Consider the following 54681-nt stretch of genomic DNA (forward strand, 5'->3'; position numbering starts at 1 on the left):
GTGCGCCACCCCGACATGCCGCGCGGCGTCTATCGATTGATGTGGGAGACGCTGAAGGACGAGCGCGAGTTCTTCGGCGTGGTCAAGAACATGACGGCCGATGGTGATTTCTACTGGGTGCTCGCCAACGTCACGCTCGACCGTCTGCCGGATGGCGAGGTCGTGGGCTACTACTCGGTGCGGCGCAGTGTTTCGGCAGAGGCGATCGGCATCGCATCCGAGCTTTACGCCCAGATGATGCGGATCGAGCGCGATGCGGGCGCGGCGAGCGCCCCCGAGGCCTCGCTCGCCTGGCTGCGCAGGACGCTGGCAGAGAAGACCACCGATTATGACCAGTTCGTGCTTGCGAACTGCCTCGGGTAAGGACGGAGTCCACCATGCCCCCCAGCTACAAAGTGTCCCGCAGCAAGGCGACGCCGTTTCTCGACCGCCAGTTCCTGATCCTCTGCGTCGTGTTTGTTCTTCTGAATATCGGCCTGTCGATCTGGGCCGTGTGGACACACGGCATGTCCGTGCCTGTCGTGATAGTGCCTCTCCTGGCGCTGGCCTTCGGCGTCTATGCCTGGCACCGCTTCCAGCGTCCGCTGAAGACGCTCAACCGTATGGAAGAGGTGATCCTGGCCGGCAGAGGCGGAAACCTGCATTATCGTGTCACCAACACCAAGGGGCTTGGGGAGATCGGCAAGGTTGCGTGGGAGCTCAATGAGTTCCTTGACATCGTCGAGTCGTATTTCAAGGAGATCAGCACCTGCTTCGAGATGGTGTCGCAGGGCAAGTACTACCGCCATGCGCTGGTGAAGGGCTTGCCCGGCCAGTTCGCGAAGTCGCTGACTGACGTGAACCGGGCGATCGTCGCCATGGAGGAGAACACCCGCTACGTCATCCGTAACCGCCTGAGCTCGCAGATGCATGCGCTGAACACCGGGAACCTGATGGGCAACCTGAAGGGCAACCAGAGCGACCTGATCAAGATCGCCAGCGAGATGGATTCGGTGCTGAAGATCGCAGAGGACAACCGCGAAGGTGCGGGCCGGTCGAGCCAGGATGTGGTACGGATCGGCGATTCGCTAGAACGCATCAACCATCGCATGCAGGACATGACCGGTGCAGCGAACGAGCTGGGTGAGGCCAGCCGTTCGATCGACCGTGCGGTGCACATCATTGCCGAGATCACCGACCAGACCAACCTGCTTGCCCTGAATGCGGCCATCGAGGCGGCGCGCGCTGGCGAGGTTGGCCGGGGCTTTGCCGTCGTGGCCGACGAGGTGCGCAAGCTGGCGGAGCGCACCAAGGGCGCGACCGCCGAGATCAGCCAGTTGATCGGCGGCTTCCGCGACCGGGTGGGGGCGATGGTGGAGCAGACCGCTGCCGTGGGTGAGCAGAGTGCGGCGGTAAGCGGTGAGGTTGCGGCCTTCCGCGAGCAGTTCGCCAGCGTGGCGCGCTCGTCGGAGGAGACCATCGTGCAGCTGAACCGCGCGAAGGACCTGTCCTTCGCCTCACTGGTCAAGATGGATCACATCCTCTACATGCAGAACGCCTACGTGGCGGTCGAGACCAGGGGTGAGGGCGCGGAAGCCAGGATGGTCGAGGTGCAGCATCGCGACTGCCGTCTCGGCAAGTGGTACTACAGCGGCGAGGGCAAGGTGCAGTTCGGCGGCACGCGGTCTTATGCGGCCCTGGAACGTCCGCATCAACTGGTGCACGGCTCGGTGCACAAGGCACTGGAGGTCATCAATCAGGGGGCCGCCAATGCCGATGCGGTGCGCGAGGACATCGTGTCGGCGCTGCGCGGTGCGGAGGAAGCGAGCCGCGACGTGCTGCGGCTGATCGACGAAATGGTGACCGAGAAGCACGGCATCTGATCGAGACTCGAGCGGCCAAAAGAAGAAGCCCGCGCTCCTTGCAGAGCGCGGGCTTCTTCTTTCCGGAGAGGCCGATTACTTCGCCGTCGGCAGACGCGAGGACACGCCCTGCACGAAATAGTCCATCTTGCCGAGCGTTTCGTCGTCCATCACCGCGCCCTTGGCGAGACGCTCCTTGCCGGCCTGGTCGACGACCGGGCCGGTGAAGGGGTGGAAGCTGCCCGCCTTCATGCGCGCTTCCAGGTCCCTGGCCATCGCCTGCACGTCGGCCGGGATCGCCGGGTTGAGCGGGGCAAGGCGGATCATGCCGTCCTTGAAGCCGCCCCAGACGCGCTCGGGCTTCCAGGTGCCGGCCAGCACGTCGTTGACGGTCCTGGTGTAGAACTCGCCCCAATGGTGGGTGGTGGCGGTGAGCTGGGCCTTGGGACCGTACTTCGACATGTCCGAGTGGTAGCCGAAGGCATACATGCCCTTTTCCTCGGCAGCCTGCACGGTCGCAGTGGAATCGGTATGGTGGGTCAGCATGTCGGCGCCCTGCGAGATCAGCGTCATCGCGGCCTCGCGCTCCCTGCCCGGGTCGTACCAGCTGTTGGCCCAGATCACGCGGACCTCGACGTTGGGGTTGACGCTGCGCGCACCCATCGTGAATGCGTTGATGCCCTGCAGCACCTCGGGAATGGGGAAGGCGCCGACGTACCCGAGCACGTTCGACTTGGTCATCTTGCCCGCGATGACGCCGTTGATGTAACGGCCTTCGTAGAAGCGGGCGTTGTAGTTGGTGAAGTTCTTGCCCGACTTGTAGCCGGTGGCATGCAGGAAGGTGACGTTGGGGAACTGCCTGGCCACGCGCTCGACGTAGTTCATGTAGCCGAAGCTCGTGGCGAACACGATCTTGCTGCCGCTGGCGGCGAACTCGCGAATCACGCGCTCGGCATCGGCACCTTCGGCCACGCTCTCGACGAAGCGGCTCTGCACCTTGTTGCCGAGAGCCTTCTCCATTTCCTTGCGGCCTTCGTCGTGCTGGAAGGTCCATCCGGCGTCGCCGATCGGGCTGACATACACGAAACCGAGCTTGGCCGGCTCCTGGGCGAAGGCGGACAGCGGCAGGCTGGCCGCAACCGCGAGGGCGGCACTGGACAGGATGAACTGGCGACGTTGCGTCATGCGGGGTCTCCGGGAGCGGGTGAAGGGGACGAACTCGGCGATTCTAACCACTTGGCGCGGCGCTGCCGCACCGTGTTTTCCTCAATACGCCGACGGCGACCAGTCCCGGGTGGCGCGCACGCACTCGCGCACCAGTCCGGGGCCGCGGTAGATGAGCCCGCTGTACACCTGGACCAGCGCCGCGCCGGCGTCGAGCTTGGCGCAGGCGCCGCGCCCGTCGAGAACGCCGCCGGCGGCGATGATCGGCAACTCGCCTGCGAGTGCCTGGCTCAGCTGGCGCACGACGGCCGTCGAGGCCTCGAACACCGGCGCACCGGACAGGCCGCCCTGCTGGTCGCCGTAGCGGATGCCCTGCACCTTGTCGCGCGCAATCGTGGTGTTGGTGGCGATGACGCCGTCGATGCGGTGGCGGCGCAGCGCGTCGGCGATGTTGACCACCTGTGCCTCGTCCAGATCCGGGGCGATCTTCAGCGTCAGCGGCACGTATCGGCCGTGGGTGTCGGCCAGGCGGGTCTGCGCGGCCTTCAGGCGGCCGAGCAGGTCGTCGAGCTCCGATTCGCCCTGCAGCTGGCGCAGGTTCTTGGTGTTGGGCGAGGAGATGTTGACCGTGACGTAGCTCGCCAGCGCATAGACCTTGTCCAGGCAGGCGAGGTAGTCGTCGGCGGCGTTCTCGATCGGCGTGTCGAAGTTCTTGCCGATGTTGATGCCGAGGATGCCCGTGAACCTGGCAGCCTTGACGTTGGCGACCAGCACGTCAACGCCGTGATTGTTGAAGCCCATGCGGTTGATGATGCCGCGCACCTCGGGCAGGCGGAACATGCGGGGCCGCGGGTTGCCGGGCTGCGGGCGGGGCGTGATGGTGCCGATCTCGATGAAGCCGAAGCCCATGCGGGCTAGGCCGTCGATGGCTTCGCCGTTCTTGTCGAGGCCGGCGGCGAGGCCGATGCGGTTGGGGAAGCGCAATCCCATCACCTCGACCGGCTTGGCGGGCTCAGGCTTGCCGGCGGGCAGCATTCGGCCGGCGAGGTTCAGCGAGTGGATGGCGAATTCGTGGGCGGTTTCCGCGTCTAGCGAAAACAGCAGAGGGCGGGCGATGTCGTAGAGCATCGCGCGATTGTAGCGATTCGGCCCGTGTCAGGCGACGTCGGGGGTGCGAGCCTCGGGCTCGAGCGGTTGCCAGCGCCCGTCCTGCAGGGCCTCGAGCGGGTGGAAGCGCTCCTTGTAGGCCATCTTGGGACTTTCGGCGATCCAGTAGCCCAGATACACGTAGGGCAGTCCGAGCCGCCGACAGGTCTCGACCTGCCACAGGATGCCGTAGGTGCCGAAGGCCGTGCCGGGCAGGTCGGGGTCGTAGAAGGTATAGACGCTGGACAGCCCGTCTTCGAGCCGGTCGATGACGCTGACCATGCGCAGCGCGGTGTCGTCGCGGAACTCGATCAGGCGCGTGTCGACGTGGCTCTGCAGCAGGAAGTGGGTGTATTGCTCTCGGTTATCGAGGTCCATGCCGCCGCCCGAATGGCGCGCGCCCTGGTAGCGCTGGTAGAGGCGGTAGTGCTCCTCGATGAAGGCCAGCGGACGCTCGACGGTGCTCAGCGTGGCGTGACGCTTCCAGGCGCGCCGCTGGCTGCGGTCGGGGTGGAACTGTTGCACCGGGATGCGGACGGGCACGCAGGCGTTGCAACTGTCGCAGTAGGGGCGGTAGGTGAATACGCCGCTGCGGCGGAAACCGCGTCGCACCAGTTCGCCGTAGATCTGGGTGTCGATCAGGTGCCCCGGGGTCGCGACCTGCGAGCGCGCGCTGCGTCCGGCAAGATACGAGCATGCGTAGGGCGCCGTCGCATAGAACTGGATCAGGGCGTAGGGATAGTCCTTCTGCATTGTCTCCTGCCTGCGACCATGATTCTTGTCAGCGCCAGTCGAGGCTCCTTGCGGCGTCTGCCGGCCATTTACCGGGCAGGCTGCCGCCCGGTGTGTGGATGGCAAGTGCCGCGCAGAAGTCGCTGCGGGGCATTTCACGCGCGCCCATCGACTGAAGATGTGCCGTGGTCATCTGGCAGTCGATCATGACATAGCCGCGAGTGCGGAGGAAACGGGCAAGGTGCGCCAGCGCAACCTTGGACGCGTCTGACTCGCGAGAGAACATCGACTCGCCGAAGAAGACGCTCCCCAGCGCCATGCCGTACAAGCCGCCCACCAGCTTGCCATCACGCCAGCTTTCGACACTGTGTGCGACGCCCAGTTCGTGCATGCGGCAATAGGCGCGGCGCATCTCGGCGGTGATCCAGGTCCCCAGTCCGGGTTCGCGTGGCGCGGCGCAGGCGTCGATGACCTCGGCGAAGGCGGTGTCGAAACGCACCTCGAAGTGGCCGCGGCGCAAGGTCTTGCGCAGCGAGTGGCTGATGCGGATCGCGTCGGGGATCAGGACCAGGCGCGGGTGCGGACTCCACCACAGGATGGGTTCGCCCGGGTTGAACCACGGGAAGATGCCGTGCCGATAGGCCTCGATCAGCCATTCGGGGGTCAGGGCGCCGCCGGCGGCAAGCAGGCCGTTGGGTTCGTTGAGCGCCGCGCTGACCGGCGGAAAGGCCGGTGCGCCTTCAAGCCAGGGAATCAAGAGCGCCTCAGGCCGCCGCGGCCGGCTCGTCCTGGAAGGTGATCACATGGTCGACATCCAGCCGGATGCCGATCCGCTCGCCGATCGCGTGGTTGTGGTGGCTCGGCACCAGCGACAGCACACGCGCGCCACTCGCCAGGCGCAGCGTGTACAGGATGTCGGCGCCGCGAAAGGCCTTGTGCAGCACTTCGGCCTTCAGGGGGCTGCGGTCGTCGTGCACGATGTCGTCGGGACGCAGCAGCACGTCCACCGTGCTGTCGAGGCGGCAGGTCTTGCTGCCTTCGCCGCAGAACAGCGGACCGCTGCCGTCGAGCACGCCAAGCTCGATCTGCACCCTGCGCTCGTCGAGCATGTGACCTTCGACGAACACGCCCTGGCCGATGAAATCAGCGACGAAGCGGTTGGCCGGCTCATGGTAGAGGTTGTAGGGCGTGTCCCATTGCTGGATGCGGCCCTCGTGCATGATGCCGATCTCGTCCGCGACCGCGAAGGCTTCGTGCTGGTCGTGGGTGACGAGGATGGCGGTGGTGTCGGTGGCCTTGATGATGTCGCGCACCTCGTACGACAGGCGTTCTCGCAGGTCGACATCGAGGTTGGAGAAGGGCTCGTCGAGCAGCAGCAGGCTTGGGCGAGGCGCCAGCGCGCGCGCCAGGGCCACGCGCTGCTGCTGCCCGCCTGACATCTCGTGCGGGTACTTGTTGCCCTGCGATGACAGTCCGACGAGGCTCAGCAACTCGTCAACGCGCGCCTGGCGCACCCCTGCGCCCTCGCGGCGCAGGCCGAAGGCGATGTTGTCGGCGACCGTCAGGTGTGGGAACAGCGCGTAGTCCTGGAACACCATGCCGATGCGGCGGCGTTCGGGCGGCAGATGGGTGTTCGCATCGCTGACGACCTGCCCGCCGAGGCGGATCTCGCCCGCGGCGACGCGCTCGAAGCCGGCGATGCAGCGCAGCACGGTGGTCTTGCCGCAACCCGAGGGGCCGAGCAGGCAGCCGATCCGGCCTTTCTCGAGACCGAAGGAGAGGGCACGGACGATCCGATGCGCGCCGAAGGCGAGATCGATGTCGATGAGTTGAAGATGTGGCATCGTGGGGGCCTGTCCGGGGACTGCGCGAATTATTGCACCGCGGCGTTCCAAATGCGATCAATTATAATTCCCGGCTCAACAGGCGGCCGAGCCATCAGAAGCCAGGCCCGAAAGACACGGAATCCGAATGGAACACAAGGGAGGGCAGGCCGCATCGGGCCTGCGCTGGTCGTCGCTGACCGTCATCGCGGTCCTCATCGCAATCCTGATCGCCGCGCCGGTGCTGTCGGTGTTCTCGAACGTGTTCGCCGGCGGTACCAGCGAGACCTGGGCGCACCTGAGCGAGACGGTACTGGGCGAGTTCGTCCTCAACACCGTGGTGCTGTGCATTGGCGTCGGGTTGGGCGTGGCGTCGATCGGGATTACGACCGCGTGGCTGACGACGATGCTGGATTTTCCCGGCCGGCGCTTCTTCGAATGGGCGCTGGTGCTGCCGATGGCGATGCCGGCCTACGTGATGGCCTACGTCTACACCGACTTCCTGCAGTTCGTCGGGCCGGTGCAGACGGGCTTGCGCGAGTTCTTCGGCTGGCGCGCGGGCGATTACTGGTTTCCCGACGTGCGCACGGTGGGCGGCGCGGTGGCGATGTTCATGTTCGTGCTCTATCCCTATGCCTACATGCTGGTGCGTGCGGCTTTCCTCGAGCGCGCGGGCGGCATGCTCGAAGCGGGGCGCTCGCTGGGGCTCGGTCCGTGGGGCTGCTTTTTCCGCGTGTCGCTGCCGCTCGCCCGTCCGGCGGTGGTGGGTGGCACGGCGCTGGCGCTGATGGAGACGTTGGCCGATTTCGGTACGGTGTCCTACTTCGGCGTGCAGACCTTTACCACAGGCATCTATCGTGCGTGGTTCTCGCTTGGCGACCGCATCGCGGCGGCGCAGTTGTCCGCGGCGCTGCTGGCCTTCGTCGTCATCGTGCTCAGTCTCGAGCATGCGACACGCGGGCGCGCGCGCTTCAACAACACCTCGCGCCAGCAGGCCGCGCCGGCGCGTCGGCGCCTGTCGCCGACGATGGGGCTGCTGGCCGCCTTCGCATGTTTCATGCCGCTGCTGCTCGGTTTCCTGCTGCCGGCCGGCCTGCTGCTGCAGATGGCGTTCGCCGATGGCGATGCCCAGTTCGGTCCGCGTTTCTTCCAGCTGGCGCGTAACAGCTTCGTGCTCGCCGCAGTGACTGCGGTGCTCGCCGTGGTGCTGGCGGTGGTGCTGGCCTATGCGGCGCGGCTCGCGCGTACGTCGGTGCCGCGTGCCCTGAACCGAGTCGTCGGGCTGGGTTACGCCGTGCCGGGCTCGGTGATCGCGGTGGGCGTGCTGATCCCGGTCACGCGGCTGGATGCCTGGCTGGCGCAGACCTGGCAGGCGCTGTTCGACGTCAACCCCGGTCTGATCCTCACCGGCGGCATCGCCGCGCTGGTGTATGCGTATCTGGCGCGCTTCCTCGCCGTTGCCTTGCATACGGTGGATGCCAGCCTCGGAAAGATCACGCCGAACATGGACGATGCGGCGCGCAGCCTGGGTTTCGGCAAGTGGTCCACTCTGCGCCGGGTGCATGTTCCGATCCTGCGCGGCAGCTTGCTGTCCGCGGCCTTGCTGGTGTTCGTGGATGTGATGAAGGAGCTGCCGGCCACGCTGGTTATCCGTCCGTTCAACTTCGACACGCTGGCCACGCAGGCGCACACGCTGGCTGCCGACGAGCGATTGACCGAGGCATCGACCGCCGCGCTGATGATCGTTGCCGTGGGCCTGCTGCCGATGATCCTGATCTCGCGGCAGATCCTCAAGTCCGGCAGACGCAGCAACTGACTTGCATCAGACCCCGCGGGCAACGCAGGGGGGCGTGACGCCGTTCTCGCGAGACACGATTCCGCGCGGGTCGGCACTGGATTCTCACGAACGCTGGCCATATCCTTGCAGTGATTCGGGTTTTTCCCAGAACGTCTTACTGCGCTACTGCCCCGGGATCGCCCCCCTTGACGTCTCATTCGCTTCCTCTTCAGGCTGCGCCGCGTTCGCTTCGCGAGGCCTTCGCACATGGGCCCCTGCGCTGGGCGGCGTTGTTCACCGCGCTCTTTGCCGGCGCCAGTCTCCTGCCGCACTGGAAGATGTTTTCCGCGCTTGAGGACTATCTCGCACTGCATACCACGCTGGAGTTCTTCTCGATCGCCGTGTCGGCGATGGTGTTTGCGCTGGGCTGGAATCTGAGGCGCTCGGCCAGTGGCGGTGCTTTCACGTGGCTGGCGGTGGTTGCACTGGCTGTTGCGCTGATCGACCTGCTTCACCTGCTGTCGTATGAGGGCATGCCCACGCTGGTGACGCCGAGCGGCCCCGAGAAGGCAATCAACTTCTGGCTGGCGGGGCGTCTGCTGACGGCACTCGGGCTGCTGGGACTGGTCGTCGTGCGGCCACAGCCATGGCGTGCCGCGAGCGCCGTCACGGCCTTGCTGCTCGCGCTGGTGCTGAGCGCCGCGGTGGCATGGCTGGGGCTCTTTCATGCCGACCGGTTGCCTCGTACCTTCGTCCCCGGCGAAGGCGTGACCGGATTCAAGGTCGCTGTTGAATATGGCATCACCCTGCTGTACGCAGTTGCCGCTGTGCTGCTGCTCCGCACGGCCATCCGGCAGGGGCGGGGGGCGCTGGTTTGGCTTGCCGCAGCCGCGTGGGTGCTGGGGCTGACCGGATTGTTCTTCACGCTTTACATGTCGGTCACCGACGTCCATAACCTGCTGGGCCACGTGTTCAAGGTCGTGGCTTCGGTGATGTTCTACAAGGCGGTGTTCGCTGCGGGTGTGCGCGAACCGAATGCCGCGCTCGAGCGTGAGCGGGCGCTGTTGCGGACGATGATCGACGCCGTCCCCGACCTGATTGCCTTCAAGGACGCACGGGGTGCCTACCTCGGCTGTAACCGGGCCTTCAGCGCCTGCTACAACCTGCCCGAGGAGCGCCTGGTCGGAAAGACCGATGCGGAGCTGTTCGGCGCCGGCATGCGCCTGCCGGCGGAGCCGGAGGACGCACCGGTCGTGACGCGGCTCGAGCGCCACGAGGAATGGGTGGAAGGGGCGGATGGCAGTATGCGCCTGCTCGATACCCTGCGCATTCCGTTCCGCGCATCGGACGGCGAACTGCTGGGCGAAATCGGCGTGAGCCGGGATTTCACCGAGCGGCGGCGCGTGCGCGACCAGATCGCCGAGCGCGAGAAGCGGCTCATGATGGCCTTGCAGGGGGCGTCGCTTGGCGTCTGGGACTGGGACATTCCGTCCGGCCGCATGCTGTTCAGTCCGTTGTGGGCCAGCATGCTCGGGCGGCGCGTCGAGGATCTGCCGCCGGACATCGCGACCTGGGAGGCGCTGGTGCATCCCGACGACTGGGGCGATATCCAGGCCGCACTCGAGCCGCACCTGCGCGGCGAGACCGACTCCTACACCGCGGAGTACCGCCTGCGACATGCCGGTGGGCACTGGGTGTGGGTGATGGATGCCGGGCGTGTGCTCGAGCGCGACGACGATGGCAAGCCGCTGCGCGCGGTGGGCGTGCATCAGGACATTTCCGAGCGCAAGTCCATGGAGGCGAGCCTGCTGCACCTTGCGACCAGCGATCCGCTCACCGGACTATGGAACCGGCGCCATTTCACCGAAGTGGTCAATGGCGAACTGGGCCGGGTGCGGCGCCACGGTGTGCAGGCCGGACTGATGCTGCTCGATCTCGACCATTTCAAGCGCATCAACGACACGCGCGGCCATGCCGCTGGCGACGAGGTCCTGCGCCACTTCGCGGGAATCGTGAGCCGGCATCTGCGCGAGGCGGACGTGTTCGCCCGCCTGGGGGGCGAGGAGTTCGCGGTGCTGTTGCCCTGTGTGGACGATGCGGCGGGAGCTGTGCGTGCAGCGGAACGCGTGCGGGACCTGATCGCGAGTACGCCGGCGATTGTCGATGACGTCCCGCTGCCGTTCTCGGTCAGCATCGGGGTGGCGATGCTGGACGCTGACGATGCCGGCTTTGATGCGGTATTCACCCGCGCGGACGAAGCGCTTTACGAGGCAAAGCGCGGCGGGCGCAACCGGACCGTGTTGTCAGCGCCCAAAGAAGAAGCGGGTTCCGCCCTCGAAAGCACGGAACCCGCCTGATGCCGGGCGCTGCGCGCCCGCAATGTGACGATCAGCGATAGCCGGCGCGGTCGTAGATCCGCTGGGCTTGGCCGACGGTCTTGCCGATGTCGCCGATCGGCATGCCATCGGCCTTGAACTCGCCGAGCTTGTCGAGTGCGGCGTTGTCCACCTTCACCGAGGCGACCACCGGCCACTCGTTGTTGCCGTTCGCGAAATAGGCCTGCGCCTCGTCCGAGGCGAGGTACTCCAGGAACTTCACGGCTGCGCCCTTGTTCGGCGCGTGCTTCAGCATGCCGGCGCCCGAGACGTTGATGTGGGTGCCCCAGGTCTGCTGGTTGGGCCACACCGCCTTGATCTTGGCGACCACCGCCTGATCCTCGGGTTTGGCCGAGTTCATCAGGCGGGCGAGGTAGTAGCTGTTGGCGATCGCCACGCCGCATTCACCGGCCGCCACGGCCTTGATCTGGTCGGTGTCGCCACCCTTGGGCGCGCGCGCGAAGTTCTCGACGATGCCGCTGGCCCACTTGACGGTGTCGTCCGCGCCGTTGTGCTTGATCATCGCAGCACCCAGCGACAGGTTGTAGGGGTGGCTGCCCGAACGCGTGCACACCTTGCCCTTGAGCGCCGGGTCGGCCAGCTGTTCGTAGGTCTGGACCTGCTCGCCCTGCACCAGCTCCGGGTTGTATACGATGATGCGGGCGCGCTTGGAGAACGAGAACCAGCGCTCGGTGCGCAGGTTGTCGGGAATGCGCTGCTCCAGCACCTCGGATTTCACCGGCGCGAAGATGCCCATCTCGTCAGCATAGGCCAGGCGCGAGACGTCGACCGTCACGAAAACGTCCGCAGGGCTGTTGACGCCCTCGTTGCGGATGCGCTCGAGCAATTCGTCTTCCTTCGCTTCGATGCGGTTGACCTTGATGCCCGTCTGCTTGGTGAAGTTGCCGTACAGGGCTTCGTCCGTCTGGTAATGGCGGGCGGAGTAGACGTTCAGCTCGGTGTCGGCAGCGTGGGCCGGGATTGCGGCAGCGCCGAGGGTGGAGAGCAGGGCGGCGAGAGCGGCTTTCTTCATCATCATGTTGCAGCGGCCTTTCATGAGGTCAGTGAGGCCTCGATAATAACGAGAAGAGTTTGCAGTTGCAAATAGTTCGCATTCGATGTATTAATGTTGAGAATAATTCTCAACAACAGGAATAACGACCATGGATGCACTTCTCGTTGGCGCCGATCGTCTGGGCAACATTCCCGACATCCTGGACGATTTCGGCATTCGTATCGCCGCTCACGTTAGCGGACGCGACACCAGCCACCAGCGCCGCAGCAGTGCGCTACCGGCGGGGATCGGGATGGTGATCCTGTTCACGGATTTCCTCGGCCACAACGTCATGCAGCGTTTCCGCGAAGCCGCAAACCGCGAAGGCGTGATGTTCGTGTGCTGCCGGCGTTCGACGTGTGCGCTGCAGAAGGCGCTGGGGCAACGCATCGGCGACAAGTGCAGGAACTGCCCGGATGCAGCCAAATGCCGCAAGTGAGACAGGCTATCCTGGCATGCGCGCCCTGAGTGGCGGCTTTGCCGGGCCGTGAAGCAGTGTGGTGGAGAAGTGCGGGTGCAGCGGGAGGGTCAGCGCAGCGCGGTCAGCGGCGCCGTTGAGGCCTCCGCTGCGTCATCGACCAGGCGGCGCGCGCCATTGAAGCGCTTGGACCAGTAACTGCTCGAGATCGTCTCGATGCGGACCTTGCCGCCACGCGACGGCGCATGAACGAACTTGCCGTCGCCCAGATAGATGCCGACGTGCGAGAAAGTGCGACGCATGGTGTTGAAGAACACGAGGTCGCCGGGTTTCAGTTCCTGCCGGCCGATCTTGTCGCCCAGCTTTGCCATCTCGGAAGCCGTGCGGGGCAAATCCAGGCCGATGGCGTTACGGAACACATTCAGCACGAGGCCACTGCAGTCCAGGCCGGTGGTGGGCGAGGTGCCGCCGAAGCGGTAACGCACGCCGAGGTATTCCAGTGCCTGATCGACGAGCTGCTCGGCTGCCGAACCGTACTCCGACAGCATGGAGGTCTCGGCAGCAGCAGGCTCCACCTTGGCCGGCTCGTCCGCGTGGGCGGAGTGCCCCATCGACAGGGCGAGCGTCAGCGCGAGGAGGAGGCGGCGAATTTGCATTGCGCGGAATATACGCACGCTCGGCCGGCTTGTAAACGGGATCTTCATTCGCCCGAGAAGCTCATCACGATGTCCTGAGATTGGGCTCAGACCTTGCGCCGGTACTGGCGGTAGCTGCGCTCCAATTCCGCGAGTCCGCGCGGGCTGAGCGCCGACTGCGCCAGCGCACGGGCCTGCGCCGCAAGAAAGAGCTGGGCAATCGCCCAGCCGTCGCCCAGGGCATGATGACGCTGGAAGGTCTCGATACCGAAGCTGCTCATCCAGTCCGCGAGGCGGGCGGGGCGCTCGATGCGCTCCGGAAACAGGGCGGGCAGGATGAAGTAGAGGTCGATCCACAGCCAGTCGGCATTCAGGCCGAGGTGCTCCTCCAGTGCGCGCTCGAGCATCGTGCGGTTGAAGGCGCTGTTGAACACGACCAGCGGCGCTTTGCCGGCGGCTTGCAGCAGGCCGGTCAGGGCAGACACCGGCTGCTCGCCGAGCACCGCGTAGTAGCTGTCCTGCGGCGCGACGATGCCACCATCCACCCCCACTGCCGAGACCGCAAGCACACGATCCTTGTCCAGGTCGAGCCCCGACGCCTCGGTATTGATGACGACGTAGCGGGTCTCGAAATGCGCGCGGCCGAGGTCGGCGTCGGGCAGGGCCGCCCACTGTGCAAGCGTCCGCCGGGCCTGTTCCGACAGGGGTTCGCTACTGGCGCTCGAAGTGAGGAGACGCGAGAGCCAGTTGTTCACAACTGGTAGTCCAGCTTGAGGCGCAACTGGAGCTTGCGCGCCTGGCGGAAGGATTCCTTCAGGATGCGGCGGTCGAGTTCGTTCAACGAGTCGGGATCGACACGGTTGTCGGTTTGGCCATCGTGTTCGCTCTCGAGATGCTGGGCGCGCAGGCGTAGCAGCTGCACGAAGTGGAAGCCGTCGATGATCGCGGCGACTTCGTCGGCGGTCACGCCCATCTTGACGCTCGCCTGGCGCAGGCGCTGCGCCGTGCTGCTGGAGTCGACGCCGGTGCGCAACGCGAGGATGCGCGCGACATCGACAAACAACCTGGCGCCCGATTTCTTCAGGTCGATGGTGCCGTCGTCCTCGACGACGAAGTCGCGCAGGCGCCCAAGCGGCGGCGCGACCTGCAGGGCATTTCCCGCCATCATGCGCAGGAAGGCGGAGTTACCCTTGACGATCTTGTTGAGCCAGGCGCGCAACTGGTCGCCGAGGCGCTCGTTGCCGTACAGCACGCGGAAGTCGAAGAAGATCGAGGCGTTCAGCAGCGCCTCGGGCACCGGCTCGCGGATCCACGAGCCGAAGCGCGACCTCCATTCGTCCAGCGTCAGGCACAGCTCGGGATTGCCCGCCATGATGTTGCCCTTGCACAGCGGGAAGCCGCATCCGGCGAGGCCGGCATTCACATCCCGGGCAAACGCGATGAGGCGCTGGCGAATCGGTTCGGCTGCCTCCATCTCGGGACAGCGCCAGATGATGCCGTTGTCCTGGTCGGTGGACAGGGTCTGTTCGTGACGGCCTTCCGAGCCGAAGGACATCCAGCCGAAGTCAATGCCGACCAGGTCGTGACGCTCGAGGGCGAGCTGGATGACGCGCCGGGTGAGGGCGTCGTTGAGGGCCGAGATGAACTGGGTGAGCTGCTCCGCACCGATGCCTTGGGCGATGAGGTTGAGCGCGAGCTGGCGGATGTCCTTGCTTGCGCGCTTGAGTGCGCCGACGTCGGCAGCGTTCTCGATGCCCGCGCGGATCTGCCGCAGGCTGATGCGCTGGAGCGAGAAGAGGTCGCGCTCGGACACCACGCCCTTGATCCGCCCTTCGGCATCGACCACCAGCAGGTGCCGCACGCCATGCGTCGCCATTTCCAGCGCTGCATCGTAGGCGGATGCAGTGGCGGCCAGCTGATGCGGGTTCGCGGTCATCAGCTCGCCGATCGGGCGCTCGAGGTCGAAGCCGGCGAGGATGACGCGCGGCAGCAGGTCGCTCTGCGTGAGCACGCCCACCGGATGCTTCTCGTCGTCGACGACCACCATGCAGCCGATGTGTTCGGCGTTCATCTGTTCCAGCGCCGCGCGTGTCGGCGTGTAGGGGCCGACGCACACCGGCTCGCGCTTGATGAGCTGGCCGAGCGGGGTGGTCATGGTCTGCTGTTCGGCGGCGCGCTGCGAGAAGGTTGTCTGCAACTGCTGGCGCGACTGGTTCAGCAGGCTGGCGATGTACTGTGTGCAGAACAGATGGAACACCGGGCTCATCTGCATCAGCTGCAGGAATTCCTCGTCGGTGATCTGGAAGCAGAAACTGTCCTCGACCGCCACGTAGGCATTGGTCGATGGCCGCTGCGCCGAGATGGCGCCGATCGGGAAGCACTCGCCGGGCCCGAGGCTCAGGCTGGCGTACTCGGTGACCGCGGTCGCTCCTGTCTGCCGGGCCTGCACCTTGCCGCGCTGCACGATGTAGAAGTGGCGCGGTACGCCCATCTCGGTCGTGAGGATGTCGCTGCCGCGCGGATGGAAGGCAAGGACCGCGCGTTCCGCCACGAAGGCGAGCGCCTCGGGCTCCATGCGGTTGAACGGGGAGAAGTTGCGCAGGAAGTCCGTGCTGGCTCCCACCAGCAGGTCGGCGGCGATGGCGGTCATGACGGGCAGTCGTCGATTGGATCCGCCGATTATAGGGGAGCCGCCCGTTGGCACGCTTATCCGCCTCGAAGCCGGCTTAATGCGCCGGACCTCGAGGCGAATCGTGCCCGCTCAGAGGATGTCGGCGGCGTAGTCGGCCAGGCGAGAGCGCTCGCCGCGCTGCAGCGTGATGTGCCCCGAGTGCGCCCAGCCCTTGAAGCGGTCGACGACAAAGGTCAGACCGGACGAGCCCTCGGTGAGGTAGGGCGTGTCGATCTGCGCGATGTTGCCCATGCAGATCACCTTGGTGCCGGGGCCGGCGCGGGTGATCAGGGTCTTCATCTGCTTGGGCGTCAGGTTCTGCGCCTCGTCGATGATCAGGAACTTGTTGAGGAAGGTACGCCCGCGCATGAAGTTCAGGCTCTTGATCTTGATGCGGCTGCGGATCAGGTCGCGGGTCGCCGCTCGACCCCAGTCGCCGCCTTCGCCCGCGGTGCCGTTGAGCACGTCGAGGTTGTCCTCGAGTGCGCCCATCCACGGCGCCATCTTCTCCTCCTCCGTTCCAGGCAGGAAGCCGATGTCCTCGCCCACCGGCACAGTGACGCGGGTCATGATGATCTCGCTGTAGCGCTTCGTCTCCAGCACCTGTGTAAGTCCGGCGGCCAGCGTCAGCAGCGTCTTGCCGGTGCCGGCCTGGCCGAGCAGGGTGACGAAATCGATCTCCGGGTTCATCAGCAGGTTCAACGCGAAGTTCTGTTCGCGGTTGCGAGCGGTGATGCCCCACACGTTGTTCTTCTGATGCGCGTAGTCGACCAGGGTCTCGAGCACGACGTTGCGGCCTTCCCGCTCCTTGACCCAGGCCTGCAGCGGATTGTCACCACTTCCCTCGTAGACGAACTCATTGACCAGCATCTCGGGCGCCAGCGGCCCGGACAGGCGGTAATAGGTATGGCCTTCTTCCTTCCACGACTGCATGCCCTTGCCGTGCGTATCCCAGAAGTCGGACGGCAGTTCGCGCGTGCCGGTGTACAGCAGGTCGCTGTCTTCGAGCACCTTGTCGTTGAAGTAGTCCTGCGCCGCCAGCCCGAGCGCGCGGGCCTTGATGCGCATGTTGATGTCCTTGGACACCAGGATGACGTCGCGGTCGGGGTGGCGTTCGGCCAGATGCATGACGACAGCCAGAATCTGGTTGTCGCCACGCGCGGTGGGCAGGGCGGCTGGCAGCGTGACGTTGATCGCTTCGGTCTGCAGGAACAGGCGACCGGTCGCCAGACCGCGCGAGGGTTCCTCAAGCCCGATGCCCTCGTCGATGCCTTCCAGCGCACCGCTGACGATCTCGTCGAGCAAGCGACTGGCCTGGCGCGTGTTGCGCGCGATTTCGGTTGTGCCCTTCTTGTTGTTGTCCAGTTCCTCCAGCGTCATGATCGGCACGAACAAGTCGTGCTCCTCGAAGCGGAAGAGGCTGGTCGGGTCGTGCATCAGCACGTTGGTGTCGAGCACGAAGAGCTTGCGGGCGCTCTTCTTCGCGGCCTTGCGACGGCTGGTCGAGGTAGAGGACTTGGATGCGGCGGACTTCGTCTTGGTCTTGGCGGTCGCGGGCATGGTCAGTGGGCAGGCAGGGTTGTGGTGGCGGGCGGGGAGCGGGTCAGAGTGCCTTCACGGCGGCGAGGACCTCGGCGGCGTGGCCGGGCACCTTCACCCCGCGCCACTCGCGGGCGATCACGCCGTTCGCGTCGATGACGAAGGTGCTGCGCTCGATGCCGCGTACCTGCTTGCCGTACATGTTCTTGAGCTTCATGACGCCGAAGGCTTCGCAGGCGATTTCGTCCGGGTCCGAGATCAGGTCGAAGGGCAGCTCGAGCTTGGCCTTGAAATTCTCGTGGCTCTTGATGCTGTCGCGGCTGACGCCGAACACCTCGCAGCCGGCCGCTGAAAACTCGCCGTGCAGGGCGCCGAAGTCCTTGGTTTCGTTGGTGCAGCCGGGCGTGTTGTCCTTCGGGTAGAAGTAGATCACGAGCTTGCGGCCGCGCAGGGCCGACAGGGTCACGGTCCGGGCGCCAGTGGCGGGCAGGCTGAAGTCGGGAGCGAGGCTCATGGGGTCTCCGGTGATGAATCTGTCTTGGGCGGACGTGCCGCACGGTGGGGTCGCGCGCCGCACGCTTGTTCTGGGTTCAGGGTAGCGGAGCACCGTTTCCGCCGCAATCGCAGTGCATGTTTCGCCCTGTGCCGGAGATGCGGCACATGAGATCTGGCGCCGGAGCGGTTGAGATCGCGCAGCCCGTTCAGGCGGCAGCGTCGAACAACAGGGCGACAGCCACCGAGCGGCCTTCGCCGACGAGGATGTTGTAGGTGCGGCAGGCCGCCGGCAGGTCCATGAACTCGAAGCCGATCCGCGCCTCGATGAGCGGGCGCAGCAGCGCGGGCGCGGGGAAGCGCTGGCGCCGGCCGGTGCCGACGATGACGATCTCGGGGCGCAGTTCGGCGACCGCGGCCAGGTCCTCGACGCGCAGGGCGCCGAGGTCGCCGCGCGCATCGGGTGCCCAGCCGGTGCGGATCTGGCCGGCGGTGAGGATCAGGTTGCCGTCGTGGCGCACCTTGTTGACCATCACGTGGTCGTCGCCGTAGCCGGTGACGACGTTGAGATTCGCGTTGTTGTCCTGATAGAGCTTCATCGTGTCGGATCGGGGCTGGACGGAAAGGGGGAGATCAGGAGCTTCGGGTGCGGGCGTCGTTGTTCAAGGCGCGAAGGTGCCCGAATCGGGGCCCCGGATGCCTGCCGCGTGCCGAAATTGCCGCAGTGCGGCAGCGGGGCTAAGATAACAATCTTTTGCGGCAAGGGGTAAGCCCCCGCCGTCCGTTCCCCCTCCTGCAGGAAAGGCCATCATGAAAGCGGTGAAGACACTCGAACTCGCAACGGCAAACCCGGATCCGGTCGTCAAGACCGAGGCGGGTGCAGCCGCAGCGCGTCCGATCCGCAAGTCGGCCAAGCTGGCCGAGGTGTGCTACGACATCCGCGGTCCGGTGCTCGTGCGCGCCAAGCAGATGGAGGACGAGGGCCACAAGATCATCAAGCTCAACATCGGCAACCTCGCCGCATTCGGCTTCGATTCGCCCGAAGAGATCCAGATGGACATGATCCGCAACCTGCCCAACGCGGCGGGTTATTCGGACTCCAAGGGCATCTTCGCGGCGCGCAAGGCCGTGATGCACTATACGCAGCAAAAGGGCATCAAGGGCGTCACCATCGAGGACATCTACATCGGTAACGGCGTGTCCGAGCTGATCGTGATGGCGATGAACGCGCTGCTCGATGCGGGCGACGAAGTGCTGGTGCCGGCGCCGGACTATCCGCTGTGGACCGCCGCCGTGAGCCTGTCGGGCGGCAGGCCGGTGCATTACCTCTGCGACGAGAGCAAGGGCTGGCTGCCGGACATCGAGGACATGCGCGCGAAGATCAACGCCAATACGCGCGCAATCGTGGTCATCAACCCGAACAACCCGACCGGCGCGGTGTATCCGGACGAGACGCTCAAGCAGATCATCGAACTCGCACGTGAGCACGACCTGATCCTGTATGCCGACGAGGTCTACGACAAGGTGCTTTACGACGGCGTCAAGCACACCTCGATGGCGGCGCTGTCCGAGGACGTGCTGACCATCATCTTCAACGGCCTGTCGAAGAACTACCGCTCCTGCGGTTATCGCGCCGGCTGGATGGTGGTGTGCGGCGACAAGCGCCGTGCGGGCGACTACATCGAGGGGCTCAACATGCTGGCCTCGATGCGCCTGTGCGCCAACGTGCCCGGCCAGTACGCGATCCAGACCGCGCTCGGCGGTTACCAGAGCATCGACGACCTGGTCGCCGAGGGTGGGCGCATGCGCCGCCAGCGGGACCTGGCGTGGGAGCTGATCACCCAGATCCCGGGCGTGAGCTGCGTCAAGCCGCAGGCCACGCTGTACATGTTCCCGAAGCTGGATCCAAGGATCTATCCGATCGAGGACGACCAGGCCTTCATCGCCGAACTGCTCGAGGAAGAGCGCGTGCTGCTGGTGCAGGGCTCGGGCTTCAACTGGCCTCAGCCTGATCACTTCCGCCTGGTCTTTCTGCCGCACGAGGACGACCTGCGCGATGCGATCGGCCGCGTGGCGCGCTTCCTCGAGAACTACCGCAAGCGCCACGGCACCTGAGCCGGGCGACCGCGATCATCTGACACGACGCATCTGTCACCACTCACTCACCACGGAACACACTGCATGAAACCGATCAATGTTGGCCTGCTGGGCATCGGTACCGTCGGCGGCGGCACCTTCACCGTTCTGAAGCGCAACGCCGAGGAAATCACCCGTCGCGCTGGTCGTCCGATCTGCATCACCACCGTGGCCGACAAGAACCTGGAGCTCGCGCGCAAGGTCACCGGTGGCGACGCCAAGCTGACCGATGACGCCTTCGCCGTGGTGACCGATCCCGAAATCGACATCGTGGTCGAGCTGATCGGTGGCTACGGCGTGGCCAAGGAACTGGTGCTGAAGGCGATCGAGAACGGCAAGCATGTCGTCACCGCCAACAAGGCGCTGCTGGCCGTGCATGGCAACGAGATCTTCGCCGCGGCGCAGAAGAAGGGCGTGATGGTGGCCTTCGAGGCCGCGGTCGCCGGTGGCATCCCCATCATCAAGGCGCTGCGCGAGGGCCTCACCGCCAATCGCATCGAGTGGCTGGCCGGCATCATCAACGGCACGACCAACTTCATCCTGTCCGAGATGCGCGACAAGGGCCTGCCCTTTGCCGACGTGCTGAAGGAGGCGCAGGCGCTGGGCTACGCAGAAGCCGACCCCACCTTCGACATCGAGGGCGTGGACGCCGCGCACAAGGCGACGATCATGAGCGCGATCGCCTTCGGTATCCCGATGCAGTTCGACAAGGCCTACGTCGAAGGCATCAGCAAGCTTGACGCGGTCGATATCGCCTACGCCGAGCAACTGGGCTACCGCATCAAGCTGCTGGGCATCGCCCGCCGCCGCGAGCAGGGCGTAGAACTGCGCGTGCATCCGACCCTGATCCCGGCCAAGCGCCTGATCGCCAACGTCGAAGGCGCGATGAACGCGGTGCTGGTCCAGGGCGACGCCGTCGGCGCCACGCTCTACTACGGCAAGGGTGCGGGCGCTGAGCCGACCGCGTCGGCCGTCATTGCCGACCTGGTCGACGTTACCCGCCTGCACACTTCCGACCCCGAGCACCGCGTGCCGCACCTCGCCTTCCAGCCTGATCAGGTGCGCGACGTGCCGGTGCTGCCGATCGACGACGTCATCACGTCCTACTACCTGCGCATGCACGTCGAGGACAAGCCGGGCGTGCTGGCCGACATCACCCGCATCCTGGCTGACAGCAGCATCTCCATCGAGGCGCTGATCCAGAAGGAAGCGGCCGAAGGCGAGACGCACACCGACATCATCCTGCTCACCCACCAGACGGTGGAGCGCAACGCCAATGCCGCGATCGCCAAGATCGAGGCGCTGCCGGTGGTGCAGGGCAAGGTGACCAAGCTGCGCATGGAAGGCCTGTAAGCACGGGCTGATCGTGGCAACAAAAGGCCGTGCCCGAGGGTGCGGCCTTTTTTCTGGTGGGAGGCAAGCATGAAGAGCACGGTGGATCAGGTCTTCGTCGGGCGGGTGCGCCTGATGCTGCCCGACGGCGAGTCGAGCGCGATCTTCAAGTCGCCGGTGCAGGGGGCGATTCGGGTGACGCCGACCGGGCTGGAAGGAGACGAGCAGGCGGATCTTCGTCACCACGGCGGCCCGGACAAGGCGCTGCATCACTATCCGGCCGAGCATTACCGCGTGATCGGCGAGCAGTGGCCGCAGTGCGCCGCGATGGTGGGGGCGGGCTTTCTGGGTGAGAACATCAGCACCCGGGGCATGACCGAGAACGAGGTCTGCATCGGCGACGTTTTCCGCATCGGTGACGTGCGTGTGCAGGTCAGCCAGCCGCGCTCGCCCTGCTGGAAGATCGACCGCCGGCTGAAGGTGGACGATGCATCCCGCTTCGTCGAAGCGGCGGGCATCACCGGTTGGTACTACCGCGTGCTGCAGACGGGGACGATCACGGCCGGCGACGAGATCGAACTGGTCGAGCGGCCGAACCCCTGGCTGACGCTCGCTGAATACTGGGACACCGTGATTGCGCATCGGCCCGACCCGGCTGCGCTGAGGCGCATCGCTGCGGCCGAGGGCCTGGCGGCCGACAAGGCGCAGCGCTGGCGCGAACGCGCACAGTGGCTCGAATCGAGCGGAGGCTGAGGCCAGTGCGGCTCGACCCGCCATCGCGATTCCCGACTACACTTGGGGCATCGACGTCAGGTGACGTCGATGCAGGCAAGCCCAGCGGCCGGAATCGACTCTCATGGCATTCAAGCTCATCGTTTTCATCGGCATCCTGATCGCGATCGCCGTGCTCGGCAGCCGTGCCTACAGCGCTGCGGTAGCCCGCTTCGAGGCGCGGCAACCGTGTGTCGGGGACGGGAGTGATGACCTGAGGAATTGACCTCCGGCAGTCCACTCGGGCGCAGAGGAGAACCGCATGTCAGATCACGTCTACAAGCTCGTCGAAGTCGTCGGTTCGTCCCGCGAGGGATCGGACGCGGCCATCCGCAACGCCATCGAAACCGCGGCGAAATCCATCCGCCACATCGACTGGTTCGAGGTCGTCGAGACGCGGGGCCACGTTGTCGATGGCCAGGTCGCGCATTTCCAGGTGACCCTGAAGATCGGTTTCCGTCTCGAAAGCGACTGAGGCCCCTGCGCCGGCCCATTGGGCCGGCGGCCAAGGACGGATTCAGACGCGGGTTGCGCCTGTGATTTCGTGCAGGCGTGAGACGGTTTCGCCGTCCAGTCCGAGTGCGCGGGCGAGCTGGCGCAGGTAGTCCAGTTCGGCCTGCGTATCGAGGTCGATCGCCAGCAGGGAGGCCGCGTACACTTCGGCGGCGACGGCAGGATTCGGCACCTCGGCGACGAGCCCTGCGAGGTCGAGCGGACGCCGGAACTCCTCGGTCAGGAAGCGTTTCTCGTCGGCACTGAGGCCGTCGGCTGCGAGACGGCCGACGATGCGTTCGATCTCGTCCTCGCCGACCTGGCCATCGGCCTTGGCGGCGGAGATCATCGCGCGCAGGATCAGCGCATCGGTTCCCGGCGCGGTCATCGATTCGAATGCCTGCTGCGTTGCGTCGTCGGTCGGTGCGGCAAAGGCGGCCTGTGCGCGCCGCGAATCAGTCCAGTTCTTCAAAGCGGCCATCGCAATGGTTGCGAGCAGCGCCATCCCGGCATTGCTGCCCGTGCCGCGCGATGCTGATGCGCCGCGCTGGCCGCCCAGCACGCTGCCGAGCAGGTCGCCGAGTCCGCCACCAGAGGATGCACGACCGCCACCCAGTGCACCGCCCAGCAGTTCACCCAGGCCGCCGCCGCTCCGTCCGCCGCCGAGCACCGAACCGAGCAGATCGCCCAGCCCGCCCGCGCCACTGCGCCCACCGGCCTGGCCTCCGAGCACGGCCCCCAGCAGGTCACCGATGCCGCCGGCGCCGGCGGCGTGTTCCAGCCGCGAACGGCTTTGCGAGGCCATGCCTTGCTGGAGGATCTGTCCGAGCACATTGCCGAGGTCCATGTCCGTCTCCGTCGCGTGTGAGTGCGATTCATTGTAGCGGCATCCCCCCGGCATGGGGTCGGGCCGAAATCGTGAACTGCGGGCGAAACCCGCGAGATCGGCGTCGAATTCGTTAGAATCCGGCCTTTGCGCCATCGCGCGCGCCGACCACGTTTTGTGAAGGACAGCCCCGTGAAGTACATCTCCACTCGCGGCCACGCCGGCCAGCCTGCCAACCCGGAGTTCTGCGACATCCTGCTGGGCGGTCTGGCGCCGGATGGTGGTCTCTACCTGCCCGAGTCCTATCCACAGGTGACGCGTGCCGAACTGGACGCCTGGCGCGGCCTGTCGTACGCCGAGCTTGCGTTTGCGATCCTGTCGAAGTTCATCACCGACATTCCTCAGGTCGACCTCAAGGCCATCTGCGACAAGACCTATACCGCCGGGGTGTATTGCCACGTGCGCGAGGGTGACAAGGCGAGCGACATCACGCCGGTGCACTGGCTGGAAGAAGGTCGCCTCGGCCTGCTCGAACTGTCCAATGGCCCGACGCTGGCCTTCAAGGACATGGCGATGCAGTTGCTCGGCAACCTGTTCGAGTACGTGCTGGCCAAGCGCGGCGAGACGATCAACATCCTCGGCGCCACCTCGGGCGACACCGGGTCGGCGGCCGAGTACGCGATGCGCGGCAAGCAGGGCGTGCGCGTGTTCATGCTGTCGCCGCACGGCAAGATGAGCGCCTTCCAGCGCGCGCAGATGTATTCGCTGCAGGACGAGAACATCTTCAACATCGCCGTCACCGGCATGTTCGACGATGCGCAGGACATCGTGAAGGCGGTCTCCAACGACCATGCCTTCAAGGCGCAGCACAAGATCGGCGCGGTCAACTCGATCAACTGGGCGCGCGTCGCTGCGCAGATCGTCTATTACTTCAAGGGCTATTTTGCCGCGACCAAGAGCAACGACGAGCAGGTCGCCTTCTGCGTGCCCTCGGGCAACTTCGGCAACATCTGCGCCGGCCACATCGCACGCATGATGGGCCTGCCGGTCGCCAAGCTGATCCTCGCCACCAACGAGAACGACGTGCTCGACGAGTTCTTCCGCTCCGGCGTCTATCGCCCGCGCAAGGCGGCCGAGACCCACGTGACGTCCAGCCCGTCGATGGACATCTCCAAGGCCTCGAACTTCGAGCGTTTCGTATTCGACCTCGTCGGTCGCGACCCGCAGAAGGTCGCCGCGCTGTGGGCTGAAGTGGATGCCGGGCGTGCCTTCGACCTGTCGGCCTCGCCCGAATTCGCCCGCATCGGCGAGTTCGGCTTCGTGTCGGGCGCCAGCAGCCATGCCGACCGCCTGGCGACGATCCGCAAGGTGTTCGAGCAGTACGGCGTGATGATCGACACCCACACCGCCGACGGCGTCAAGGTGGCGTGGGAGCGCGCGGCCGAGGTGCCCGCCGGCGTGCCGGTGCTGGTGCTGGAGACGGCGCTGCCGGTGAAGTTCGCCGAAACCATCGTCGAGGCGCTGGGCCGCGAGCCCGAGCGTCCTGCCGACCTCGAAGGTATCGAGAAGCTGCCGCAGCGTGTCGAGGTGATGGCGCCCGACGTCGATGCGGTGAAGCGCTTCATCACCGCGCGCGTCTGACATCGCGGGTGGCTTCCATGAACGCGGAGCAGACTTCCTTGCTTGATTCAGCAGCCTGAGGCTTGAAATGAAGGCGATCGGAGTCCTTTCCTCCCGTTTTTTCCGACAGGTGCTGCAGCGTCATCTGGTCTTCCTGTCGGAACCACCGCGTTTCTTTTCGAGTATCGCTGATGCCCGCAAGGCGCTCGACGAGTCGGTCGACCTGATCTTTCTCGAGCGTCACCTGGAGGATGGCTCAGGGTTCGATTTCGCAAGGACCGTGCGCCGCGATCCGGGAATGGCCAGTGTTCCCATCCTGCTGGTTGCCACGGAGATCGATCAGGCACTCAGCGCCACGAGTCTCGAGGCCGGGATCACCGAGATTTTCAGCAAGTACGAACTCGAGCGCATGGCGTCTTATGTCCGCGCGTTCATGAACAGCGCGGACGTCGCCTTGCGACTTTCCGGAGTGGCGCTCGTCGTCGAGGACAGCTTGCCCGTGTTGCGCTTCATCCGCGAGGCGCTCGAACCGACGGGTTTGCGGGTCGAGACCTGCACGACGGGGGAGGAAGGCCGGGACAGGTTGGCCGAGCATGATTTCGAGATCGTGCTTGTCGACGTGCTGCTGGGTGGGCAGATGACGGGGCTCAGCTTGGTGCGCCACGTGCGTCAGAACGCTGGAGGGCGTAATGCGCGGGTTCCGATCCTCGCCATGTCTGGCATGGAGGATGCCGCACGCCGGATCGAGCTTTTGCGGCATGGGGCGGACGACTTTCTCGCCAAGCCGATGCTCGCGGAAGAGCTCATCGCGCGGGTGCGCAACATGGTGCGTATCAGGCGCCTGCTGCAGGAAACCGAGGCGCAGCGCGACCATCTGCGCCGTCTTGCGATGACCGATCAGCTGACGGGCCTCTATAACCGGCATTACCTCACCGAAGCGGCTGATCGGTGCATTTCGGAGGCGCGCGAGAAGGGGCTTTCGGCGCACTTGCTCGTCATTGACATCGATCATTTCAAGCACATAAATGACACGCACGGCCACAGCCTTGGTGACAGTGTTCTCGCAGAAACGGCAGCTCGAATACGTGAGGTGACCGGAGCGAATGACATCGTGGCGCGCACGGGGGGTGAGGAGTTCGTCGTGCTCCGTGTCGGCGCAGGCGTGGCCGGCGGGCTGGCCTTGGCCGAGGCTGTGCGGACGCAGGTCGAGCGAAGCCGTCCGGCGGGGCTGTCCGTAACGGTCAGCATCGGTGTGGCGGAGGTCGTGGGTGAGACGAAGCAGCCGTCAAGCTTCGAGTCGATGTTCAAGACGGCCGACACCGCGCTCTACCAGGCGAAGCGCTTCGGCCGCAACCGGGTGGTTTCGCTCAGGGACTAGTGCGGATTGGACGGGCGTTCCGGCGATTGCCGGCGCTATTCCTTCGGTTCCCGGCGGTAGCCCAGTCGGTCAGGAATGTCCGCGTCCGCGCTCGGGCGGAGCGTGAGACCTCGCCACAACAACTCTGGTCGCCGACCAGCGCTGGTCAGCGCGAGAATCTCGTCGTCGGTTGGCGCACGGCCATCTCTTAGCGTCAGTTCGTCGAGAAAACTCGCCAGATCCCGATCGTCGATGCTCGCCGGGCCGCTGTCCGTGTCGAAGTGTGGTCGCCCGAGCGCGTCGATCAACACATCCCCTCGCGGCTCAACCTGCCTGCCGGTGTGCGCCAACGGTCGCTGCCCGGGGTGGAGTCGAACGATCAGCGGCGCGCGCTCGAGCTTGACGAAGACGCGTTGCGGGCCGTTGTTCACCAGCCAGCAACCCTCGTCGTCACAGGCGTAATGGGTGTTGAGGAAGGCGATCAACCCCGGATGGTCGACCGCCTCGTCCTTCAGCCGCCAGTTGCCGCGCGCGTCGAGCGACAACCAGCCGTAGCAGGCGGGAACCTGGGGCCAGGGCGGCAGCGCGTCGGACATCGCTTGACGACGCAGCGCCGCTCAGTCTTCGACGTGGCGCAGCGACAGATCGAGCGCGCGCACGTCCTTGGTCAGGGTGCCGATCGAAATGCGATCGACGCCGGTTTCGGCGATCGCGCGCACGCGCTCTAGATTCACGCCGCCGGAGGCCTCCAGCTCGGCGCGTCCCGCGGTGATGGCGACAGCTTCGCGCATTTCCTCGAGACTCATGTTGTCGAGCAGCACCATCGTCACACCGGCATCGAGCGCTTCGCGCAGTTCATCCAGGTCTTCGACCTCGACTTCGATGAAGACGTTGGACGGTGCGATGGTGCGCGCCTGTTCCACGACTTCGCGAATGCCGCCCGCGGCGATGATGTGGTTTTCCTTGATCAGGATGCCGTCATAGAGGCCGACGCGGTGGTTGGTGCCGCCGCCGACGGCGACCGCGTACTTCTGCGCCAGGCGCAGGCCGGGCAGGGTCTTGCGCGTGTCGACGATCTTCGCGCGGGTGCCGGCGACGGCGTCGACGAAGCGGCGCGTGACGGTGGCCGTGCCCGACAGCAGTTGCAGGAAGTTGAGCGCGGTGCGCTCGGCGGTGAGCAGCACGCGGGCGCGCGCGACGATGTCGCACAGCACGTCGCCGGCCTTGACCGTGTCGCCATCCTTGACGTGCCAATTGACGATGGCGGCTGGGCTGAGCGCGGCGAACGCGGCGTCGAACCAGGCCGCGCCGCAGATCACCGCGTCCTCGCGGGTGATGACGCGACCGCGGGCCTCGGTGTCGGGTGCGATCAGCCGCGCGGTGAGGTCGCCGGTGCCGATGTCTTCGGCGAGGGAGGCCGCGATGTTGCGCTGGATTTCGACACGGAGCTGTTCGGAGAGCATGGTGGTGACCGCTGTGATTCGATGAAAGGCGAAAGTCTAGCACCGCGCTTCGGCCGCTGAGGCCGTGCGAGGGACGTCGATGGGCAATTCGTCGTTTTCCGGATTGGCGCGACCCCGTTGCGACGGCCACAATGCGCAACACATGCACGGCCCGATGCGGCTGTGCGCCCACCTTCTTACAGGCGCCTGGCCGTGAAGCCTCGGGATCTCGTCGAACTCTTCGTCCTCGCGGCCATCTGGGGCGCGTCCTTCCTGCTGATGCGCATCGCTGCGCCGGCCTTAGGCGCGTTTCCACTGATGGCGCTGCGCGTGGGCCTCGCGGCGCTGGTGCTGCTGCCGCTCCTTGCCCTGCAGGGCGGGCTCGGCATCCTGCTGCGGCGCTGGAAGGCGCTGCTGGTGGTGGGTTTCTTCGCATCGGCCTTGCCCTTCGTGTTCTACGGCTACGCGCTGCAGTCGGTCAGCGCAGGATTCGCCTCGATCGTCAATGCGACGACGCCGCTCTTCACCGCGCTCGTGGCCTGGGCGTGGCTCAACGACCGCCTCAGCGGGACCGCACTGGCGGGCATGTTGCTCGGTCTGTGCGGGGTGATCGTGCTGGTGTGGGGGCAGGCGTCGTTCTCGGCGGGCGGCAGCGGCTGGGCGGTGCTGGCCTGCCTCGGTGCCACGCTGTCCTACGGCATAGCCGCGGCGCTGACCAAGCGCCATCTCACCGGCGTGCCACCGATGGCCACGGCGACCGGCAGCCAGTTCTTCGCGATGCTGGTGTTGCTGGCGCCTGCCATCGCGAACTGGCCGGCGCAGCTGCCCGGTGCCGAGGTGTGGCTGGCGGTGGTGGTGCTGGCCGTGGTGTGCACCGGGCTGGCCTACGTCATCTTCTTCCGCCTGATGGCGAGCGTCGGGCCGTCGCGCACGGTGACCGTGACCTTCCTGATCCCCGCGTTCGGCATGTTCTGGGGTGCGGCGGTGCTCGATGAAACGATCAGCCTGCGCATGCTGCTCGGCTGTGGCGTGATCCTCCTTGGCACCGGGCTGGCCACGGGGGCACTGGCCCGCCTGCCGTGGCGAGCCCGTCCATCCCGTTGAACGCCTCGGGTCAGGCCTTGTGGCGGGCCGGTGATGGCTTGCGCCGACTGTCGAGCGCAATGATCGCCCCCGCGCCGGCGATGATCAGGATGCCGGTGAGGGCGGGCAGGTCGGGGATGTGGCCGAAGAGCAGGGCACCGACGAAGGTCGCGATGACCAGCTGCGCATACAGGATCGGCGACAGCACCGAGGCCGGCGCCTCGCGGAAGGCCCGGATCAGCAGGAAATGGCCGATGCCGCCAAACAGACCGAGCGCGACGATCAGCAGGCCATCGACCAGACCGGGCAAGGGGCCGCCCCAGATCCACGGCAGCAGCGCGGTCATCGCCAGCGTGCCGGTGAGCGCGGTGTAGAACAGCATCGTCACCGGGTTCTCCGTGGCCGACAGCTGACGTGTCTGGATCTGGTAGATCGCGTACATGAGTGCCGCGCCGAGCGCGAAGGCGACGCCTTCTGGCGATAGCCCGCTGCCCGGACGGGCGATCAGCAGCACGCCGATGAATCCGCCGATCGAAGCGGCCCAGCGCAGCGCACCGATGCGTTCGCCGAGCAGGGGGCCGGCGAGCACGGTGACCAGGAGCGGTGAGAGGAAGATGATCGCCGTCGTCTCGGCCAGTGGCATGCGGATGAAGGCGGCCATGCCGAGGAAGGTGGTGGCGAGCAGGCACAGGGCGCGCACGATCTGCCGGCGTGGGCGGCTGGTGCTGACCAGCCTCAGGCGCATGCTGGGCGCGAGGAACACCACCATCAGCAGGCAATGCACGGTGTAACGCGCCCAGACCAGCATGGGCACGGGGTAGGTCTTGCCCAGATGGCTGGCGGTGGCGTCGAGCAGCACGAACAGCGTCACCGCCCCGAGCAGCATCAGGATGGCTTTCAGCAGCGGCGCATGCGGTGCCTCGGGCTGCAGCGGCGCGATGCCGCCCCGGATGTCCGCCATTCAGCGCGCACCCAGCGACAGCAGCGGGCGGGCGTCGCGCGGCTTCTCCCGCAGATCGCCCTGTTGCGCCTCGATCAGCCAGCCGTTGAAGACGCCGCGTGCGGCATCGATGGTTTCGCTCGCGCTCAAGCCGATCGGGCCGATGCCTTCACGCGCGAGCCGGTCGGCAGCGGCGCCGTGCAGGTGGACGCCGGCGATCAGAGCCGCTTCGGCCGGCCAACCCTGTGCGAGGAAGCCCACGACGAGGCCGGTGAGCACGTCGCCCATGCCGGCGCTGGCCATGCCCGGGTGGCCGGTGCCGTTGATGAACCAGCGGCCGTCCGGGGTGGCGATGATGGAGCCGCAGCCCTTGAGCACAACGAGGGCGCGCAGGCGCCGGGCGATCTCGAGCGCGGCTTGAAGGCGATCCGCCTGCACCGCGGCGGTCGTGATGCCGAGCAGGCGGCCAGCCTCGGCCGGGTGCGGCGTCAGTATGGTCGGTGCCTGGCGCGCTGCGAGGCGGCCCTGCAAGCCGGGGTCGCGGCCGACGAGGTTCAGCGCGTCGGCGTCGAGTACCAGTGGCAGCTCGCGCGCGAGCGCGGAACTCAGCTCGGCGGCGGAGGAGTCCTCGGTGCCGAGGCCAGGCCCGATCGCCAGCGCGCTCAGGCGTTCCGGCAGGCGTGAGGCCTGGCGCAGCATCAATTCCGGGTGGGCAAAGTCGACCGCCGGACCATTGGGATCGAGCAGGCCGACGTACACCCGCCCGGTGCCCAGCCAGAGCGCAGCCCGTCCTGCGAGGAGAGCCGCGCCGACCATGCCGGCATTGCCGCCCAGGATGGCGGCGTCACCATACAAGCCCTTGTGGCTGTTGCGCGGACGCGGAACGAGTCGCGCGCGGAACAGGGCGGGCGTGACGGCGTGCCCTGCGGCGGGGAGCCAGGCCGGCGGGTCGATGTCGAGGCGCTGGACGTTGATCTCGCCGCAGTAGTCGGGACCGTCGTTGGTCAGCAGTCCAGGCTTGAGTGCGATGAAGGTGGTCGTGTGGCTGGCGCGGAACGTGGCGCCGAGCGGCTGCCCGGTGTCCGCGTCCAGCCCGCTCGGCACGTCGAGCGCCATGCGCGGCGAGGGCTGCGCATTGAGCGTGCGGATCCACTCCGCGTAGCGTCCTTCCACCGGTCGCTTGAGGCCGATGCCGAAGATCGCATCGACCACCAGCGCCCAGCCCTGTGCAGGGGCGGCCGGCAGGTCGGACACCATGTTGCCGCCCGACGCCAGGTAGTCGGCGCAGGCCTTGGCGGCATCGGCGGGCAGCGCGTGCGCGTCGCCGGCGAAAGCGACCTGCACCTCGCGCCCGGCCTGGGCGAGCTGACGCGCCATCACGAAGCCGTCGCCGCCATTGTTGCCGGGACCGCAGGCGATCAGGATCGGGCCGGGGCGGTCCATGATCAGGCGCACTGCGTCCTCGGCCGCCGCCCGGCCGGCGCGTTCCATCAGTGACGGCCGCGCACTGGGGATGAGCTTGCCTTCGATTTCGCGGATGCCGGCGACGGGGTAGATCGGGCGCGATGCACTGTACATGGTGGACTCCGGGGCTGGACCCCGGATTCTACGTCCTGTTCGCGGCGCCGCGCCCGCTTCAGCTCAGCACGAGGGTGCGCCGTTTCTCGTTGCGGATCTCGTGCGTGAGTTCGGCCTTGCCCGACTCATCGACGGTCTCGAGCCGCACGGTGAAGCCCCATAGCCGGGCGACGTGGCGCATGACCTCCTCGGCGCTGTCGCTCAGCGGACGCCGGCGGTATGGTGTGTGGCGCAGGGTCAGCGAGCGGTCGCCACGCAGGTCGACGTTCCACACCTGCACGTTGGGTTCGCGCGCGCCGAGGTTGTACTGGTCGGAGAGGATGTCGCGCACCCGGCGAAAGCCCTCGTCGTTGTGAATCGCTGACACCTTGAGCTTGTCCTCGCGGTCGTCGTCGAGCACGGCGAACATGCGGAACTCGCGCATGACCTTGGGCGACAGGTACTGGGCAATGAAGCTCTCGTCCTTGAAGTTGCGCATCGCGAAGTCGAACGTCTCCAGCCAGTCGCTGCCGGCGATCTCCGGGAACCAGCGCCGATCCTCGTCGTCCGGCTGTTCGCACATGCGGCGGATGTCCTGCCACATCGCGAAGCCGAGGGCGTAGGGGTTGATACCGTTGTACCAGCGGCTGTTGTAGGGTGGCTGGTATACCACGTTGGTGTGCGACTGCAGGAACTCCAGCATGAAGCTGTCGGCCAGCAGGCCCTCGTCGTACAGATGGTTAAGCAGCGTGTAGTGCCAGAACGTGGCCCAGCCCTCGTTCATGACCTGGGTCTGGCGCTGCGGGAAGAAATACTGCGCGATCTTGCGCACGATGCGCACCACCTCCCGCTGCCAGGGCTCGAGCAGGGGCGCGTTCTTCTCGATGAAATAGAGCAGGTTCTCCTCGGGCTCGGGCGGGAAGCGGGCCTCCTCGCGGGTGCCGGTCCTGACCTCGTGCGCAGGCAGCGTGCGCCACAGGTCGTTGACCTGGCCCTGCAGGTATTCCTCGCGCTCCTGCTGGCGCAGCTTTTCCTTGGCGAGCGAGAGCTTGGGGGGGCGCTTGTAGCGGTCCACTCCGAGACTCATCAACGCATGGCAGGAGTCGAGCAGCAGTTCGACGGCTTCCTCGCCATAGCGCTCTTCGCACTGGCCGATGTAGTTCCGCGCGAAGACCAGGTAGTCGATGATGGCGTCGGCGTTGGTCCAGGTACGGAACAGATAGTTGCCCTTGAAGAAGCTGTTGTGGCCGTAGGCCGCGTGGGCGATCACCAGGCCCTGCATCGGCAGCGTGTTCTCCTCCATCAGGTAGGCGATGCAGGGGTTGGAGTTGATGACGATCTCGTACGCCAGGCCCATCTGGCCGCGCCGGTAGCCCTTCTCGGTGGCGAGGAAATGCTTGCCGAAGGACCAGTGGTGGTAATTCACCGGCATGCCGACCGACGCGTAGGCATCCATCATCTGCTCGGCGGTGATGATTTCGACCTGCACCGGATAGGTGTCGAGCCGGTAGTGCGCGGCGACGCGCGCAATCTCGGCGTTGTAGCGGTCGATGCTCTCGGTCGACCACTCGGAGCCGCTCGGCAGGGGCTCGGGCTTGCGTACGGGGGCGCGCTTCATGTGATCGTCTTCTTGAACAGTTCGCGGAACACCGGGTAGATGTCGGCCGGCGACTCGATGCGCTGCATGGCGAAGTTGTCGTGCTCGCCACCGATCTTGGCGTACTCGCGCCACAGGTTCTGCGGCTCGCCGGCGGTGATCTCGATGTAGGCGAAGTACTGGCACCAGGGCAGGATCTCGTTGCCGAGCAACTGCCCGCACACGGGCGAGTCGTTGTCCCAGTTGTCGCCGTCCGAGGCTTGCGCGCCGTAGATGTTCCACTGGCCGTTGGCGTAGCGCTCGCGGAGGATGTCGCGCATCAGCACCAGCGCGCTGGACACCACGGTGCCGCCGGATTCGCGCGAGTGGAAGAATTCGTCCTCGTCCACTTCCTTCGCCACCGTGTGGTGGCGGATGAAGACGACCTCGATGTGCTCGTAGCTGCGCGTCAAGAACAGGTACAGCAGCATGAAGAAGCGCTTGGCGGTCGACTTGCGCTCCTCGTCCATCGAGCCCGACACGTCCATCAGGCAGAACATCACGGCCTGCGTGGTGGGGCGAGGCACCTTGATGCGATTGTTGTAGCGCAGGTCGAAACTGTCGATGAAGGGGATGCGGTCGATCTTGGCGCGCAGCACGCCGATTTCGTCGCGCAGCGCCTGCACTTCCGCGCTGTCCTCGCCGTCGCGGGCGAGGGCGTCGTCGAGCTGCTGCTGCAGTTCGCGCAGCCGGCCGGCGTAGGGCGAACCGAGCGCCAGCCGGCGGCCGAGCGCGCCGCGCATCGAGCGGATGATGTTGATGTTCGCCGGCACGCCGTCGGAGGTGAAGCCGGCGCGTTGCGTCTTGTAGTCGGTGACCTTGGCGAGCTGCGTGCGAACCAGGCGCGGCAGTTCCAGATCCTCGAAGAACAGTTCGAGGAACTCCTCGCGCGAGAGCTGGAACACGAAGTCGTCCTCGTGCTCGCCCTCGTTGCTCGCCTTGCCCTTGCCCGAACCGCCGGCGCCACCACCGAGCGGTCGGTTGATCAGGTCGCCCGAGCTGAACTGGTCGTTGCCCGAGAACACCTGTTCCCAGATGCCGCCCTTGCCGTGATGCAGCGACGGCTCGGACAGGTCGCGCGCCGGTATCGATACCTGTTCGCCATTCTCCAGGTCGCGGATCGAGCGGCCCTGGATGGCCTCGGACACCGCCTTGCGGATCTGCTGCTTGAAGCGACGCATGAAGCGCTGGCGGTTGACCGCGCTCTTGTTCTTGCTGTCGAAGCGTCGATCGATGATGCGGACCATGCCTCCTCCCTCTGGCCGAAGCCGGTGAGGGTGCGCGCCGCGCCGGCCGCACACCCTACGCGAATGGCGTCACGACGACTTGCGCACGCGCAGGTACCATTCGCACAGCAGGCGCACCTGCTTCTCCGTGTAGCCTTTCTCGATCATGCGATCGACGAAGTCCTGGTGCTTCTTCTGCTCGTCGGCGCTGGCCTTGGCGTTGAAGCTGATGACCGGCAGCAGGTCCTCGGTGTTGGAGAACATCTTCTTCTCGATCACCGCGCGAAGCTTCTCGTACGAGGTCCAGCTCGGATTGCGGCCGTCGTGCTTGGCACGGGCGCGCAGCACGAAATTCACCACCTCGTTGCGGAAATCCTTCGGGTTGCTGATGCCGGCGGGCTTCTCGATCTTCTCCAACTCGTCGTTGAGCGCCGCGCGGTCGAGGATCTCGCCGGTGTTGGGATCGCGGAACTCCTGGTCCTGGATCCAGAAGTCGGCGTAGATCACGTAGCGGTCAAAGATGTTCTGCCCGTACTCGGAATAGCTCTCGAGGTAGGCGGTCTGGATCTCCTTGCCGATGAATTCGGCGTAGCGCGGCGCCAGGTATTCCTTGATGTAGCCCATGTAGCGCGCCTCGGTGTCGGCCGGGAACTGCTCGGCCTCGATCTGCTGCTCGAGCACGTACATCAGGTGCACCGGATTGGCGGCCACCTCGCGGTGATCGAAGTTGAACACCTTCGACAGCGTCTTGAAGGCGAAGCGGGTCGACAGGCCGGTCATGCCTTCGTCGACGCCGGCGTAGTCGCGATATTCCTGGTAGCTCTTGGCCTTGGGGTCGGTGTCCTTCAGGTTCTCGCCGTCATACACCCGCATCTTGGAGAGGATGCTGGAATTCTCCGGTTCCTTCAGGCGCGAAAGCACCGAGAACTGCGCCATCATCTTCAGCGTATCGGGTGCGCACGGCGCCTCGGACAGCGAACTGTGGGCGAGCAGCTTCTCGTAGATGCGGATCTCGTCCGACACGCGCAGGCAATACGGCACCTTGACCGTGTAGATGCGGTCGAGGAAGGCTTCGTTGTTCTTGTTGTTCTTGAAGGCGACCCATTCGGACTCGTTCGAGTGCGCCATCACGATGCCGTCGAACGGAATCGCGCCGAAGCCCTCTGTGCCCTTGTAGTTGCCTTCCTGCGTGGCGGTCAGCAAGGGGTGGAGCACCTTGATCGGCGCCTTGAACATCTCGACGAACTCGAGCAAGCCGCGGTTGGCCAGGCACAGCCCGCCGGAGTAGCTGTAGGCGTCGGGGTCGTCCTGCGAGTACTGCTCGAGCTTGCGGATGTCGATCTTGCCGACCAGGGAAGAGATGTCCTGGTTGTTCTCGTCGCCGGGCTCGGTCTTGGCGACCGCGACCTGGCGCAGCACTGAAGGGTTGAGCTTCACCACGCGGAACTTCGTGATGTCGCCACCGAACTCGTGCAGGCGCTTGACCGCCCACGGGCTCATGATGGTGTTGAGGTAGCGGCGGGGAATGCCGAAGTCGTCCTCGAGGATGCGGCCGTCCTCATTGACGTCGAACAGGCCGAGCGGGGATTCATGCACTGGCGAGCCTTTCACCGCGTAGAAAGGCACTTTCTCGATCAGCGACTTGAGCTTCTCTGCCAGCGACGATTTGCCGCCGCCGACCGGTCCGAGCAGGTAAAGGATCTGCTTCTTCTCCTCCAGCCCCTGCGCGGCATGCCGGAAGTAGGACACGATCTTCTCGATCGCTTCCTCCATGCCGTAGAAGTCGCGGAAGGCGGGGTAGAGCCGGATGATCTTGTTGGAGAAGATGCGCGACAGGCGCGGGTCGAGGCGGGTATCGACCAGTTCAGGTTCGCCGATCGCCTGCAGCATGCGCTCGGCGGCCGAGGCATAGGCCATGCGGTCCTTGCGGCACAGTTCGAGGTATTCCTGCAGCGACATTTCCTCTTCGCGTGCTGCCTCGAAGCGGGCCTGATAGGCATTGAAGATGGACATGGCAATCTCCTGTGCAATCGATCCGAGCTACCGTGCAACTGGCATGCAAACCCCGTGCCCATCGACCGTTCGAGGCGAATCGGCGCGGCCGGCCGCATTGGCTCACTCTGTACCATGAGAGGCACGGCGGTGGTGCGAGTTCCATGTGTCGGCGCCCCTTTTTGTTGCGTTTTCGTGTCCGCGGTCACGGCAGAATTCCGCCTCCGAGCGCGGCGCGGACGCTGTGCTAGAATCCCGCTCTTCGTTCACTGCGTTTACGCTGGCGAGGCAGGTGCGCGTCCGGTTCAGGGTGTGCGGCCATGCGGGCGGGAACCGTTTTTATTTGACTTCTCAGGATCGACTCAATGGAGCAGAACCAGGTTAGCCCGAGCGCGCTGGAGCGCCGTATCGACATCGCCGTTACGCTGGCGGACATCGAGAAAGAGGTGGATGCTCGCCTCAAGCGCATCGCGCGCACGGTGAAGATGCCGGGCTTCCGCCCGGGCAAGGTGCCGATGAAGGTCGTCGCCCAGACCCATGGTGGGCAGGCCCGCGGCGAGGCCGTCGGCGCTGCTGTGGAGAAGGCCTTCGGCGAGAAGGTGCGCGAGCAGAACCTGCGCATCGCCGGCTATCCCCGCATCGAGCCGAAGGAAGGCGCTGCCGAAGGTACGCTCGAGTTCACCGCGACCTTCGAGGTCTACCCGGAGATCACCGTCGGTGACCTGGGCGAGCAGAAGATCGAGCGCCCGGCCCTGACCGTCGGCGACGCCGAGGTCGACAAGACCCTCGACGTGCTGCGCAAGCAGCGCACCACCTTCAGCGCCGCCGATCGTGCCGCCGCCGAAGGCGACCGCGTTGTCATCGACTTCACCGGCCGCAAGGATGGCGAAGTGTTCGAGGGCGGCCAGGCCCAGGATTTCCCCTTCGTGATCGGCGCCGGCGCCATGCTGAAGGACTTCGAGACCGCCGTCACCGGCCTCAAGGCGGGCGAAAGCAAGACCTTCGACATGACCTTCCCGGCCGACTATCACGCCCAGCATCTGGCTGGCCAGACGGTCCAGTTCGAGATCGTGGTGAAGACGGTCGAGGCCCCTGTGCTGCCCGAGATCGATGCCGACTTCGCCCGCTCGCTGGGCGTGGCCGACGGCGACGTCGCCAAGCTGCGCGAGGAAGTGAAGGGCAACCTCGAGCGCGAGGTCAAGCGCCGCATCCAGGCCAAGGTCAAGGAGCAGGTGATGGACGCGCTGGTTGCGGTCACGCCCATCGAAGTGCCGAAGGCGCTGGTGCAGGCCGAGTCGCAGCAACTGGCCGAGAACGCCCGCCGCGACCTCGAGATGCGCGGTCTCAAGACCAAGGACATCCCGGTCGACCCGTCGTGGTTCGCCGAGCAGGCCGAGCGCCGCGTCAAGCTGGGCCTGATCATGGCTGAGCTGGTCAAGGCCAACGAACTGCACGCCAAGCCCGAGCAGGTCCGCGCGCTGGTCGAGGACATGGCCCAGAGCTACGAAGATCCTACGGAACTCGTGCGCTGGTACTACGCTCAACCTGAGCGTCTGGCGCAGGCCGAAGCCGTGGTGATCGAAGACAATGTCGTCGCCTGGGTCAGCAGCAAGGCTCAAGCCGCCGACAAGGAAGTGGCTTTCGACGAACTGATGGGCAACGCGGCCTGATGCCGCAAAGGGTCTGACGAATGATGCACGGAACACCCCAGCACAGCAGCGACTGGAACCCGGTCGGTCTCGGCCTGGTTCCGATGGTGGTCGAACAGAGCGGTCGCGGCGAACGCGCCTACGACATCTATTCGCGCCTTCTGAAGGAGCGGGTGGTGTTCCTCGTCGGCCCCGTCAATGACGTGACCGCCAATCTGATCGTCGCGCAGTTGCTGTTCCTCGAGTCCGAGAACCCGGACAAGGACATCTATTTCTACATCAACTCGCCCGGCGGTTCGGTCACCGCCGGCATGGCGATCTACGACACCATGCAGTTCATCAAGCCGAATGTCAGCACGCTGTGCATCGGCCAGGCGGCAAGCATGGGTGCCTTCCTGCTGGCGGCGGGCGAGAAGGGCAAGCGTTTCATTCTGCCCAACTCGCGCGTCATGATTCACCAGCCGCTGGGTGGCTTCCAGGGCCAGGCTTCGGACATCGAGATCCACGCCCGCGAGATCCTTTACCTGCGTTCGCGCCTCAACGACATGCTGTCCAAGCACACGGGCCAGCCGCTCGAGCGCATCGAGAAGGACACCGACCGCGATAACTTCATGTCTGCCGCGGCCGCGGTGGAGTACGGCCTGGTCGACAAAGTGCTGACCAGCCGCGACGACACCTGATTCAGGAGAACCCCGACATGACGGACAAGAAGGCTGGCGGCGACAAGCTGCTGTACTGCTCCTTCTGCGGCAAGAGCCAGCACGAGGTGCGCAAGCTGATCGCCGGCCCTTCGGTCTTCATCTGCGACGAATGCATCGAGCTGTGCAACGACATCATTCGTGACGAGATCGTCGGCGCCGCAGATCCGGAGAGCATAAAGGGCGCGCTGCCGACGCCGCACGAGATCTGCGACATCCTCGACCAGTACGTGATCGGGCAATCGCAGGCCAAGCGCAACCTGGCGGTGGCGGTCTACAACCACTACAAGCGCCTGCGCCACATCGAGGCGAAGCAGGACGACGTCGAGCTCGCCAAGAGCAACATCCTGCTGATCGGCCCCACCGGCTCCGGCAAGACGCTGCTGGCGCAGACGCTGGCACGCCTGCTCAACGTCCCCTTCGTGATGGCCGACGCTACCACGCTGACCGAAGCCGGCTACGTCGGCGAGGACGTCGAGAACATCATCCAGAAGCTGCTGCAGAAGTGCGACTACGACGTCGACAAGGCGCAGCAGGGCATCATCTACATCGACGAGATCGACAAGATCTCGCGCAAGGCCGACAACCCCTCGATCACGCGCGACGTGTCGGGCGAGGGCGTGCAGCAGGCCCTGCTGAAGCTGGTCGAGGGCACGATCGCCTCCATCCCGCCGCAGGGTGGCCGCAAGCATCCGAACCAGGACTTCATCCAGGTCGACACGACCAACGTGCTGTTCATCTGCGGCGGTGCCTTCGACGGTCTCGAGAAGGTCATCCGCAACCGTACCGAGAAGGTCGGCATCGGCTTCGGCGCCGAGGTGAAGAGCAAGGAAGGCAAGAACCTCACCGATACCTTCCGCCAGGTCGAACCCGAGGACCTGATCAAGTTCGGCCTCATTCCCGAGCTGATCGGCCGCCTGCCGGTGGTCGCGACGCTGCAGGAACTCGACGAAGCCGCGCTGATCCAGATCCTGGTCGAGCCGAAGAACGCGCTGGTGAAGCAGTACCAGAAACTGTTCTCGATGGAAGGCGTCGAACTCGAGATCCGTCCGTCGGCGCTGCACGCGGTGGCGCGCAAGGCGATCAAGCGCAAGACCGGCGCGCGCGGTCTGCGTTCCATCCTCGAAGCGGCGCTGCTCGACATCATGTACGACCTGCCCACGCTGAGTGGCGTGGAGAAGGTCGTGGTCGAGGAGAGCACCATCGAGGAAGGCGGCAAGCCGCTGCTGATCTACGCCGAACAGCAGAAGGTGTCGGGCGCCAACTGAGGCGCACAGCCGCTTTCCGCTTCTCTCGCACCCGCCGCTTGAATTTCCAGGTCACGCCCATACATGGGTGTGACCTTTCTCGTAAGGAAAACGAAAATGTCGGGTCCTGCTGACCTCCCCAACGAACAACTGGAAATGCCGCTGTTGCCGCTGCGCGACGTGGTGGTGTTTCCGCACATGGTCATCCCGCTTTTCGTCGGGCGGCCGAAGTCGATCAAGGCGCTCGAAAACGCCATGGAAGCGGGCAAGAGCATCCTGCTCGTCGCCCAGAAGAGTGCGGCCAAGGATGAGCCGGCGATCGAGGATCTGTACTCGATCGGTTGCATCGCCAACATCCTGCAGATGCTGAAGCTGCCCGACGGCACGATCAAGGTGCTGGTCGAAGGCGTGCGCCGTGCGCGCGTCGACTCGGTCGAGGACCTGCGCCAGCTTTTCGTCGCCAAGGTCACGCCGGTGGTGATCGCCGACGTCGATACCAACGAGGTCGAGGCCATGCGCCGCGCGATCATCGCGCAGTTCGACCAGTACGTTAAGCTCAACAAGAAGATCCCGCCGGAGATCCTGACCTCGCTCGCCGGCATCGACGAGGCGGGCCGTCTCGCCGACACCATCGCCGCGCATCTGCCGCTCAAGCTCGAGCAGAAGCAGGACGTGCTGGAGATGTTCGATACCGGCGAACGGCTCGAGAAGCTGCTGACGCAGATCGAGGCCGAACTCGACATCCTGCAGGTCGAGAAGCGCATCCGCGGCCGCGTCAAGCGGCAGATGGAGAAGAGCCAGCGCGAGTACTACCTCAACGAGCAGGTCAAGGCGATCCAGAAGGAACTCGGGGAAGGCGAGGAGGGTGCCGACCTCGAGGAGATGGACAAGAAGATCAAGTCCGCCGGCATGCCCAAGGAGGCGCTCGCCAAGGCCCAGGCCGAGTTCAAGAAGCTGCGCCTGATGTCGCCGATGTCGGCCGAAGCCACCGTGGTGCGCAACTACATCGACACGCTGATCGGCCTGCCGTGGAAGAAGAAGTCGCGTGTCAGCAAGGATCTGGCGGAAGCGGAGAAGATCCTCGACAAGGACCACTACGGCCTCGAGCGCGTCAAGGAACGCATCCTCGAGTACCTTGCCGTGCAGCAGCGCGTGGACAAGGTCAAGGCGCCGATCCTTTGCCTCGTCGGGCCTCCGGGCGTGGGCAAGACCTCACTCGGCCAGTCGATTGCCAAGGCAACGAACCGCAAGTTCATCCGCATGGCGCTGGGTGGTGTGCGCGACGAAGCCGAGATCCGCGGCCACCGCCGCACCTACATCGGCTCGATGCCGGGCAAGATCCTGCAGAACATGAACAAGGTCGGCGTCAAGAACCCGCTGTTCCTGCTTGACGAAGTCGACAAGCTCGGCATGGACTTCCGAGGCGATCCGTCGTCGGCCCTGCTCGAGGTGCTGGATCCGGAACAGAACCACACGTTCCAGGACCACTACGTCGAGGTCGATTTCGACCTGTCGGACGTGATGTTCGTGGCCACGGCCAACACGCTGAACATTCCGGCTGCGCTGCTCGACCGCATGGAGGTGATTCGTCTCTCCGGCTACACCGAGGACGAGAAGGTCAACATCGCCCAGCGTTATCTGCTGCCCAAGCAGATGAAGAACAACGGTCTGAAGCAGGACGAACTGTCGGTGACCGAGGAAGCGCTGCGCGACGTGGTGCGCTACTACACCCGCGAGGCGGGCGTGCGCAGCCTCGAGCGCGAGATATCCAAGATCTGCCGCAAGGTGGTCAAGCAACTGGTGCTCAAGAGCCGCAGCAGCAAGATCATCGTCAATGCGAAGAACCTCGACAAGTTCCTCGGCGTGCGCAAGTACAGCTTTGGCATGGCCGAGAAGCAGAACCAGATCGGCCAGGTCACCGGCCTGGCCTGGACCGAGGTCGGCGGCGAGCTACTGACGGTCGAGGCCGTGCAATTGCCTGGCAAGGGCAAGGTGCTCACGACCGGCAAGCTCGGCGAGGTGATGCAGGAGTCGATCCAGGCGGCGCTGTCGGTGGTGCGCAAGCGTGCGCGCTCGCTGGGCATCGAGGAAGACTTCCACCAGAAGAGCGACATGCACATCCACCTGCCGGAGGGCGCGATCCCGAAGGACGGTCCTTCCGCCGGCATTGCGATCAGCACCGCGCTGGTTTCGGTGCTGACCGGCATCCCGGTGCGCTGCGACGTGGCGATGACCGGCGAGATCACGCTGCGTGGCGAAGTCCTGCCGATCGGCGGCCTCAAGGAGAAGCTGCTTGCGGCCGTGCGCGGGGGCATCCATACCGCGCTGATCCCGGAGGAGAACGTCAAGGACCTCGCCGAGATTCCCGAGAACATCAAGAATGCGCTCGAGATCGTGCCGGTGAAGTGGATCGACCAGGTGCTGGAGCGCGCACTCGAGCGCCGGCCGGAACCGCTGCCCGAGTCCGCCGCGGCGGTCGAGCCGGGCGTGGCTGCGGTGTCGGGCGACGCCGAGAAGTCGGCTTCGGGACAGCGTCCGCACTGAGTGTTGTTGACGGGGTTTGCGCGTAGTCATTCCCGTTCGCAGACAAAGCCGCAATGTGGGAAACCACGTTGCGGCTTTGTCGTTGACACTGCGGAATCGTGCGCGCTATAAAACCCATGAAGTTGGCAAGTGGCCCGCCAACGCCCGAAATCCCGCGCCAGGCGCGGAATGCAGTGAGGTTCGTCCCATCGCAGTGCTCTTTCGGAGGGGTTTAAGTGAACAAATCTGAACTGATCGACGTTATCGCAAAGCAGGCCGAGATCTCGAAGGCGGCAGCAGGGCGAGCCCTGGATGCCACCGTCGCCGGTGTCATGGACGCCCTCAAGAGTGGCGACACCGTGACCCTCGTCGGCTTCGGCTCGTTCTATGTGGGCGAGCGTGCTGCAAGGACGGGTCGAAACCCCCGCACCGGAAAGAACATCAAGATCAAGGCGGCAAAGGTTCCAAAATTCCGCGCTGGTAAAGGCCTCAAAGATGCAGTAAACTGATGGGCTTTTCCGGGCTGCTGCCTTTCCTTGCAGCCCCGGCGCGGGTGCTTAGCTCAGTTGGTAGAGCGTCGCCCTTACAAGGCGAATGTCGGCGGTTCGACCCCGTCAGCACCCACCAGATTTCCCAAAGCCCGGACCTGTCCGGGCTTTGTTTTTGGCGCATCCAAGACAGCTGATTAGCTTCGCGCGGGCGTCGATTGCTGTCAGCCCATCGGGAAGCCCGCCTCGCGCAGCGCCCGTGTGATGCCAAGCAACGCCTCGGTGGCCGTGAGCGGCAGGGATACTCCCGGTTCATGCGCCGTACCGGCCTCGCGCAGGTTGATGCGAATGATCGGCACCCCCAGGTGTTCGCCGAACAGGCGTACGGATGGCACCGCCGTACCGGCGCCGATCTCGATCACCAACAGCCGGTCGACGCGTCGCTGCCAGGCCGCCAGCCGCGTCTGCTGCGCCTGCGCGCGGTGCTCGATCCAGTCCCAGTCACCGAACATCAGGATGTTGGGGCGTGCCAGGCCACCGCAGCCCGGGCAGCTTGGCAGTGCGTTGGTCAGTTCGCAGGCATCGACATCAATCTCGGGCTGGAATCCATTCGCCGACCAGATCCGACCGTCGCAGGCATTCATGCACTGCAGGTGATGGATGGAGCCGTGGCACTCGACGATGCGTTGCGCGTCGAAGCCGCCCTTCTGGAACTGCCCGTCCACGTTGCTGGTGAACACGAAGGCGCCGTCCGGAAGATGGCGTGCGATGTCGAGCAGCATTCCGAAGGCAGGACCCGGCGCAGTGCGTCGATACAGGTCCAGGCGGTGGCCGTAGAAGCCCCAAGCCAAGCGCGGCCGGGCGATGAAGGCCGCCGGATTCGCGATCTCCTGGAAATGCATGCCGGCCTTTCCCAGTGCCGGGTAGGCTCGCCACATCCCTTCGCTGCCGCGGAAATCCGGCAGGCCGGAATCGACGCCGAGGCCTGCGCCGGCAGTGATGAGGAGACCGTCCGCGTCGGCGATGAGGCGGGCGCAATTTTCAAAAGCGTTTGTTACCAAGGAATCTGCTCACCCTTGTAGTCGATGAAATGCGCCCGCCCATTGGCCTCGATGCGGTCGAGCGCGGCCAGCAGGCCACATGCGGCCGCGTTCGGCTCCATGCCCGCATCGCCGACGAAGGGGGCGCTCAAGGGCGAGCGCACCGTGCCGGGCTGCAGCGCGGCGACGACGGTCAGTGGCCGACGCCGTGCGATCTCGATGGCAGCGGTTTGCAGCAACATGTTTAGCGCAGCCTTCGATGCCCGGTAGCCGTACCAGCCGCCCTTGCGATTGTCCTCGATGCTGCCGACGCGCGCCGACAGCTTGGCCCAGATCACGCGCTCACCGGTTGCCAGCAGCGGATGGAGGTGGCGCAGCAGCAAGGCCGGCCCGATCGCGTTGATCGTCATCGCGTGCTGCAGGCGGGCGGCCTGCAGTTCCTCGAGGCGCTTCTCCGGTCCATGGCCGTCGATGGTGAGCGCGCCGGTGGCATCGATCACGAGGTGCAATGGCGCCTGCGCGGCCAGCGAACGGGCGCATTCGGCCAAGGTGGCTTCGTCGTCGAGCTGGAGCGGCGGGTTGCTGCGGCGCGAGAGTTCGATGACCCGGCCGCAACGCGGGTCGGCACGCAGCTGGCGCACGAAGGCCTGGCCTATCGTACCGCTGGCGCCGGCGACCAGCGCCGTATAGCGATCGGGCAGGCTGTTCATGGAGGTTGGAGTAGGGTTCATGCGGCTCTGCTGGCGGGAGGCTCGAGACGTCCGGTTGGCACGTTCATCCGATTGACCATTCTACTGACAGAGGGGCAGACTGCTGCCACTTCCCTTGCCAGATTGACAGTCATGCCGCCCGACGCCAGACCCTTGCCAGAGCTGGTTTCCTTTCTGGAGACCCTGTCCGAACCTCATATCCTGTGCGACCGGGACTATCGCATCATCGCGGCCAATGCCGCTTACCGGCGCTCGTGCGCGCATGGCCGCGACGTGGTCGGCCGGACCTGCTACGACGTGTCGCACCGCTACAGCGTGCCCTGCGACCGCGCCGGCGAGTCCTGCCCGCTCGCGCGCAGCCTGCAGTCCGGGCAGCGTGAGCGCGTGCTGCACCTCCACCACACGCCGCGTGGCGAGGAGTACGTGAATATCGAGCTGTCGCCGGTGCGCGATGCGGATGGCGAGATCGCCTGGTTCATCGAGAAGATGGAACCGATGCAGGTCGCGCGCGGGGTGTCGGACCACCGCGGACTGATCGGGCGCTCGCCGGCCTTCCAGCGCATGCTCGAACTCATCGCCCGCGTGGCGCCGTCGGAGGCGAGCGTGCTGCTCCAAGGCGAATCGGGCACCGGCAAGGAGCTCGTCGCCAGCGCGGTGCACGAGGCGAGCCGTCGGGCCCAGGGTCCGTTCGTCGTGGTCGATTGCTCGGGCTTGCCCGAAACCCTGTTCGAGAGCGAACTGTTCGGCCATGAGCGCGGTGCCTTCACCGGCGCGACCGCACGCAAGCCCGGTCTGGTCGAGGCGGCCAGCGGCGGCACGCTGTTCCTCGACGAGCTGGGCGACATTCCGCTCGGCATGCAGGTCAAGCTGCTGCGCTTGCTGGAAACCGGCACCTACCGCCGGGTGGGCTCAACCGAGCTGCGGCGTGCGGACATCCGCCTGGTGTCGGCGACGCACCGGCCGCTTAAGCGCATGATTGCGGAAGGCAGCTTCCGCCAGGATCTCTACTTCCGCATCAACACCTTCCCGATCACCGTGCCGGCGCTGCGCGAGCGCGAGGGCGACCTGCCTCTGCTGGTGGATTCGCTGCTCGAGCGCGTTGCGCCGCAACGGCGCCTGGCGGTATCGCCCGCGGCGATGCGCCTGCTGGCCGCCCATCCATTCCCGGGCAACGTGCGTGAGCTGCGCAACGTGCTCGAGCGCGCCAGCCTGATGTGCGATGGCGAGACCATCGGCCCGGAGCACCTGCCCGAGGAACTGCTCGGCGCCGAGGGGGAGGCCGCCCTTTCGCGCGCGCCGGCGCTGGCTTCCACCCCCGCCGGCGATGAGCTCGATCTTGACGAGGTCCAGCGCCAGGCCTTGCTGCGTGCGGTGCGCAGTCATCGCGGCAGTCGTCGCGAGCTCGCGCGCCGGCTGGGGATCAGCGAACGCACGCTCTACCGCCGGCTGAAGGCGCTCGGACTCGACGACGATGGCCGCGGCTGAGGTGCGTGGTACCGGTTCGAGCGCGAGATTGCGGCCAGGCGGGCATGCAGGTCTCGCCGCGGGGTGCTGTCGCCGAGCTTGGGCGTATCATGAAATCCATCCCGGTTTGGCATCAGCCTTTCGTTGCGCACGAGGAGAATCAAGATGACTCAGGACGCCCAACAGATCGAACGTGACGTGCAGGCCGCTGTGGAGGCCGAACCCGCGCGGATTGCCGAGCGCGTGCATGCGATCACGCTTGCCGCGCTGACCCGCGGGGTGGTGGATACGCAGGCCCTGCGCGAGGTGACGCAGGCGGTGCTGCGTGGCGCACAGGCTGCCGCGCCGCGTGTCGAGGCCGGGCGCACCGAAGGGCTGAAGGAGGCCGTGCGCGGGCTGGACGAAGCGCTCGCATCCGCCGCGCAGGCCACCCAGCTGGCCATGCAGGAAGCGATCGGCCGCAGCAGCGAGTTCTCGCGCGAAGGCCTCAAGCAGTCGCTCGATCAGTTGTCGCGTCTTGAGGGCGACTTCGTCGCTGCGCTCGGCGATGCGGCAAGGCAGGCCAGCGGCACGGCACAGGCGACCCTGAAGGATCTGGCCGAGCATGCGCGCAGCAGTGGCACGGCGGTGGGCGCGCGGGTGCAGAGCGCCGTGGTCGACCTGGGCCAGGCGATGGGCGATCTGGCGCGGGCGCAGGTGCAGGAAGGCATGCGGGCCTTGAGCGCTCAGGCCGAACTGCTCGCCAGCATGGCGGCCGGCGTGCTGCGCGGCTTTGCCGATCGTCTGCATCCGGATTCCTCCGTGGCGAAGGATCGACGCGACTGATGCTGTGGCAAGCCATCGGCGCTGCACGTGATCTGGCGCGTGCGCACGAGATCGCGACCGTCCTGATTCGTTACGGCTTCAGCGACCTGGTCCGGCGCATCGGGCTGGGCAATGCGCTGGAGAAGGCGGGCAAGGCGCTGCACTGGCATGGCGTCGACGAATGGTTGAGTCTCGGCACGCCCGAGCGTGTGCGCCGTGCGCTGGAAGACCTGGGGCCGACTTTCATCAAGCTCGGCCAGGTGCTGGCGACCCGTGTCGATCTGTTCCCGCCCGAATGGATCGCGGAGTTCGGCAAGCTTCAGGACGCCGCGCCCGCCGCGCCCTTCGAGGTGATTCGCGCGCAGCTGACCGAGGACCTCGGCCAGGCGCCCGAGACCGTGTTCGCCGAGCTGGAGCTGGCGCCGCTGGCCGCCGCTTCGCTGGCTCAGGTGCATCGCGCCCGCCTGGCAGACGGGCGGAGGGTCGTGCTCAAGGTGCGCCGCCCGGGGATTCGTCCGCTGGTCGAAGCCGATCTGCACCTGCTCGCGCGCCTGGCCGACATCGTCGAATCCGAGGCGCTTGACCTGCGCCGCTACCACCTGCGCGAGGTGGTGCGCGAATTCACGCTGTCGCTGCGGCGAGAACTGGATTTTGCCGCCGAGTGCCGCAACGCCGAGCGCATCGCAAGCCATTTCGCCGACCACGCCGAGATCGTGATCCCCGCGATCCACTGGACGTGGAGCGGTGAGCGGCTCAACGTGCAGGACTACGTCGAAGGCATCCCGGGCCGCGATCTTGCCGCGGTCGATGCGGCTGGCCTCGACCGCAGGCTGCTGGCGCGCCGCGGTGCAGCCGCAGTGCTGAAGATGATGCTGGAGGACGGCCTTTTCCATGCCGATCCGCACCAGGGCAACGTCTTCTACCTGCCGGACAATCGCATCGCCTTCATCGACTTCGGCATGATCGGCCGCCTGTCCGAGACCCGGCGCCACGAAGTGGCCGTGATGCTCTATGGCCTGGTCACCGGTGACGCCGAATCGGTCGCCGACGTCCTGCTCGAATGGCGCGAGGGCGAAGAGGCGGCCGACCCGGAGCGCCTGCGGCGTGACATCGACAATTTCGTCGACCAGTACAAGGGCGTGCCGCTCAAGCGGCTCGACCTCGCGGCGATGCTGTCCGACCTGATGACGCTGCTGCGCGAACACGGGCTCAGCCTGCCGCCCGAGCTTTCGCTGCTGGTGAAGGCCTTCATCACGCTCGAGGGCATGGGGCGCCAACTCGACCCGGATTTCGACATCGCCGCCGAGGCCGAGCCGCTGCTGCGAGAGGTGCTGGTGGCGCACCGTGCCCCGGCTGCGGTTGCACGTCGTGGGTTGCGCAGCCTGGGCAATGCGTTCGATGTGCTCGCGAGTCTGCCGCAGGATCTCGGCAGCCTGCTGCGCGCGGGGCGACGCGGCAAGCTGCAGATCCAGGTCGACGTCGTGTCGCTGAAGCACGCTATCGACCAGCTCGATCGTGCCATCAGTCGCATGACCATCGGCATCGTCACCGCTGCGCTCATCATCGGCACCGCAATCGTCATGACGGTTGTGCGTGACCCTGCGCTCGGCGGCTTGCGTACGCTGGGCCTGCTCGGTTTCATCGGCGCAGCGGGCGGGGGGCTGTGGGTCCTGCTGTCGATCTGGCGCAGCCGGCGGCGATAGGACAGCAGGACGCGGCATGAGATTCCTGCGCGCGTGGCTCGAGCCGCGCATCCTTGCGATCGTGCTGGCGCGTCTGGTCGGCGCGCGGCGGCAGAAGCTCTGCATCATGGCAGCCGGCGCGGCCTGGGCGCTGGGCTGGTGGATGGTGGTCGGACTGGTCAGGGGGGAGTGCCGATGAAGGGGCAGGGCTTTGTCCGGCGCCTGGGTTTTGCGCTGCAGGGGCTCCGGCGCACCGTCGCCACCGAGCGCAGCTTTCGCGTTCACCTTTTTGCCGCAGCGGGGGTGCTGGCGGTGCTGCTGATCACCCGTCCGGCGCCGGTGTGGTGGGCTGTGCTGGGCCTCGCCGTGGGCTTCGTGCTGATGGCCGAACTGTTCAACACCGCGCTCGAGACCCTGGCCGACCATCTGCATCCCGAGCACCACCCGGCGGTCGGCGCGGCCAAGGACATCGCCGCGGCCGCTGTGCTCGTGGCCTGCGGCGCGGCCGTTGTCGCCGGGCTGGCATTCGCTGTCGACTGGCTGGCCGGTTGAGGCCGTGACGAAGTGGGGGAAGGGGCGGCGACACTGTTGAGTCTCAGATCCGCAAGTGTCTGATCGGCAAGTTGACGGGCTGGGGCGGCGCTTCTACAATGCGGCCTCTTTCGCGGAAGGGCGGTTAGCTCAGCGGTAGAGCACTGCCTTCACACGGCAGGGGTCACTGGTTCGATCCCAGTACCGCCCACCAGTAAAATCAAGCACTTACTGGCCCTTCCCGAAAGCTGTACGGAAACCATACGGAAAACGGTTTTCGAAAAAGGGCGATTAACTCAGCGGTAGAGTGCCACCTTCACACGGTGGAAGTCACTGGTTCGATCCCAGTATCGCCCACCAGAACACATGAGAAAGCCGGCTATCGAGCCGGCTTTTTTGCGTCTATCGCCAGCCGATAGCCTCGAGCGTGTCAGTGGCGGTCTCGGGGTTGCCGATCAGGTGCGCGGCCAGAACAGCGGCGCCGTGGTCGGGGAATCGGGCCGTCCAGTATCTTTGTGAGGTATCACCTGCTGCGAGGCTTGCAGCGGCGTTCAGGCGCTTTTGCGCAGTGCCGTGGGGCAAGCGGTCATTGGCACGCGCGCAGCGGGCGCAGAGGCCGATTAGCACGCCGATGTCGTGTATCTCGCCAGGGTGCAGCGTGGCGGCGGGGGCGGGCATTCGGCAGCAGGCGCAGCAGCGCATCACGGAACCATGTCGTCAGGACTGAGGATGCCTCGCGCCTCGAGGATGCGGCGCAGTTTGCGCAAGGCTTCACGCTCGATTTGCGCGATGCGGGCGCGGCTCAAGGGCTTGGTGCCTTCCTCGGCCGCGAGTGCTGCGGCAATCTCGTCATGGTTTGCCACGGCAAAAAATCCGGGTTCGGCGTGGCGCGCGATCTCGGTCATCCGCGCGAACTGCACCTCATCAATCGGGATCTCGAGGCTCATCGTCAGGCTTCCAGGTGCCGCGCTCGATCAGTTCAGCGGCGATCTGTTGAACGCGGGGCCAGTGGTGCGTCAGCAGTGCGCGCGCACGACGTTGGGCGAAACCGATAGGCGGCGGGTTGAATGCGACCGCCAGATAGGCGCGGGCGTCTTGTCCGTCCCTGTCCTCGCTCCACAGCGCGCCAGGCCACGGCAGGCCAGCGGCGAGGATCTCGGCTTGACGACCTGCGGCGGCCATCGTCGCCAGGTCTAGCGCGGCCTGCTGCGGCGGCATTTTCCGCGCGTGCGCAAGCATGGCGACTAGGCCGGCAGCGCGGTCTGTATCGGGCGGGTGATGTATTGCGGGTGTGCCGATGGTGTCGAGGTCTGCGGCGGGCGACATGGCGAATCCGCCGACCGTCTCGCGGCCGGTGCCTTCGATGCGGATCGAGTGACACGGCAGGCCAAGCGCCAGGGCAATCGCCGCATGGCCGGCCTCGTGGATGGCGACCGTCTCGCGGGTGCGCGGCAGCTTCGGATGCGTCCCGAGCGGATAAACGCGGCCTAAATCACGCGGCTGGGGTTCAGGGTTCATCGTTCGTCTCAGTGGGGGTGGCGGACCTTGCAGCGGGGGCTCATTCCCGCGTCCGGTGATCCGCCTTGCGCGCTGTTTCGCCGTCAGCCGCGCCCGGTGCCTACCGCTAGGCTTCCACACCACTCCGCAGGGTGTCAGGGTCGCCAGGCGCCAATCTCGTCTTCCAGCAAAGCGCAGTCGGGCGATTCTTGCGGTACGCCGTCGCATGCCAGCACATCGTCAGCCAGGACGTTTTCAGCGACGAAACCCTCGATCTCAAGGTTTTGCAGGTGTCGCTGCGCCGGGTGCGGCGACTGGTCGCCAGCCAGGCGGGCAAAGGCGTTGTATTCAGCCAGCACCAGCGCGATACGCTTCAGCTCGTCACGCAGTGCGTCGCGGCGTCGCGACCAGTACGCACGGTGGGCATCGTGGGCGGCCTGCAATGCGTCCTGTAGCGCACGCTCCGACTTCTCGCAGTCGCGGCGCAGCGGCGTGACTTGCGCGGCGTTGCGGGCCTCTCTCGCCGTATGCAGCGCCTCGAGGTTCTTGCGGTGCGCGGCCTCGGTTTTCGTCAATTGCTTGGCGGCAGCCTGGTAGCGGTCGGCGGCGGACTTCTCGAGCATCACACGCCCCCACGGATCAAGGTCCGCGCGACCAGCACGGCGCCGGTATCGCAGCGGGCGCGCATCACCGCGCCGTCATAGGCGAACTCGTCTTGCCACGGCTCCACCAGAATCGGGTTGCTGGCGCCTCGCAGCTTCAGGACGCCGACGGTCGGGGCGACCTCGGGAGCGGGCAGCAGATACCAGCGCCCGGTCGTCAGTCGCCCGGTGGCGGTGACGGTGATTTGCAGGCCGGATTCGTGAATCAGCTTGCGCGCGGCCAGTTCGAGGTCGGCAGCGACGACAAGGTGCGCGGCGGGCAAGTCGGCTTGATTGCCACCCATCAGCGTCATTGTGCGCAGGGCGGCCATTGCCGCGCCCAGGCTAGTCGCATCGAACGCGCTTGCAACGATGTTGCCGTGGTCGGCGTGGAACACGAGCTCGCCGTCATCCAGTGTCGGATTGGCTTCGAGCACGGCATAGACTTCGCGCGCCTCGGTGCGTGCGCCAGCCGTGCCAAGTTGCGCAGCAGCGTCCGCAAGCATACCGACATCATCATTGACGATCAGCGCCCGCGATGCGCGCAGGTAGCGCGCGAAGGTCCGTAGCTGCGCCTCAGTCCCGTTGCCGACGATCACGCGGCCTTGGGTGATCTCGCCTTGCTCGCCCACTTCAGCCATCTCGCTGTCGATGTCCGTCGTGCAGATGGCAGTGGGCTTGAAGTCCCGGCATTCGATCTCGGCGCAGAAGGCGCGATGTTCGGCAACAGCGCTGAAGCGGCGATTGGCAAGGGTCGTGCCAGCGGCGGCCAGCATTGCGGCAAAGTCAGACGATTGCATGCCGCGCGCCATCACCGTCCGGTCGTTCTCGTGGGGTTGCTGCGGGCGGATGGCAAGGCCGGCGGCGTAGGCCATGCGCGAAAGCGGCGCGGTGTTCAGTTCATCGGCCAGGGGGTGCGGGGTCGAGTTCGGTACGCCAAAGGCGGCGGCGATGGCGTCGGGGCCGGCGGCGAGGATGTCGCGGGGGTTGTGGTTCAGCATGGCTTGGTCTCCGATTGGGTACGGTCCCATGCTGCCGAGTTTCTGCTGATGCTGTGGGCCTATTGCATCAGTGTTGCGTCATCGGATCAGGTCGAACAGATTGCGCGCCGTCGTGGGTATGCGCTGGCCGGTGTCAAACGCTCGCCGGAGCGCCTCGTCAATCGGGGCAAGGGGTGTGTATGGGTCACGCACCGCAAGCGGCCCGACGCGGCTCTCGTAACGCCGGATGGCAGACTCCAGACGCAGGGCGCACCGCCACGGGCCATCGTCACGCTCGAGCAGGGCGGCGGCGTCCCGTAATGCCTGGTTGCGCTCGCGCAGGCGGCTTGCCCGGTCGAGGCCGAAGGCGTGCTCGAGGTCGTCGCCTGCCAGGTGTCGGCGCAGGCCGTCAGCGATCCATGCCACGACCTCGGGCGAGGTGTCGCCATCGGCAGCGCGGCGGGCGAGTTCGGTTGTCATGCTGGCTCGTCCATCCACGCCGGAAGGTTCAGGGCGCGGTCTGGAAAGCCCATGCCGCGCGTAAGTACGTCCCAGAGATGCGCGGAGAGTTCAGCGGCGAACCAGTTGAACTGGTCCGGGGTGGGTTCGATGCCTGAATCCGTGAGGATCTTCAACAGCGCAGTGCGCTCGAACAACAGTTGCGGTAGCACGCCGAACACGACCGCATCAATCGGATTGGCGGCGGCCTGGTGTGCGGGCGGGCTGGTGGCCTCTTGGCGCAACATACCGGCGCGCACCTTTCGATGAACGTGGGCAACTGCCATCATCGGTTCAAGGTTTCGGCGGCGCCAATCCTCTGCGGATTCAACGCTATCGGTCGGCATCCCTCGTGCGACCAGCTTTGACACTTGCCCTTTGCTCAGTCCGAGCGCTTCACATAGTTCAACTTGTTTCATTGGATTTAAGTTTCCTAATTGAAAACGGCTATGACTAGAGATACGGGGCGGTGCGATGGACCCTCCCTTTCCCTTTGCCACCAAGGACCCGGCCACTCACCGCGCCGTCCTCAGCGCGTCCTGCATCGCCGTGTTGAAGTGGCCGGCGAACTTGGCTTGCACAATCTCTGCGGTCAGCTTCGGCAGGTCGATAACCTTCTGGTAGTCCGCACCTCGAACAAAGAGGAACACGGGTTCCAGCTTTGCGCCGCTCGCCGTGTTGGTGCGCCGCCAGATACCGGGGGCGAGGTGTTCGATGCGCTTGGGTGCGCCATTGACCGGACGCACGAAGACGGTGATGGTTTGCGCCCGCTTGCCCTTGCCCGAATGAACGCGCATTGCGGACTTGAGCGCGCCTAGCACTTCGCGCACCTGGTTGCGGTTGGGGTTGCCGTTGCGGTCCAGCTTCATGCCGGCAGCCGGTATGGCACGCCATCCGCCAGGCAGTGCGCCGATAGACTGCATCGCCAGCTCCATTGGCTTGAATCCGCGCGCGCCTCCGCTGAAGTGCTCCTTCAGGTAGTCGGCAGGCGAGGCGCGACCGTTGCCCTGGTCCTTGATGCCGACAGTGACTTCGGGCTTTGCCTTGGTGGCGACCGTGGAGAAGGGCGAGCGCATGACAAACGAGGTCGGGCTGGCGAACACGCTGCCCATCGTGTTCGTGAGTCCTTGGCGCACATCGCGGCCGGTTGCTGTCAGTGCTCTTGCAGTGGCAAACGGGACTTGCTTGCGGGCGAGGTCGTCGAGTTGCTTGGTGACTTCCTTGATGTTGTCGCTTACGTCGATGCGGATCATGGGTTCAGCTCCTTTGGTTTCGCTCGGTGAGTGCGCGGGTCCTTGCTGGGCCTCAGTTCATCGCGGGCCGTCGCAACCGCGTGTTTCGACAGGTTTTCGGACTCTCTAGGGTGGTGGTGTGATGCAATCTGATTTGCATAATCGAATGTCTCCATCGTGATCACTCCATCGGAATCGCAGCGAGCGCGGCGCGGTGCTCACTCAGCACGCGATGCAGATCGACAGCTTCCTGATACGTGCGCTCGGTCTCGTGGTCGGGGAACTGCACCAGCCAGCGGCGCGAGGTCCGCAGGCTTTGTGCAGCGAGTGCCGCGCGGATTGCGGCGGGGGTCGGGGTCTTGCGTTTCATTCGTGAGGCTCCAGAAGTGCGCCAGGCCACTGCGCGAGCATTTCGTTTGCGGTGGCGCCTTGAATGCACCAGACGGGGAAGGGGGCGCGGTTCGGTAGCGTGACGATCCAGCAATGCACCCGTCCCGTTTCCCGCAGTTCCCGTTTCTTCCCGCCCCCTAAAGGGGGCGCGGGAATTTCGGGAAAATCCGGCGCTCCTGTTTTTCCCGTTTTCGGGAATTTCGGGAAAGGATCTAGGGCACCCATACCCAGCCCTCCTGGTGCTGAAGGTTCCCTTTGCTCACCAGCGTGGTGATGGCCGATTGCGCGCGCTCTCTGCGCCGCTTGGGATCGCACGGCAGGCGTGATGCTGCGGCGGTGATGGCGGCCTCCAGTTCGATGCAGGGGCGGCCAGGTGGGGCGGATGCCTGCCCGAAGGTGCGCGCGTCCTTCAGTGCTGCGCTGATGGCGTCATAGGCAAGGCGCTGATTCCCTCCGCCTGGTAGGGCTGCGCGTCGGATGCCATCGGCCTGCCGTTCCTCGGGGGCGATCACGCACGAGGTGATGGCCTC

General features: G+C 65.8%; 53 protein-coding genes, 3 tRNA genes and 1 pseudogene (1 of these 57 running past the window's edge). 26 read left to right on the plus strand and 31 right to left on the minus strand.

Annotated elements, in window-relative coordinates:
* A protein-coding gene (locus CGK74_RS08850; protein WP_094268125.1) for a PAS domain-containing protein crosses the window boundary here: on the plus strand, window positions 1–363 show its 3' portion. It extends 165 nt beyond the left edge of the window; the window shows 363 of its 528 coding nt (coding positions 166–528); the start codon falls outside the window, past its left edge; the stop codon is at window positions 361–363.
* Between the two features lie 14 nt (window positions 364–377).
* Window positions 378–1862: a methyl-accepting chemotaxis protein gene (locus CGK74_RS08855; RefSeq protein WP_094268126.1), complete on the plus strand. Its 1485-nt coding sequence runs from the start codon at window positions 378–380 to the stop codon at window positions 1860–1862.
* 75 nt (window positions 1863–1937) lie between these two features.
* Here CGK74_RS08855 and CGK74_RS08860 read toward each other — a convergent pair whose 3' ends face one another.
* The 5 genes from CGK74_RS08860 to CGK74_RS08880 all read right to left on the minus strand — a co-directional run bounded on the left by CGK74_RS08860 (window position 1938) and on the right by CGK74_RS08880 (window position 6727).
* The gene (locus CGK74_RS08860) at window positions 1938–3026 is read right to left on the minus strand and encodes a BMP family ABC transporter substrate-binding protein (RefSeq protein ID WP_094268127.1); all 1089 of its coding nucleotides are present in this window, start codon (window positions 3024–3026) and stop codon (window positions 1938–1940) included.
* An 81-nt stretch (window positions 3027–3107) separates the two neighbouring features.
* The gene (locus CGK74_RS08865; RefSeq protein ID WP_094268128.1) at window positions 3108–4133 is read right to left on the minus strand and encodes a quinone-dependent dihydroorotate dehydrogenase; all 1026 of its coding nucleotides are present in this window, start codon (window positions 4131–4133) and stop codon (window positions 3108–3110) included.
* 27 nt (window positions 4134–4160) lie between these two features.
* Complete coding sequence (locus CGK74_RS08870; RefSeq protein WP_094268129.1) at window positions 4161–4904, minus strand: arginyltransferase; 744 nt, start codon at window positions 4902–4904, stop codon at window positions 4161–4163.
* Between the two features lie 28 nt (window positions 4905–4932).
* Window positions 4933–5640 (minus strand): leucyl/phenylalanyl-tRNA--protein transferase, encoded by a 708-nt coding sequence (aat, locus tag CGK74_RS08875; protein WP_094268130.1) that lies wholly within the window; start codon window positions 5638–5640, stop codon window positions 4933–4935.
* Window positions 5641–5647: 7 nt separating this feature from the next.
* Window positions 5648–6727, minus strand: a complete 1080-nt coding sequence (locus tag CGK74_RS08880) for an ABC transporter ATP-binding protein (protein ID WP_094268131.1) — start codon at window positions 6725–6727, stop codon at window positions 5648–5650.
* Window positions 6728–6854: 127 nt separating this feature from the next.
* Here CGK74_RS08880 and CGK74_RS08885 point away from each other — a divergent pair, with 127 nt between their 5' ends.
* Window positions 6855–8522: an ABC transporter permease gene (locus CGK74_RS08885; RefSeq protein ID WP_094268132.1), complete on the plus strand. Its 1668-nt coding sequence runs from the start codon at window positions 6855–6857 to the stop codon at window positions 8520–8522.
* A gap of 299 nt (window positions 8523–8821) precedes the next feature.
* Window positions 8822–10840, plus strand: a complete 2019-nt coding sequence (locus CGK74_RS08890; RefSeq protein ID WP_240498674.1) for a sensor domain-containing diguanylate cyclase — start codon at window positions 8822–8824, stop codon at window positions 10838–10840.
* Window positions 10841–10871: 31 nt separating this feature from the next.
* Here the strand turns inward: CGK74_RS08890 and CGK74_RS08895 are convergent, their stop codons facing one another.
* A complete protein-coding gene (locus tag CGK74_RS08895; protein WP_206186223.1) occupies window positions 10872–11891 on the minus strand; it encodes a Fe(3+) ABC transporter substrate-binding protein in 1020 nt (339 codons plus the stop codon).
* 130 nt (window positions 11892–12021) lie between these two features.
* Between CGK74_RS08895 and CGK74_RS08900 the strand changes: the two genes are divergently transcribed.
* Window positions 12022–12351, plus strand: coding sequence for a DUF2325 domain-containing protein (locus tag CGK74_RS08900; RefSeq protein WP_094268134.1), 330 nt, complete (start codon window positions 12022–12024; stop codon window positions 12349–12351).
* Between the two features lie 89 nt (window positions 12352–12440).
* Here the strand turns inward: CGK74_RS08900 and CGK74_RS08905 are convergent, their stop codons facing one another.
* The 6 genes from CGK74_RS08905 to CGK74_RS08930 form a co-directional block, all read right to left on the minus strand.
* Window positions 12441–12986 (minus strand): C40 family peptidase, encoded by a 546-nt coding sequence (locus tag CGK74_RS08905; RefSeq protein ID WP_094268135.1) that lies wholly within the window; start codon window positions 12984–12986, stop codon window positions 12441–12443.
* Window positions 12987–13072: 86 nt separating this feature from the next.
* Window positions 13073–13720 (minus strand): 3'-5' exonuclease, encoded by a 648-nt coding sequence (locus CGK74_RS08910; protein ID WP_094268136.1) that lies wholly within the window; start codon window positions 13718–13720, stop codon window positions 13073–13075.
* A complete protein-coding gene (locus tag CGK74_RS08915) occupies window positions 13717–15615 on the minus strand; it encodes a DUF294 nucleotidyltransferase-like domain-containing protein (RefSeq protein WP_094268137.1) in 1899 nt (632 codons plus the stop codon). Before CGK74_RS08915 ends, CGK74_RS08910 begins: the two co-directional genes overlap by 4 nt.
* 111 nt (window positions 15616–15726) lie before the next feature.
* Window positions 15727–17196, minus strand: coding sequence for a PhoH family protein (locus CGK74_RS08920; protein ID WP_206186217.1), 1470 nt, complete (start codon window positions 17194–17196; stop codon window positions 15727–15729).
* 43 nt (window positions 17197–17239) lie between these two features.
* The gene (locus tag CGK74_RS08925) at window positions 17240–17689 is read right to left on the minus strand and encodes a peroxiredoxin (protein WP_094268138.1); all 450 of its coding nucleotides are present in this window, start codon (window positions 17687–17689) and stop codon (window positions 17240–17242) included.
* A 187-nt stretch (window positions 17690–17876) separates the two neighbouring features.
* Window positions 17877–18266, minus strand: coding sequence for an Mth938-like domain-containing protein (locus CGK74_RS08930; protein WP_094268139.1), 390 nt, complete (start codon window positions 18264–18266; stop codon window positions 17877–17879).
* A 211-nt stretch (window positions 18267–18477) separates the two neighbouring features.
* Here CGK74_RS08930 and CGK74_RS08935 point away from each other — a divergent pair, with 211 nt between their 5' ends.
* The 5 genes from CGK74_RS08935 (at window position 18478) to CGK74_RS08950 (ending at window position 22381) form a co-directional block, all read left to right on the plus strand.
* A complete protein-coding gene (locus CGK74_RS08935; RefSeq protein ID WP_094268140.1) occupies window positions 18478–19782 on the plus strand; it encodes a pyridoxal phosphate-dependent aminotransferase in 1305 nt (434 codons plus the stop codon).
* Window positions 19783–19848: 66 nt separating this feature from the next.
* Window positions 19849–21156: a homoserine dehydrogenase gene (locus tag CGK74_RS08940; RefSeq protein ID WP_094268141.1), complete on the plus strand. Its 1308-nt coding sequence runs from the start codon at window positions 19849–19851 to the stop codon at window positions 21154–21156.
* A gap of 69 nt (window positions 21157–21225) precedes the next feature.
* Window positions 21226–21888: an MOSC domain-containing protein gene (locus CGK74_RS08945; protein WP_094268142.1), complete on the plus strand. Its 663-nt coding sequence runs from the start codon at window positions 21226–21228 to the stop codon at window positions 21886–21888.
* Between the two features lie 103 nt (window positions 21889–21991).
* Window positions 21992–22132, plus strand: coding sequence for a hypothetical protein (locus CGK74_RS18940; RefSeq protein ID WP_165770063.1), 141 nt, complete (start codon window positions 21992–21994; stop codon window positions 22130–22132).
* Window positions 22133–22168: 36 nt separating this feature from the next.
* A complete protein-coding gene (locus CGK74_RS08950; protein WP_004255787.1) occupies window positions 22169–22381 on the plus strand; it encodes a dodecin in 213 nt (70 codons plus the stop codon).
* A gap of 42 nt (window positions 22382–22423) precedes the next feature.
* Here CGK74_RS08950 and CGK74_RS08955 read toward each other — a convergent pair whose 3' ends face one another.
* Window positions 22424–23245: a tellurite resistance TerB family protein gene (locus CGK74_RS08955; RefSeq protein ID WP_094268143.1), complete on the minus strand. Its 822-nt coding sequence runs from the start codon at window positions 23243–23245 to the stop codon at window positions 22424–22426.
* Between the two features lie 171 nt (window positions 23246–23416).
* Here CGK74_RS08955 and thrC point away from each other — a divergent pair, with 171 nt between their 5' ends.
* A complete protein-coding gene (thrC, locus tag CGK74_RS08960; protein ID WP_094268185.1) occupies window positions 23417–24865 on the plus strand; it encodes a threonine synthase in 1449 nt (482 codons plus the stop codon).
* A gap of 67 nt (window positions 24866–24932) precedes the next feature.
* Window positions 24933–26222, plus strand: coding sequence for a diguanylate cyclase (locus CGK74_RS08965; protein ID WP_094268144.1), 1290 nt, complete (start codon window positions 24933–24935; stop codon window positions 26220–26222).
* A 35-nt stretch (window positions 26223–26257) separates the two neighbouring features.
* Here the strand turns inward: CGK74_RS08965 and CGK74_RS08970 are convergent, their stop codons facing one another.
* Window positions 26258–26797 (minus strand): DUF2946 family protein, encoded by a 540-nt coding sequence (locus CGK74_RS08970; protein WP_094268145.1) that lies wholly within the window; start codon window positions 26795–26797, stop codon window positions 26258–26260.
* A gap of 21 nt (window positions 26798–26818) precedes the next feature.
* The gene (nadC, locus tag CGK74_RS08975; protein ID WP_094268146.1) at window positions 26819–27664 is read right to left on the minus strand and encodes a carboxylating nicotinate-nucleotide diphosphorylase; all 846 of its coding nucleotides are present in this window, start codon (window positions 27662–27664) and stop codon (window positions 26819–26821) included.
* A 192-nt stretch (window positions 27665–27856) separates the two neighbouring features.
* Between nadC and CGK74_RS08980 the strand changes: the two genes are divergently transcribed.
* Complete coding sequence (locus CGK74_RS08980; protein ID WP_094268147.1) at window positions 27857–28747, plus strand: DMT family transporter; 891 nt, start codon at window positions 27857–27859, stop codon at window positions 28745–28747.
* 10 nt (window positions 28748–28757) lie between these two features.
* Here CGK74_RS08980 and CGK74_RS08985 read toward each other — a convergent pair whose 3' ends face one another.
* From CGK74_RS08985 to CGK74_RS09005, 5 genes are all read right to left on the minus strand, one after another.
* Window positions 28758–29687 carry a DMT family transporter gene (locus CGK74_RS08985; RefSeq protein ID WP_094268148.1) on the minus strand — a complete coding sequence of 310 codons (930 nt, stop codon included), beginning with the start codon at window positions 29685–29687 and terminating at the stop codon, window positions 28758–28760.
* Window positions 29688–31244 (minus strand): NAD(P)H-hydrate dehydratase, encoded by a 1557-nt coding sequence (locus CGK74_RS08990; protein WP_094268149.1) that lies wholly within the window; start codon window positions 31242–31244, stop codon window positions 29688–29690.
* Window positions 31245–31302: 58 nt separating this feature from the next.
* Window positions 31303–32841, minus strand: coding sequence for a SpoVR family protein (locus CGK74_RS08995; RefSeq protein WP_094268150.1), 1539 nt, complete (start codon window positions 32839–32841; stop codon window positions 31303–31305).
* Window positions 32838–34106, minus strand: a complete 1269-nt coding sequence (locus CGK74_RS09000; protein ID WP_094268151.1) for a YeaH/YhbH family protein — start codon at window positions 34104–34106, stop codon at window positions 32838–32840. The genes CGK74_RS08995 and CGK74_RS09000 overlap by 4 nt, the downstream gene beginning before the upstream one ends.
* A 69-nt stretch (window positions 34107–34175) precedes the next feature.
* Window positions 34176–36098: a PrkA family serine protein kinase gene (locus CGK74_RS09005; protein WP_094268152.1), complete on the minus strand. Its 1923-nt coding sequence runs from the start codon at window positions 36096–36098 to the stop codon at window positions 34176–34178.
* Between the two features lie 344 nt (window positions 36099–36442).
* Between CGK74_RS09005 and tig the strand changes: the two genes are divergently transcribed.
* The 6 genes from tig to CGK74_RS09035 all read left to right on the plus strand — a co-directional run bounded on the left by tig (window position 36443) and on the right by CGK74_RS09035 (window position 42821).
* Window positions 36443–37747 (plus strand): trigger factor, encoded by a 1305-nt coding sequence (tig, locus tag CGK74_RS09010; protein WP_094268153.1) that lies wholly within the window; start codon window positions 36443–36445, stop codon window positions 37745–37747.
* 20 nt (window positions 37748–37767) lie between these two features.
* On the plus strand, window positions 37768–38406 hold the full coding sequence (clpP, locus tag CGK74_RS09015; protein WP_094268154.1) for an ATP-dependent Clp endopeptidase proteolytic subunit ClpP: 639 nt from the start codon (window positions 37768–37770) through the stop codon (window positions 38404–38406).
* 17 nt (window positions 38407–38423) lie between these two features.
* Complete coding sequence (clpX, locus tag CGK74_RS09020; RefSeq protein ID WP_094268155.1) at window positions 38424–39692, plus strand: ATP-dependent Clp protease ATP-binding subunit ClpX; 1269 nt, start codon at window positions 38424–38426, stop codon at window positions 39690–39692.
* Window positions 39693–39788: 96 nt separating this feature from the next.
* Entirely contained in the window at window positions 39789–42215 is a 2427-nt protein-coding gene (lon, locus tag CGK74_RS09025) for an endopeptidase La (protein ID WP_094268156.1), read from the plus strand.
* Window positions 42216–42430: 215 nt separating this feature from the next.
* Window positions 42431–42703 (plus strand): HU family DNA-binding protein, encoded by a 273-nt coding sequence (locus tag CGK74_RS09030; protein ID WP_094268157.1) that lies wholly within the window; start codon window positions 42431–42433, stop codon window positions 42701–42703.
* 42 nt (window positions 42704–42745) lie between these two features.
* Window positions 42746–42821: transfer RNA gene (locus tag CGK74_RS09035), tRNA-Val, on the plus strand.
* Between the two features lie 85 nt (window positions 42822–42906).
* On the opposite strand, the gene CGK74_RS09040 is transcribed toward CGK74_RS09035, so the two are convergent.
* Window positions 42907–43743, minus strand: coding sequence for an SIR2 family NAD-dependent protein deacylase (locus tag CGK74_RS09040; protein ID WP_094268158.1), 837 nt, complete (start codon window positions 43741–43743; stop codon window positions 42907–42909).
* Window positions 43737–44453, minus strand: coding sequence for an SDR family NAD(P)-dependent oxidoreductase (locus CGK74_RS09045; protein WP_094268159.1), 717 nt, complete (start codon window positions 44451–44453; stop codon window positions 43737–43739). The genes CGK74_RS09040 and CGK74_RS09045 overlap by 7 nt, the downstream gene beginning before the upstream one ends.
* Before the next feature lie 111 nt (window positions 44454–44564).
* Here CGK74_RS09045 and CGK74_RS09050 point away from each other — a divergent pair, with 111 nt between their 5' ends.
* The 7 genes from CGK74_RS09050 (at window position 44565) to CGK74_RS09075 (ending at window position 49273) form a co-directional block, all read left to right on the plus strand.
* Window positions 44565–45917: a sigma-54 interaction domain-containing protein gene (locus CGK74_RS09050; protein WP_094268160.1), complete on the plus strand. Its 1353-nt coding sequence runs from the start codon at window positions 44565–44567 to the stop codon at window positions 45915–45917.
* Window positions 45918–46061: 144 nt separating this feature from the next.
* Window positions 46062–46721 (plus strand): DUF6781 family protein, encoded by a 660-nt coding sequence (locus CGK74_RS09055; protein ID WP_094268161.1) that lies wholly within the window; start codon window positions 46062–46064, stop codon window positions 46719–46721.
* Window positions 46721–48403 carry an ABC1 kinase family protein gene (locus CGK74_RS09060; RefSeq protein ID WP_094268162.1) on the plus strand — a complete coding sequence of 561 codons (1683 nt, stop codon included), beginning with the start codon at window positions 46721–46723 and terminating at the stop codon, window positions 48401–48403. Before CGK74_RS09055 ends, CGK74_RS09060 begins: the two co-directional genes overlap by 1 nt.
* A gap of 16 nt (window positions 48404–48419) precedes the next feature.
* Window positions 48420–48581 carry a hypothetical protein gene (locus tag CGK74_RS18680; RefSeq protein ID WP_206186218.1) on the plus strand — a complete coding sequence of 54 codons (162 nt, stop codon included), beginning with the start codon at window positions 48420–48422 and terminating at the stop codon, window positions 48579–48581.
* Window positions 48578–48934 (plus strand): diacylglycerol kinase, encoded by a 357-nt coding sequence (locus CGK74_RS09065; protein WP_094268163.1) that lies wholly within the window; start codon window positions 48578–48580, stop codon window positions 48932–48934. Before CGK74_RS18680 ends, CGK74_RS09065 begins: the two co-directional genes overlap by 4 nt.
* Before the next feature lie 118 nt (window positions 48935–49052).
* Window positions 49053–49127 (plus strand) — tRNA-Val (locus tag CGK74_RS09070).
* 71 nt (window positions 49128–49198) lie between these two features.
* A tRNA-Val gene (locus CGK74_RS09075) sits at window positions 49199–49273 on the plus strand.
* Window positions 49274–49614: 341 nt separating this feature from the next.
* Here the strand turns inward: CGK74_RS09075 and CGK74_RS09085 are convergent.
* From CGK74_RS09085 to CGK74_RS09125, 9 genes and pseudogenes are all read right to left on the minus strand, one after another.
* Window positions 49615–49860 (minus strand): hypothetical protein, encoded by a 246-nt coding sequence (locus CGK74_RS09085; protein ID WP_094268165.1) that lies wholly within the window; start codon window positions 49858–49860, stop codon window positions 49615–49617.
* On the minus strand, window positions 49838–50431 hold the full coding sequence (locus CGK74_RS09090; RefSeq protein ID WP_094268166.1) for a hypothetical protein: 594 nt from the start codon (window positions 50429–50431) through the stop codon (window positions 49838–49840). Before CGK74_RS09090 ends, CGK74_RS09085 begins: the two co-directional genes overlap by 23 nt.
* A gap of 134 nt (window positions 50432–50565) precedes the next feature.
* Entirely contained in the window at window positions 50566–51033 is a 468-nt protein-coding gene (locus tag CGK74_RS09095; protein ID WP_094268167.1) for a hypothetical protein, read from the minus strand.
* Window positions 51033–52052: a phage major capsid protein gene (locus CGK74_RS09100; RefSeq protein WP_094268168.1), complete on the minus strand. Its 1020-nt coding sequence runs from the start codon at window positions 52050–52052 to the stop codon at window positions 51033–51035. The genes CGK74_RS09095 and CGK74_RS09100 overlap by 1 nt, the downstream gene beginning before the upstream one ends.
* Window positions 52053–52130: 78 nt before the next feature.
* On the minus strand, window positions 52131–52511 hold the full coding sequence (locus tag CGK74_RS09105; RefSeq protein ID WP_094268169.1) for a hypothetical protein: 381 nt from the start codon (window positions 52509–52511) through the stop codon (window positions 52131–52133).
* The gene (locus CGK74_RS18765; RefSeq protein WP_133091808.1) at window positions 52508–52948 is read right to left on the minus strand and encodes a hypothetical protein; all 441 of its coding nucleotides are present in this window, start codon (window positions 52946–52948) and stop codon (window positions 52508–52510) included. Before CGK74_RS18765 ends, CGK74_RS09105 begins: the two co-directional genes overlap by 4 nt.
* A gap of 96 nt (window positions 52949–53044) precedes the next feature.
* Window positions 53045–53782 (minus strand): hypothetical protein, encoded by a 738-nt coding sequence (locus tag CGK74_RS09115; RefSeq protein WP_094268170.1) that lies wholly within the window; start codon window positions 53780–53782, stop codon window positions 53045–53047.
* Between the two features lie 160 nt (window positions 53783–53942).
* The gene (locus tag CGK74_RS09120) at window positions 53943–54131 is read right to left on the minus strand and encodes a hypothetical protein (RefSeq protein ID WP_094268171.1); all 189 of its coding nucleotides are present in this window, start codon (window positions 54129–54131) and stop codon (window positions 53943–53945) included.
* Window positions 54132–54363: 232 nt separating this feature from the next.
* Window positions 54364–54681: pseudogene (locus CGK74_RS09125) on the minus strand (AAA family ATPase); the annotation flags it as partial.

Source organism: Thauera propionica (assembly GCF_002245655.1).
Taxonomy (GTDB): Bacteria; Pseudomonadota; Gammaproteobacteria; order Burkholderiales; family Rhodocyclaceae; genus Thauera; species Thauera propionica.

What these genes read in the sequence shown, in the direction of transcription:
- CGK74_RS08995 (WP_094268150.1), bottom strand. Translation starts at nt 32,841, where the DNA reads ATGAAGCGCGCCCCCGTACGCAAGCCCGAGCCCCTGCCGAGCGGCTCC.
- CGK74_RS09120 (WP_094268171.1), bottom strand. Translation starts at nt 54,131, where the DNA reads ATGAAACGCAAGACCCCGACCCCCGCCGCAATCCGCGCGGCACTCGCT.
- CGK74_RS09050 (WP_094268160.1), top strand. Translation starts at nt 44,565, where the DNA reads ATGCCGCCCGACGCCAGACCCTTGCCAGAGCTGGTTTCCTTTCTGGAG.
- CGK74_RS08905 (WP_094268135.1), bottom strand. Translation starts at nt 12,986, where the DNA reads ATGCAAATTCGCCGCCTCCTCCTCGCGCTGACGCTCGCCCTGTCGATG.
- CGK74_RS09065 (WP_094268163.1), top strand. Translation starts at nt 48,578, where the DNA reads ATGAAGGGGCAGGGCTTTGTCCGGCGCCTGGGTTTTGCGCTGCAGGGG.
- CGK74_RS08990 (WP_094268149.1), bottom strand. Translation starts at nt 31,244, where the DNA reads ATGTACAGTGCATCGCGCCCGATCTACCCCGTCGCCGGCATCCGCGAA.
- CGK74_RS08855 (WP_094268126.1), top strand. Translation starts at nt 378, where the DNA reads ATGCCCCCCAGCTACAAAGTGTCCCGCAGCAAGGCGACGCCGTTTCTC.
- CGK74_RS08895 (WP_206186223.1), bottom strand. Translation starts at nt 11,891, where the DNA reads ATGAAGAAAGCCGCTCTCGCCGCCCTGCTCTCCACCCTCGGCGCTGCC.
- CGK74_RS09095 (WP_094268167.1), bottom strand. Translation starts at nt 51,033, where the DNA reads ATGCTCGAGAAGTCCGCCGCCGACCGCTACCAGGCTGCCGCCAAGCAA.
- CGK74_RS08860 (WP_094268127.1), bottom strand. Translation starts at nt 3,026, where the DNA reads ATGACGCAACGTCGCCAGTTCATCCTGTCCAGTGCCGCCCTCGCGGTT.
- CGK74_RS09005 (WP_094268152.1), bottom strand. Translation starts at nt 36,098, where the DNA reads ATGTCCATCTTCAATGCCTATCAGGCCCGCTTCGAGGCAGCACGCGAA.
- CGK74_RS09105 (WP_094268169.1), bottom strand. Translation starts at nt 52,511, where the DNA reads ATGACAACCGAACTCGCCCGCCGCGCTGCCGATGGCGACACCTCGCCC.
- CGK74_RS18765 (WP_133091808.1), bottom strand. Translation starts at nt 52,948, where the DNA reads ATGAAACAAGTTGAACTATGTGAAGCGCTCGGACTGAGCAAAGGGCAA.
- CGK74_RS08925 (WP_094268138.1), bottom strand. Translation starts at nt 17,689, where the DNA reads ATGAGCCTCGCTCCCGACTTCAGCCTGCCCGCCACTGGCGCCCGGACC.
- CGK74_RS18940 (WP_165770063.1), top strand. Translation starts at nt 21,992, where the DNA reads ATGGCATTCAAGCTCATCGTTTTCATCGGCATCCTGATCGCGATCGCC.
- CGK74_RS09060 (WP_094268162.1), top strand. Translation starts at nt 46,721, where the DNA reads ATGCTGTGGCAAGCCATCGGCGCTGCACGTGATCTGGCGCGTGCGCAC.
- CGK74_RS08885 (WP_094268132.1), top strand. Translation starts at nt 6,855, where the DNA reads ATGGAACACAAGGGAGGGCAGGCCGCATCGGGCCTGCGCTGGTCGTCG.
- CGK74_RS08900 (WP_094268134.1), top strand. Translation starts at nt 12,022, where the DNA reads ATGGATGCACTTCTCGTTGGCGCCGATCGTCTGGGCAACATTCCCGAC.
- clpP (WP_094268154.1), top strand. Translation starts at nt 37,768, where the DNA reads ATGATGCACGGAACACCCCAGCACAGCAGCGACTGGAACCCGGTCGGT.
- CGK74_RS08965 (WP_094268144.1), top strand. Translation starts at nt 24,933, where the DNA reads ATGAAGGCGATCGGAGTCCTTTCCTCCCGTTTTTTCCGACAGGTGCTG.
- lon (WP_094268156.1), top strand. Translation starts at nt 39,789, where the DNA reads ATGTCGGGTCCTGCTGACCTCCCCAACGAACAACTGGAAATGCCGCTG.
- CGK74_RS08945 (WP_094268142.1), top strand. Translation starts at nt 21,226, where the DNA reads ATGAAGAGCACGGTGGATCAGGTCTTCGTCGGGCGGGTGCGCCTGATG.
- CGK74_RS08915 (WP_094268137.1), bottom strand. Translation starts at nt 15,615, where the DNA reads ATGACCGCCATCGCCGCCGACCTGCTGGTGGGAGCCAGCACGGACTTC.
- clpX (WP_094268155.1), top strand. Translation starts at nt 38,424, where the DNA reads ATGACGGACAAGAAGGCTGGCGGCGACAAGCTGCTGTACTGCTCCTTC.
- CGK74_RS08930 (WP_094268139.1), bottom strand. Translation starts at nt 18,266, where the DNA reads ATGAAGCTCTATCAGGACAACAACGCGAATCTCAACGTCGTCACCGGC.
- CGK74_RS09085 (WP_094268165.1), bottom strand. Translation starts at nt 49,860, where the DNA reads ATGAGCCTCGAGATCCCGATTGATGAGGTGCAGTTCGCGCGGATGACC.
- CGK74_RS08890 (WP_240498674.1), top strand. Translation starts at nt 8,822, where the DNA reads ATGTTTTCCGCGCTTGAGGACTATCTCGCACTGCATACCACGCTGGAG.
- CGK74_RS08940 (WP_094268141.1), top strand. Translation starts at nt 19,849, where the DNA reads ATGAAACCGATCAATGTTGGCCTGCTGGGCATCGGTACCGTCGGCGGC.
- CGK74_RS09115 (WP_094268170.1), bottom strand. Translation starts at nt 53,782, where the DNA reads ATGATCCGCATCGACGTAAGCGACAACATCAAGGAAGTCACCAAGCAA.
- CGK74_RS09100 (WP_094268168.1), bottom strand. Translation starts at nt 52,052, where the DNA reads ATGCTGAACCACAACCCCCGCGACATCCTCGCCGCCGGCCCCGACGCC.
- CGK74_RS08950 (WP_004255787.1), top strand. Translation starts at nt 22,169, where the DNA reads ATGTCAGATCACGTCTACAAGCTCGTCGAAGTCGTCGGTTCGTCCCGC.
- CGK74_RS08970 (WP_094268145.1), bottom strand. Translation starts at nt 26,797, where the DNA reads ATGTCCGACGCGCTGCCGCCCTGGCCCCAGGTTCCCGCCTGCTACGGC.
- CGK74_RS09055 (WP_094268161.1), top strand. Translation starts at nt 46,062, where the DNA reads ATGACTCAGGACGCCCAACAGATCGAACGTGACGTGCAGGCCGCTGTG.
- CGK74_RS09090 (WP_094268166.1), bottom strand. Translation starts at nt 50,431, where the DNA reads ATGAACCCTGAACCCCAGCCGCGTGATTTAGGCCGCGTTTATCCGCTC.
- nadC (WP_094268146.1), bottom strand. Translation starts at nt 27,664, where the DNA reads ATGCTCTCCGAACAGCTCCGTGTCGAAATCCAGCGCAACATCGCGGCC.
- CGK74_RS08935 (WP_094268140.1), top strand. Translation starts at nt 18,478, where the DNA reads ATGAAAGCGGTGAAGACACTCGAACTCGCAACGGCAAACCCGGATCCG.
- tig (WP_094268153.1), top strand. Translation starts at nt 36,443, where the DNA reads ATGGAGCAGAACCAGGTTAGCCCGAGCGCGCTGGAGCGCCGTATCGAC.
- CGK74_RS18680 (WP_206186218.1), top strand. Translation starts at nt 48,420, where the DNA reads ATGAGATTCCTGCGCGCGTGGCTCGAGCCGCGCATCCTTGCGATCGTG.
- CGK74_RS08985 (WP_094268148.1), bottom strand. Translation starts at nt 29,687, where the DNA reads ATGGCGGACATCCGGGGCGGCATCGCGCCGCTGCAGCCCGAGGCACCG.
- CGK74_RS09045 (WP_094268159.1), bottom strand. Translation starts at nt 44,453, where the DNA reads ATGAACCCTACTCCAACCTCCATGAACAGCCTGCCCGATCGCTATACG.
- CGK74_RS08920 (WP_206186217.1), bottom strand. Translation starts at nt 17,196, where the DNA reads ATGCCCGCGACCGCCAAGACCAAGACGAAGTCCGCCGCATCCAAGTCC.
- CGK74_RS09000 (WP_094268151.1), bottom strand. Translation starts at nt 34,106, where the DNA reads ATGGTCCGCATCATCGATCGACGCTTCGACAGCAAGAACAAGAGCGCG.
- CGK74_RS08865 (WP_094268128.1), bottom strand. Translation starts at nt 4,133, where the DNA reads ATGCTCTACGACATCGCCCGCCCTCTGCTGTTTTCGCTAGACGCGGAA.
- CGK74_RS08955 (WP_094268143.1), bottom strand. Translation starts at nt 23,245, where the DNA reads ATGGACCTCGGCAATGTGCTCGGACAGATCCTCCAGCAAGGCATGGCC.
- CGK74_RS08870 (WP_094268129.1), bottom strand. Translation starts at nt 4,904, where the DNA reads ATGCAGAAGGACTATCCCTACGCCCTGATCCAGTTCTATGCGACGGCG.
- CGK74_RS08880 (WP_094268131.1), bottom strand. Translation starts at nt 6,727, where the DNA reads ATGCCACATCTTCAACTCATCGACATCGATCTCGCCTTCGGCGCGCAT.